Raw genomic sequence first — 57,261 nt, 5'->3', positions numbered from 1 at the left:
TTCTGGATCCTGCTCTGCGTGGTCGTACCGGCCGCCGTCTTCCGGATCGGCATGGCGGTGGTGGACCGGGTACGACCGCCCCGCGCCGGCGGCATCCGCCACCGGGGCGTGCACCGCCCGAACCTGCGCCTGCCGCGCCTGAGCGCGCCGGAGCCCGCGCCCGACACGACCTCGACCCTGCCGTGGTTCACCCCGGACTCCGGTCCGGGCACGGCGGCCGGTCGGCTCTCCGCACCGCACGACGGCAGTTCCACGAGTCCCACGACTCCCACCAGGAAGGGAACCACGTGACCATGCGAAGGAGAGTGACACCGGTCAGAGCGGGTGCGGCGGCGGCCGCGCTGGTCCTCGGCGGGGCGGGCGTGCTGCTCGGCGCGGCCGCAGGGACCGCACAGGCGGCCGAGGTGTCGTTCGCCACCCACTGTGTACCGCCCGCCGGGGTCGCCGACCCCGTCGACGGGACCACGAAGGTCGAGATCACCGCGCCCGCCACCGCGAAGGTCGGCGACACGGTCGACATCACCTGGAAGTTCGTGCAGGCCGCGTCCAAGAACCCGGACATCATCGACCTGCCCGCCAACTCGGTCCAGCCGTCCGGCACGCTCAAGGCGGCCGGCGCCCAGACCGCCGACATCGCCCTGCAGGGGCCGCGGGAGAACCCGGCGATCCCCAAAGGCGGCGACATGGTGCTGTCCGACATGACGGGCACGCTGAAACTGACGTCACCCGGCGAGGTGACGCTCACCCCGGACGCGTACAAGGTCAACGCGTACGGGACGGACACCGTGTGCACCCCGTCGGGGACGGTGCAGAAGGCGGCGACGATCGAGGTGACCGGCAGCGGTTCGAGCGACTCGGCGACACCGTCGGACAGCACGTCCGCGTCGGCGTCCCCGTCCCCCTCCGGCTCGGCGTCGGAGTCCGCTTCCGCCTCCCCGTCCGACTCGGTCTCCGCCTCCGCCTCCGACGGCACGGGCACCGGCCAGACCGACTTCACGGGCAAGGAGGTCGAGATCCCCTACGCCTGCAAGACGCCCATCGGCGACAAGAACGCGACCTCGCCGGTGCAGATCAACGCCAGGAAGAACGGCGGGAGCTTCGATCTCACCGTGCAGTTCAAGAAGTCGGTGATGGACAGCCCCGCGGACATCCCGGCCGACTCGGTGAAACCGTCGATGGAGGTGGTCCTGGGCGGCGCCGACAAGGGCACGGTCCATGTGGAGGGCCCCACGAACTCCTCCGCGATCAAGTCCGGCGACCCGATCGAGATCCCCGACCTGACGGGTACCTACAAGCCGGGCGCGAGCGGCAAGTCCACGCTCTCGCCGGGTGTGCTGACGGTCAACGCGCTCGGTACGACCACCACGTGCACGCCGACGAAGACGCAGGTGTCGTTGACGCTGGACACCAGCGGGCAGGCGGGCGGCGCGTCGGGGGGGTCGTCGACGTCCGGTGGCTCCTCCGGCGGCTCCAGCAGCAGCGGCGGCCTGGCGGAGACGGGCGACAGCAGCAACGGCGCGGTGAAGGCGCTCGGCCTGGTGGCGGGAACGGCGATCCTGCTGGGCGGCGCCGTGTTCACGTTCATGCCGCGCAAGAGGACCAGGTGATCCACCGCTTGTAGGGGCCGTTGACCGAACGGCAAGAGGGCCACCCCATTCCGGAGAATGCGGTGGCCCTCTGTCAGAAGACGATCAGTGAACGTCTCCCATGAGCTCCCGAACCTTCTTGCGGTACATCCACACAGCCGCACCGGCGAGAACCGCCAGCACCGCCTGGAACGCCACGATCCCCGTCTTGTTGAGGTCGACCCCGGCGATGGACAGCAGACCGGTCGTCGCGTCGCCCGCGGTGACCGCCAGGAACCACACACCCATCATCTGGGACGCGTACTTCGCCGGGGCCATCTTGGTCGTCACGGACAGACCCACCGGAGAGAGCAGCAGCTCACCCACGGTCTGCACGAAGTAGATGCCGACCAGCCACATCGCCGCGGCCTTGTGACCGCCATCGGCGATCGACAGCGGCGCGAGGAACAGGAAGAACGACGCACCGATCAGCACCAGACCACCGGCGAACTTCACGGCCGTGCTGGGCTCCTTGCCCCGCCGGGCCATCGCCAGCCACGCCCAGGCGAAGACCGGCGCGAACGCCATGATCATGACCGGGTTGACGGACTGGTACCAGGAGACCGGGAACTCCCAGCCGAAGATGGTGTTCTTCGCGGAGGCCTCGGCGAACAGGGAGACGGTCGAGCCACCCTGGTCGTAGATCATCCAGAAGACGGCCGCGGCCACGAAGAACCAGATGTACGCGCTCATCTTGGACTGGTCGGCGCGGTCCAGGCCCTTGTCGCGCTTGATGCGGGCGATGACGACGACCGGGATCAGCAGACCGGCGATCGTGATCGGGACCAGCAGCCAGTTCAGCGTGTAGACGCCGGAGCCACCCACGACGGCGTAGAAGACGACGGCTACGGCGGCCCACAGACCCGCCTTCGTCAGCGTCGACTTCTTCTCCGCGGCGGACAGCGGCGTCGGGACGATGTCCGAACGCGAGCTCAGGTGCCGGGTGCCGAGCAGGAACTGGGCGAGGCCCAGCGCCATGCCGAGCGCGGCCAGCGCGAAGCCGAGGTGCCAGTTGTAGTTCTCGCCGACCGTGCCGATGACCAGCGGCGCGGCGAAGGCGCCCAGGTTGATGCCGATGTAGAAGAGCGTGAAGCCACCGTCACGGCGCGGGTCGTCCGGACCGCCGTACAGGTGACCGACCATCGTGGAGATGTTGGCCTTCAGCAGACCGGAGCCGATCGCGACCAGGCCGAGGCCCGCGAAGAACGTACCGGCGCTGGGCAGCGCCAGCGTCAGGTGGCCGAGCATGATGATCACGCCCGCGACGGCGACCGTCTTACGGGGGCCGAGGACACGGTCGGCGAACCAGCCGCCCGGCAGGGCGAGCAGGTACACGAGCGACAGGTACACGGAGTAGATCGCCGTCGCCGTGGCCGCGCTCATGTGCAGGCCGCCGGGGGCGACCAGGTACAGCGGGAGCAGGGCCTTCATGCCGTAGTAGGAGAACCGCTCCCACATCTCGGTCATGAAGAGAGTGGCCAGTCCGCGGGGGTGGCCGAAGAAGGTCTTCTCGGAACCGGGGGTGCCCGGTCGGACCGAGTCCTTCGTCAGGCTGGACGCCATGGGTCGTTCCTTGCTGGTCGGGACGCGCGGTGGGGCTCTGCGCGCCCGTGGGGGGAGCGGCCGGCACCGGCGGGTCGGACCGTCCACCCCACGCCCAGGGGAGCCCACCCCGGATCACGGAGCGGCGGACGGCGACCACCGGGATCCACGCCCCGTGACGCTGTGTCGCGTCCGGAGCCCGGCCAGAGGTCATTCCTTTCAAGGCCGGCCGGGGCCGACCCGCACACAAAAGAGACCTTCAGGGTCAAGAAGCCCACCAAAGGTCCCCGGGTGTACTACAGGCGTTCACGTCACTGTACGTCAGGACACTGGTGGATATGGAAGGACTTGAGACACGGATCACAGGTGTCGGGGGAACCGTGCACCCGCTTTCGAAGGCACCTTCCACGGTCTCACCTCTCGCTCACAGGTTCGTACCACTGTGCCCCAAGGTAAGAATCCCTGGTGCCGATCACACCCCGGCACAGCGCGTAGTCGGACTACCATCACCTCATGACCCGTGTACTGCTCGCCGAGGACGACGCGTCCATCTCGGAGCCGCTGGCCCGCGCACTGCGCCGGGAAGGTTACGAGGTCGAGGTGCGCGAGGACGGACCCACCGCGCTCGACGCCGGAATCCAGGGCGGCATCGACCTGGTCGTGCTGGACCTCGGACTGCCCGGCATGGACGGCCTGGAGGTCGCGCGCCGACTGCGTGCCGAGGGCCACGCCGTACCGATCCTCATCCTGACCGCGCGGGCCGACGAGGTGGACACCGTCGTCGGCCTGGACGCGGGCGCCGACGACTACGTCACCAAGCCGTTCCGCCTCGCCGAACTGCTCGCCCGGGTGCGGGCGCTGCTCCGCCGCGGTGCCGCCGAGCCCGCGCAGCCGCCGGCCACGCACGGTGTGCGGATCGACGTCGAGTCGCACCGGGCGTGGATGGGGGACGAGGAACTCCAGCTCACCGCGAAGGAGTTCGACCTGCTGCGGGTGCTGGTGCGGGACGCGGGGCGGGTCGTCACGCGCGACCAGCTGATGCGGGAGGTCTGGGACACGACGTGGTGGTCGTCGACCAAGACGCTCGACATGCATATCTCGTGGCTGCGGAAGAAGCTCGGCGACGATGCGGCGAACCCTCGGTACATCGCTACCGTGCGTGGTGTGGGCTTCCGGTTCGAGAAGAGCTAAGGGCGATTCGTCGTGGGTGGCACGGGTGGGTGCGCGACCGGCCGTCGTCGTGGGCTGATCGCGGCCCTGAAGGGGCGCTGAAGTGCGGCGGCGTCTGATCCAGTCCACCCTCGCCGTCGTGCTCGTCGTCATCGCCGTGTTCGGTGTGTCCCTGGTCATCGTCGAGTCGCGGACCATCAGCAACAGTGCCCAGGAGCGGGTGGACTCCGAAGCGCTCCGGCTCGCCAGCATCGTCGACAGCCGCATCCTCGGGGACGAGGACGTCACCGCCGCGATACTGCACAGCCAGGTCGGCAAGGACCAGTACGCCGTCATCCGGATCCCGGGCAAGGCGCCGATCGAGCTCGGGGTCAAGCCCGAGGGCGATGTCATCCACTACACCGTCGACGGCGAGGAAGGCGAGACGGTCACCGTCCAGGAGCCGCGGTCCACGGTGACCCGGGAGGTCGGCCGTACGCTGCTGATCATCGGGGCGGTCGCGCTGCTCGCCGTGATCGCCGCCGTCCTGCTGGCCATCCGGCAGGCCAACCGGCTCGCCTCCCCGCTCACCGACCTCGCCGAGACCGCCGAGCGGCTGGGCTCCGGCGATCCGCGGCCCCGGCACAAGCGGTACGGCGTCCCGGAGCTGGACCGGGTCGCCGATGTCCTCGACTCCTCCGCCGAGCGGATCGGGCGGATGCTCACCGCCGAGCGGCGGCTGGCCGCCGACGCCTCCCACCAGCTGCGCACTCCGCTCACCGCGCTGTCCATGCGGCTCGAGGAGATCACCCTCACCGACGACCCGGACACCGTGAAGGAGGAGGCGAACGTGGCGTTGACGCAGGTGGAGCGGCTGACGGACGTCGTCGAGCGGCTGCTGACGAACTCCCGCGACCCGCGCACCGGCTCCGCCGTCACCTTCGACCTCGACGAGGTCATCCAGCAGCAGCTCGCCGAGTGGCGGCCCGCCTACCGCAGCGCGGGCCGGGCCATCGTCAGCTCCGGCAAGCGGCATCTGCGGGCGGTGGGCACACCCGGCGCGGTCGCGCAGGTGCTGGCGGCGCTGATCGAGAACTCGCTGATGCACGGCGGCGGCACGGTCGCCCTGCGCACCCGGGTCACCGGCAACCAGGCGGTGGTGGAGGTGACCGACGAGGGGGCCGGAGTGCCCGCCGACCTCGGCAACCGCATCTTCGAGCGCACGATCAGCGGCCGTAACTCCACCGGGATCGGGCTGGCCGTCGCCCGTGACCTCGCGGAGGCCGACGGCGGCCGCCTGGAACTGCTCCAGGCCCAGCCGCCGGTGTTCGGCCTGTTCCTGTCCCGCACCCCACCGGCACACAAGAAGCCTGACGACAACCGGCCGATGGTCCGCTAGGAGACCCGCTGCTGGGGCTGAGGCTTGTCGGAGTCGGCGGCCTCCTCCAGGATCGACTCCGCCTTCGCGACCGTCTCGCGGACAGGGAGCGCCTTGAACACCCAGGAGCGGTACGACCAGAAGCGGAACAGCGTCGCCACGCCGATACCGACGAACTTGAAGACGTTGCTCTGCAGCGGGCTGTCCCAGCCGAAACCGTAGGTCGCCAGATACAGCACACCGTTCTCGATCACCAGGCCGACCGCGCTGAACAGCAGGAACAGCGTGAGTTCCTTGGTGCGGCCGCCCTTGTCACGGTCCCGGTACGTCCAGTAGCGGAAGCCGATGTAGTTGAAGACGATGGCGACGACGGTCGCTATGACGCTCGCCCGCACCACCGGCAGGTCGGTGACATGCCGGACCAGGTTGAAGACGCCGAGATTGACGAGAATGCCGGCAGCGCCGACGGCGCCGAATTTGGCGACCTCGCGTGCGAGCCGTTGCAGGCCCGAGGAACCACGTTCCATGGTTGTTCGGGCTCCCGTCCGTAGGTATTGGCGACCAACCCATGCTAACGACCCGGAATGTCCCACGCCTGTGGATGGCGACACAGATCGGGAACAGCTCGGAAAGAGCACGGGAAAAGCGGGGCAAGAGACGGCGAAGCGACGGGTAAGAGCCCTGGTCGGGGGCGCGGAAACCGGCCACCGTGGCGCGGCCGATACCCTGGGGGCGTGACGTTCCCGGTAGTCGGCATGGTCGGCGGGGGCCAGCTCGCGCGTATGACGCACGAAGCGGGCATCCCGTTGGGCATCAGGTTCAAGCTCCTCAGTGACACCCCTCAGGATTCCGCGGCCCAGGTGGTGAGCGATGTCGTCATCGGCGACTACCGCGACCTGGAGACACTGCGTTCCTTCGCGCGCGGCTGCGACGTGATCACCTTCGATCACGAGCATGTGCCCACCGAGCATCTGAGGGCCCTGGAGGCGGACGGCATCCCCGTGCGCCCAGGTCCCGACGCGCTCGTGCACGCCCAGGACAAGGGCGTGATGCGGGCGAAGCTCGACGCGATCGGCATCCCCTGCCCGCGCCACCGGATCGTGGCCGACCCGGAGGACGTCGTCCGGTTCGCGGCCGAGGGCGACGGCTTCCCCGTCGTACTGAAGACCGTCCGCGGCGGCTACGACGGCAAGGGCGTGTGGGTCGTGGAGACCGCCGAGGAGGCCACCGACCCGTTCCGCGCCGGTGTGCCCGTCCTCGCCGAGGAGAAGGTCGACTACGTCCGCGAGCTCGCCGCCAACGTCGTACGCTCCCCGCACGGCCAGGCCGTCGCCTACCCGGTGGTCGAGTCCCAGCAGGTGAACGGCGTCTGTGACACGGTCATCGCGCCCGCCCCCGACCTGGACGAGTCCCTCGCCCTGCGGGCCGAGGAGATGGCGCTGCGGATCGCCAAGGAACTGGGCGTGGTCGGCCACCTGGCCGTCGAGCTGTTCCAGACCCGCGACGGCCGCATCCTCGTCAACGAGCTGGCGATGCGCCCGCACAACTCCGGCCACTGGACCCAGGACGGCGCGATCACCTCGCAGTTCGCCAACCACGTCCGCGCCGTCCTCGACCTGCCCCTCGGCGACCCGCGCCCGCGCGCCAGGTGGACGGTCATGGTCAACGTCCTCGGCGGCGACTACTCCGACATGTACTCCGCGTACCTGCACTGCATGGCCCGCGACCCCAAACTGAAGATCCACATGTACGGCAAGGACGTGAAGCCCGGCCGCAAGGTGGGCCACGTCAACACCTACGGCGACGACCTGGACGACGTTCTCGAACGCGCACGTCACGCTGCCGGCTACCTGAGAGGGACGATCACCGAATGAGCCCCGTTGTTGGCATCGTCATGGGGTCGGACTCCGACTGGCCCGTCATGGAGGCCGCCGCGAAGGCGCTGGACGAGTTCGAAATCGGGTACGAGGTCGACGTCGTCTCCGCGCACCGCATGCCGCGCGAGATGGTGACCTACGGCGAGCAGGCGGCGGAGCGCGGCCTGAAGGTGATCATCGCGGGTGCGGGCGGTGCAGCCCATCTGCCCGGCATGCTCGCCTCCGTCACCCCCCTCCCGGTCATCGGCGTCCCGGTCCCGCTGAAGTACCTCGACGGCATGGACAGCCTCCTGTCGATCGTGCAGATGCCGGCCGGTGTCCCGGTCGCCACGGTCTCGGTCGCCGGCGCCCGTAACGCGGGCCTGCTGGCCGCCCGCATCCTGGCCACGCACGACGAGGACCTCCTGGCCCGGATGCGCGACTTCCAGCAGGACCTCAACGACCAGGCGACCGAGAAGGGCAAGCGGCTGCGGGCAAAGGTCGAGGGCGGCTCCGCCGGCTTCGGCTTCGGCAAGTAGGACACAGGGAAGCAGTACGCAATGACCTCTCTCGACGAAGCCCGGTCCCTGCTGCGCGAGTTTCCGGTCGTCGACGGCCACAACGACCTGCCCTACGCACTGCGCGAGCAGGTCCGCTACGACCTCGACGCCCGTGACATCGCCACCCACCAGAACGCGCATCTGCACACCGACATCCCGCGCCTGCGCGAGGGCGGGGTGGGCGCGCAGTTCTGGTCGGTGTACGTCCGCTCGGACCAGCCGGGCGCGGTCCCGGCGACCCTCGAACAGATCGACTGCGTACGACAGTTGATCGCCCGTTACCCCGCCGACCTGCGGGCCGCGCTGACCGCCGCCGACATGGAGGCGGCCCGCGCAGAGGGCCGGATCGCCTCCCTCATGGGCGCGGAGGGGGGCCACTCCATCGACAACTCGCTGGGCACGCTGCGTGGCCTGTACGCCCTCGGCGTGCGCTACATGACGCTCACCCACAACGACAACAACGACTGGGCGGACTCGGCGACGGACGAGCCGAACGTCGGCGGTCTGTCGTCCTTCGGCCGCGAGGTGGTGAGGGAGATGAACCGCCTGGGCATGCTGGTCGACCTCTCCCATGTGGCCGCGACGACCATGCGGGCCGCGCTCGACACCACCACCGCCCCGGTGGTCTTCTCCCACTCCTCCTCCCGGGCCGTCTGCGACCACCCCCGCAACATCCCTGACGACGTCCTCGAACGCCTCCCCGCCAACGGCGGTCTGGCCATGGTGACGTTCGTGCCGAAGTTCGTGCTCCAGGCAGCGGTCGACTGGACGGCGGCGGCCGACGACAACATGCGCGCGCACGGCTTCCACCACCTCGACACCACCGAGGACGCGATGAAGGTCCACCGGGCCTTCGAGGAGAGCCACCCCCGCCCGATCGCTACGGCCGCCACGGTCGCCGACCACCTCGACCACATGCGCGAGGCCGCCGGCATCGACCACATCGGCATCGGCGGCGACTACGACGGCACGGCCTTCACCCCAGAGGGCCTGAACGACGTCTCGGGCTACCCCAACCTGATCGCGGAGCTCCTCGACCGCGGCTGGTCCCGCCCCGACCTGGCCAAGCTCACCTGGCAGAACGCGGTCCGCGTACTGGGCGCGGCGGAGGACGTGGCCCGGGACCTTCAGGCCACGCGCGGCCCGTCCCACGCGACCATCTCCGAACTGGACGGCTGACCGGCGAGGGCGGGGTGGTCGGTGTCACCGTCGGCCCCGCCCCGATCCCGGCGGTCACCGGCTCCGTCACCTCCGCCATGAGGGCGGCCGTACCCCCGAACGCCCCATCCACCAGGAACCCTCCCGGGCGGCCATGCGACGGTGGGCTACAGCCCCATCACGACGTAGCTCACGACGACGTACGGAGCCCGCCATGGCCGACCTCCAGGACGACCGCCCCACCACGACCGAGGTCGGCGGGGACGACAGCCTCCCGGACGACCCGTTCCCGGTGGTGCCCGACGCCGAGTTCCTGGAACGGGCCCATGCCCTGCTGGCCGCGTATCCGGTCGCGGACGGCTACAGCGGGCTGCCGCGCGCGCTCGAGCCGTTGCCCTGGTACGACCTGGAGCTGGGCGAGGCGGCCGTGGACACGGACGTGCCCCGGCTGCGCGAAGGGCACGTGGGCGCGCTGTTCTGGTCGCTGGACCTGTCGGAGGAGGAGCGCGGCGACCGGGCCGTGGGAGCCACGCTGGAACAGCTGGACCTGGCACGCCGGGTGGTCGGAAGGCACCCGGAGGGGCTCCGGCTGGTGCGCACCGCCGGGCAGGTCATCGACGCCCGTAACTGCGGTCGCGTCGCCGTGGTGCTCGGCCCCGCCTCCGCCGCCGCCGTCGACGACTCCCTCGGCATCCTGCGCGTCCTGAACTCCCTCGGCCTGCGCGTGCTCTCCCTGGCCGGCGCCGACTGGGCGGACAGGGAGGGGCTGACCCGGTTCGGCGAGGAAGTGATCCGCGAGATGAACCGGGTCGGTGTGCTCGCCGACCTGTCCGGCGCCCCGGAGACCGTCCTCGCCCGTGTGCTCGCCCTCTCCAAGACGCCGGTCCTGTGCACCCGCTCCGCCGCCGCGGCCGTACGCCCGCACCCCGCCAACCTCTCCGACGCACTGCTCGCGCAGCTCGGCGAGCAGCGGGGCCTGTGCATGGTGCCGCTGACCGCCGAGCAGAGCGGGCAGGGCGTCCGGGACGTCGCCGACCACCTCGACCACGTCCGAATCGTCGCCGGCCCCGAGTGCGTCGCCCTGTCCGGCAGCTACGACTCCGGCGCCGCCCACCCCCGCGACCTCTCCGACACCTCCCGCTACCCGTACCTCATCGCCGAACTGCTCCGGCGAGGCTGGTCCGAGACCGAGCTGTCGCTGCTGACCTGGGAGAACGTCCAGCGGGTCCTACGCAGCGCCGACTTCACCGCCCGCGCGGCCCAACGTCGCCACGAACCGGCCCCGGCGCGACCGGCCGACCCGGAGGCGTGAGCCCGGCCGGGCGGCCGGCGAAGCGGATCGCCTGATCAGGGGATCCGGCACAGGCAGAAGGGATGACCGGCCGGATCGGCGTACACCTGGAAGTCCTTCTTCTCCCGGTCCTCCAGGTCCAGCGGCCGCGCCCCCAGCGCCAGCACCTTCTCGTGCGCCGCGTCGACCTCCTCCCAGGTCGCCCCCGCGTCGAAGTCGAGGTGGAACTGCTGGGAGTTCTGGCCGGCCCGCGGCCACTCGGGCGGCGTGTACCCCTCTGCCCGCTGGAAGCCCAGCCGCGGTCCGTCCGGTACCTGCAGTACGACCCACGTGTCGTCCTCGGCCACCGGGGTGCCACCCGCCACGGCGGCGTAGAAGTCGGCCAGTGCGTGCGGGTCGGGGCAGTCGATCACTACGTTGCGCAGACGGGCGACGATCGCCATGAGTCCTCCCTGGGTTCAGCAGGCGCAGAGACAGAACGGGTGCCCCGCCGGGTCGGCGTACACCCGGAAGCTGCGCGCCCTGTCCGTCGCGTCCAGCGGCTTGGCGCCCAACTCCAGCACCCCCTTCTCGGCCGTGTCCAGGTCGTCCACCACCAGGTCGAGGTGGAACTGCTGCGAGTCGTCGGGCGCGGGCCACTGCGGCGCCACGAAACCGGGCGCCTTCTGGAAGGCCAGCGCCTGCCCGCCGGGCACCTTCAGGTCCACCCACTCCTCGTCCCCCTCGACGCTGCCGCCCAGCACCCCGGCGTAGAAACCGGCGAGCGCGGGCGGGTCGGGACAGTCCAGGACGACGACACCGAGCTTGGCGAGAGCCATGACTTCCTCCTCGAAGTCCGAGTCGACCGGTTACCTGTAGAGACGGGTAACCGGTCACCGTTACCGCATGCTCCCCCAGTGGAGGTAACCTCGCAAGTGAATTCGGGAGGTAGCTTGCAGGGATGAGTGAGAGATCGCCCGCGCCGGGCGGCCTGGCCCTGGTCGAGGCCCTGGTGAACACGCTGGACATCGAGTCGGGCGCCGACGCGCTCGACACGCCGGACGGCAGGGCGCGCCTCGGCATCACGGAGGCCGAGCTCTCACCCGCCCGCGCGCTGCGCGAGTCGCTGCGCGCCACGCTCCTCGCCCACGCCGACCACCCCCCGCACCGCGAGGTGACCCCGCTGGGAGAGCTGCTGGCCGACGCCCCCCTCCATGTCACCGTGGACCCGGCCGACGGCTCGGCCGGCCTCGCCCCCGCCGACGGCGGCCCGCTCCTCTCCCGCATCGCGGCGGCGGTCGCCGGTGCCCTGGTCGAGGGCACGTGGACTCGCCTCAAAGCCTGCGAGGCCGCCACCTGCCACTGGGCGTACTACGACCGCAGCCCGGCAGGACGCGGCCGCTGGTGCTCCATGCAGGTGTGCGGGGCGCGCGCGAAGATGCGCCGGTACCGTGCCAAGGAGGGGTAAGGCACAGGCAGTTCACCGGCCACGCGTGGGTCGCGTGGTGCAGAATGCACACAAGACACCGGTTCGGCCGACTGAGCCTCGGCCGAACCGGTGTCGTCCGAACACCCTGAGACCTATGCGGTGGGGCGCCCCATGGCGCGGTACGTCCACCCCGCCCGCCGCCAGGCCTCCGGCTCCAGAGCGTTACGCCCGTCGAGGATCACCTTCGACGAGGCCACCTCACCCAGTGCCGCCGCGTCCAGCTCCCGGAACTCCCGCCACTCGGTGAGGTGCAGCACCACATCGGCCCCCCGCACACACTCCACGGCGCTACCGGCGTAGCCGAGTGTCGGGAACAACCGCCGGGCGTTCTCCATCCCCTTCGGGTCGTACACCGTCACCTGCCCGCCCTGCAGATGGATCTGCCCGGCGACGTTCAGCGCCGGCGAGTCCCGTACGTCGTCCGAGTCCGGCTTGAACGTCGCGCCGAGCACCGCGACCCGCTTCCCGAGGAACGACGCGCCGCCCAGCGCCTCCCGGGCCATCTCGACCATCTGCCCCCGGCGCCGCATGTTGATGGAGTCGATCTCGCGCAGGAAGGTCAGCGCCTGGTCTGCGCCCAGTTCACCCGCGCGGGCCATGAAGGCGCGGATGTCCTTGGGCAGGCAGCCGCCGCCGAACCCGATCCCGGCGCGCAGGAACTTCTTCCCGATCCGGTCGTCGTGCCCGATCGCCTCGGCCAGCTTGGCCACGTCACCGCCCGCCGCCTCGCACACCTCGGCCATCGCGTTGATGAAGGAGATCTTCGTGGCGAGGAAGGAGTTCGCGGACGTCTTCACCAGCTCGGCCGTCGGGAAGTCGGTCACCACGAACGGCGTGCCCTCGCCCACCGGCGTCGCGTACACCTCGCGCAGCAGCTTCTCGGCGCGCTCGCTGTGCACGCCGACCACGATCCGGTCGGGGTGCAGGGTGTCCTGGACGGCGAAGCCCTCCCGCAGGAACTCCGGGTTCCAGGCCAGCTCGGCCTCGGCGCCGACGGGCGCGTTCTCGGCGAGGTAGGCGGCCAGCCGCTCCGCCGAACCGACCGGCACGGTCGACTTGCCGACGACGAGCGCGGGCCCGGTGAGATGCGGGGCCAGCGACGCGATCGCGGAGTCGACGTAGGACATGTCGCAGGCGTACTCGCCGTGCTTCTGCGGGGTGTTCACACAGACGAAGTGGACGTCTCCGAAGGCGCCCACCTCGGCCCAGTCGGTGGTGAAGCGCAGCCGCCCGGAGGAGCCCTCGAAGCCCGCCACATGCCTGCGCAGCAGCTCGTCGAGGCCCGGCTCGTACATCGGGGTCTCGCCGCGCTCCAGCATGGCGATCTTCTCGGGTACGACGTCGAGGCCCAGCACTTCAAAGCCCAGCTCCGCCATGGCCGCGGCATGCGTGGCGCCGAGGTAACCGGTGCCGATCACAGTGATCTTGAGGCTCATGGATGCTCCAGCTCGGGGACGTTTGTGCTGCTGCGGGGCCGAGCATAACCGGGCCCTCCTGCGGGCAACTTTCCCGCTGTCGTCAAGCTCACGTCACCGTTCTGTGGGCGCCGTTCTAAACTTTGAGTTACTTAACAGTAATTAGCGTCAGCACCACTGCGTCTGGAGTGAGAGACCTTGGCCGGATCGGCTGACTTCGACCTGTACCGCCCGTCCGAGGAGCACGACATGCTCCGTGACGTCGTCCGTGCGCTGGTCGAGGCGAAGATCGCCCCGTATGCGGCCGCGGTGGACGAGGAGGCCCGCTTCCCGCAGGAGGCACTCGACGCCCTGGTCGCCAACGACTTGCAGGCCGTGCACGTCCCTGAGGAGTACGGCGGTGCCGGCGCCGACGCGCTTGCCACGGTCATCGTGATCGAGGAGGTGGCCCGCGCCTGTGTCTCCTCCTCTCTCATCCCGGCGGTGAACAAGCTTGGCTCGCTCCCGGTGATCCTCTCCGGCGGCGAGGAACTGAAGAAGAAGTACCTGACCCCGCTCGCCAAGGGCGAGGCGATGTTCTCGTACTGCCTCTCCGAGCCGGAGGCGGGCTCCGACGCGGCCGGCATGAAGACGAAGGCGGTCCGCGACGGCGACCACTACGTGCTCAACGGCGTCAAGCGCTGGATCACCAACGCGGGCGTCAGCGAGTACTACACGGTGATGGCGGTGACGGATCCCTCGAAGCGCTCGAAGGGCATCTCGGCGTTCGTCGTGGAGAAGTCGGACGAGGGCGTCTCCTTCGGCGCCCCGGAGAAGAAGCTCGGCATCAAGGGCTCGCCGACCCGTGAGGTCTACTTCGACAACGTCCGCATCCCCGCCGACCGCATGATCGGCGCGGAGGGCACCGGCTTCGCCACGGCGATGAAGACCCTGGACCACACCCGCATCACCATCGCGGCCCAGGCCCTCGGTGTCGCCCAGGGCGCCCTGGACTACGCCAAGGGCTACGTCCAGGAACGCAAGCAGTTCGGCAAGCCGATCGGCGACTTCCAGGGCATCCAGTTCATGCTCGCCGACATGGCGATGAAGATCGCCGCCGCCCGCGCCCTCACCTACCAGGCCGCGGCCGCCTCCGAGCGCGGCGACGCCGACCTGACCTTCCAGGGCGCGGCGGCGAAGTGCTTCGCCTCCGACGTCGCCATGGAGGTCACCACGGACGCCGTCCAACTCCTCGGCGGCTACGGCTACACGCGTGACTACCCGGTGGAACGCATGATGCGCGACGCCAAGATCACCCAGATTTACGAAGGCACGAACCAAGTCCAGCGGATCGTGATGGCAAGGAACCTGCCGTAACCACCCACTGAGGAAGCCCCGGCCCGGGCGGGCCGGGGCTTTTTCGGTTTCGTGCACCATCGGCGCGCCGTCAGAGGCCGAACGACACGCCTGTGAGCTTTTCCGAGGCGTCCCAGAGTCGGCGGGCAAGCCTCGTGTCCTGCGCGGCCTTGGACCGGCCGATCAGTTCGGCGCCGTCGCGCATGTGCATCCAGTGTTCTGGTCCGGTGAAGCTGTCGCCGGGGACGTCGCCGGTGGCGGCGTACAGCACCGGCAAGGCGCCCTGTTCGGGGTCCTGCGCGAACAGGCGGACCATCAACCTTGTGACCAGCCCCGTCGACCGGTCGTAGATGTTCGTCGCGACGAGGCCTGGGTGCGCCGCCACCGCCAGCACGCTGGACCCGACGGCGGTCAGCCGACGTTGCAGCTCGGACGAGAACAGCACGTTCGCCAGCTTCGACGTCGCGTAGGCGCTGGACTGTTTGTAGGGGGTGTGCTCCCAGTGGAGGTCGTCGAAGTTGATCTGCCCCATTCGCTCGGCCTGTGAGGCCAGCGACACCACCCGTCCGGTGATGTGGGGCAGGAGCAGGTTCGTCAGCGCGAAGGGGCCGAGATGATTGGTTCCGAACACGAGCTCGAACCCATCGGTGGTCCTCTCGAGCTCGGGGACCGAGACGCCCGCGTTGTTGATCAGTAGATGGATCGGGCCCTGCCAGTCGGCGGCGAAACGGCGTATCGATGCCAGGTCGGCCAGATCCAGTTGCCGCACCTCTGTGTCGCCGGGCACCGCTTCGGCGGCGCGCCCGCCCTTCGCCGTGTCGCGCACCGCCAACACGACATGCGCGCCGTACCCGGCGAGTGCCTTGGCGGTGGCGAGACCGATTCCGCTGTTCGCGCCCGTCACGATGACCGTCTTGCCGGTCAGGTTGGGAGTCATGGCGGCCAGACTAGGCACTGCCTATTATCTAGTCAACGTCTAGTTTCCGGTAGGATGAAGGGGTGAACCATAGGCCCTTCCATCACGGGAACCTGCGAGCCGCCCTGCTGGACCAGGCGGAGCGAACCTTGCGGGAGGACGGTATCGACGCGCTGTCGCTGCGTGAGCTGGCACGGCAGGTCGGCGTCAGCCACGGCGCACCTCGGAGCCACTTCATCGACCGGCAGGCACTGCTGGACGCGCTCGCGGAGCGAGGCTTCAACCGCCTCGCCGATGAAGTAGGAGTGGCGGTCGGCTCCGATGCAGTCGACTACAAGCAACGACTCCGCGCCGCCGCGGCCGCGTACGTGCGCTTCGCCGTCACCGACACCGCGCTCCTGGACCTCATGTTCACCGCGAAGAACGGCAACGCCCCCGAGGGGCTGCGCGTCGCCTCGGAACGACTCTTCGCGACCATCCGCGATCTGATCGACCGCGGCACCAAGGCCGGAGAACTCGAACCACAGGACCCGTACCGGCTGCAACTCCTCCTCGCCGCCGTCATGCAGGGAATCGCGGTCCTCGTCAGCACCCGCCGGATCTCCACGGAGGACGGTGCCTCCCTCGTCGACGACGCGATCTCTCTCCTGGTCCGCGCAAAGGACGGGTGAGGTGCGCTCGGCATCCGTCCCCTGAACCGGAAGCGCACCGCGCCGCACGACTCCTCGGTGCACTCGCAGGATTTCGAATGGCGGTACCGGTCGGTCGGGCTTAGGAACGGAAGCATGCGGGGCCTACCTCGGGCCCCTCTCCCTTCCCTGGAGGAGCCATGACCCAGACCGGACCCATGACCGCCATGAGCAAGCAGATGCAGGAGTGCGTCAACGCGTGCATGGCCACCCACTCGATGTGCGAGGAGACCATGAGCTCCTGCATGTCCATGGACGGTGGCCAGGCCCACATGCGGATCATGCGCGCGCTGATGGACTGCTCGGAGATGACCCGGATGTGCGCCGACATGATGATGCGGCGCTCGCCCCTGTCGGCCGAGATGTGCGCGATGTGCGCCAAGGCCTGTGACATGTGCGCCGAGGCGTGTATGTCCATGCCGGAAGACCCGCAGATGAAGCGCTGCGCCGACGCGTGTCGCCGCTGCGCCGAGATGTGCCGCTCGATGGCGGGCGCGTCCATGTGACACCCCGCTGACCTGTTTCAAGGGCACCCCGCCGGGGTGTCCTTGATCCATTCTCCGGCACGCTGGCCTCATGACGGACAGCTTCGACAGCGCCGAACGGGCCGTGGGACCACCGGGCCGGGCTCGACGAGTGGTGGGGCGGGGCCGTCGGCGGGGTGGCCGTCATCGGGCTGGTGGTGACCTCGCAGGACGCGGAGACGGTCGTACGGATCAGACGGGAGTACGAGCGGTTCGCCGCCGAGTACGCCGGCGGGGAAGGGCGCCTGGCCCTTCCCCATGTGGCCCTGCTCGCCGCCGGGACGGCCTAGTCGCCCCTAGTTGCCGCTGACGGTGACCTTCTGGTCGTTCTTCAGTTCGTCGACCAGGGTCTTGACCTTCGCCTTGTCCCAGACGAGGTTGCCGCCCGTGGAGCCGGAGACCGGCATGTTCATCGAGGTGCCGTTGCCGCCGTTGACGTCCTTCATCGCGAAGAACATCGAGGCCAGGTTCCACAGGCTCATGTCCTTGTCGACGGTGAGGGAGTCCAGGCCCGCGCCGAGGGTGGGGTAGAGCTTGAAGGGGTTCAGGATCGTCGAGGGGGTGGCCACCTGGTGGGCCAGCGCCGCCAGGAACTTCTGCTGGTTCTTGGTGCGCTGCAGGTCGGACGCGGCGAAGGCGTGCCGGGTGCGGACGAAGGCGAGGGCCTGCTCGCCGTTCATGGTCTGCTTGCCCGCCTTGAAGTCGGCGCCCGAGTACTTGTCCTTGAAGCCCTTGTCGATGTCGATCGTGACCCCGCCGACCGCGTCCACGATGTTCGCGAAGCCGGCGAAGCCGATCTCCACGTAGTGGTCTATGTGCAGCCCGGTGTTGAACTCGACCGTGCGCACGAGAAGGGTCGGGCCGTCCTCGGCGTAGGCCGCGTTGAGCTTCGTGTGCCGGCCGGTGCCCTGGTAGACCTTGCCGGACGCCGACCCCTTGTACGAGGGGATCTCCACGTCCGAGTCCCGGGGGAGGGAGACCAGCGTGTCGCCGTTGCTGCCGACGTGCAGGATCATCATCGAGTCCGTGCGCTGGCCCTCGGCCGACCCCGTGTGCAGTGCCTTCTTCTCAGCGTCCGACATGCCCTTGCGGCTGTCGGAACCGACGATCAGGTAGTTGGTGCCGGCGCCGGCCGCGGGACGGTCGATGACCTTCGACAGGTCGACGTCCCGGTGCAGCTTGGAGTCGGCCCAGAAGTAGGTCGCGACGGATGTGACGATCAGCACGCTCACGACCGTGATCGCCGTCCACTTGATCCGTTTGCGCCAGTTCGGAGCCGGGCGCGGGCCGCGCTCACGGGTGCCGCCGGGTCCCCCGCCCCCGGGGCCGCCGCCGTAGACGTGGCCGGTGTTGTAGCCGCTGTCGTACCCGTTGCCGTATCCGGCGCCGTCGTCGTAGCCGTTGCCGTACGCCGGCTGCTGCGGGACACCGGCGTAGCCGCCGCCCCCCTGTTGTGGGCCGCCGTACGGCGGCGCCGACGGCTCCCCGCGTCGTACCTGGCGCATCACGCGGGCGCCCTCAGGCTGCGCGCTCGCGCTACCGCGTCCGTACCGGTTGCCGCGGTTGCCGTCCGACCGTCCCTCGGGCCATTCGTTCATGCGCCCCAGTGTGCAGGCAGCGCCCGTACCTCTTACAAGGGCCGTCGGGAAATCAGGGCACCGCTGTTGCGAACCCGACACAAATTCCGTGATTGTCACTTCGGCATAAGGTAGGGGCCATGACAGACCAGGCCCCCGAGGCGGAGTCCGATATTCCCGGCAAGCCGACGTCCGCGTCCCGGACCACCCTGAGCCACATCATGACCCACAACGACACCAACCTCCTCGGCACGGTGCACGGCGGTGTGATCATGAAGCTCGTCGACGACGCGGCGGGCGCGGTCGCCGGGCGCCACTCGGGCGGCCCCGCCGTCACCGCGTCCATGGACGAGATGGCGTTCCTGGAGCCCGTCCGCGTAGGTGACCTGGTTCATGTCAAGGCGCAGGTCAACTGGACCGGCCGAACGTCCATGGAGGTGGGGGTCCGGGTCCTGGCCGAGCGCTGGAACGAGTCGGCTCCGGCCACCCAGGTTGGCTCGGCCTACCTGGTCTTCGCGGCGGTGGACGCCGACGGCAAGCCGCGCCGGGTGCCGCCGGTGATACCGGAGACCGACAAGGACCGCCGGCGTCATCAGGAGGCCCAGATCCGCCGGACGCACCGGCTGGCGCGGCGCCGGGAGATTCGTGAGCTGCGCGAGCGCAGGGTGGCGGAGGGCTTCGAGGACTAGGGCGGTGCCGCCCCGGGTCGTGTTTCGGCTGCGGCCCGGTGGGGGCTTGTCGCGCCCACGCGGCGGTGGCCGCACATTGGACACAGCCCCGCGTCCCTGAAGGGGCGCTCGTGCAGCGCCGCTGTTTTTCAGGGGCGCGGGGAACTGCGCGAACAACCCCCACGCACCCGCAGCCGAAACACGACCCTCAGCAAACCGTCTCGTCTCCCCTGATGACAGAGGCTCCGCCCTGCGGCGCCGGATCTTCGGGCCGTACCTTCCGGACGCTCGCGGGCCCCTTGAAGTCCGCCCCGGCCGTCACCCGCAGCACCGGGCCCATCCCCTTCACCGCCCGCACTTCGCTGCCCGGCAGGGCCGCCGCCAGTGAGCGGGCCGAGCGGTCCCAGCGGGGGTCGAAGGAGATCACCGTCCGCTTCACGTCGTGCCGGGCGGCGGTCACCGGCCGGCGGTTCGTCGCGAACCCCGCCGCCGCCAGCGCCGCGTCCATCCGCCGCGCGAGCCCCGTCGTACCCGTGCCGTTCTCCACCTGGACATGGATCTGTGCCGGTGCCACCTCCACGGTCACCGGCGCCGGCCCGGCGGGCCGCTCGGGTGCCGGCGGCGCCAGCGGCTTGTCCTCGCGCAGGGACCGGAACAGCTGGTCCGACCTGGCCTGGTCCCACTTCAGCGTCGAGCCGATGCCCTTCACCGGGTACGCCAGCTGCCCGATGGGGACGGTGGTGAACTCGGACGAGGACGGGGAGAAGCTCCGCATCGCCCGGCCGAGGTCCAGCAACTCGTCCGTGCCGAAGCCCGTGTCGGCCCGCACCGAGCCCAGCACCGCCCGCGTCACGTCCCGGAACCTGATCGGGTTGAGCAGCACTCCCGATGACGACACCCGACCGATCAGCGCCGCCAGGAACCGCTGCTGCCGTTTCATCCGGCCGAGGTCGCTCGCCGCGTCGACGTGCCGGGCGCGGACGTACTGCAGGGCCTGGCCGCCGTTCAGTCTGTGGGTGCCGGGGGAGAGGTCGAGGCCGGTGTAGGAGTCCTTCAGGGGCTGGGGCGTGCAGATCCGGATCCCGCCGAGCACGTCGACGGTGCGCATGAAGGTGAGGAAGTCGACCTCCAGGTAGTGGTCGATCTTCAGATGGGTCATGGCCTCGACCGTGCGGACGGTCAGCTGCGGGCCGCCCTCCGCGTAGGCCGCGTTCAGCTTGATGGGGTGGGCGGTGCGCGCCCGGCCCGTCGTCTCGTCGGTGTGCGCCGGTACCTCGGCGTACGAGTCGCGCGGCAGGCTGACGACCGTCGCCCGCTCCCGGTCCGCCGAGATGTGCACGATCATGATCGTGTCCGTGCAGTGGCAGGGCGCCCCGCCCAGCCGGTACCGGCGTCGCTCCGGCTCCGTGATCTTGTCGCGGCCGTCGGTGCCGACCAGCAGGACGTTCATGCCGTGGCCCTGGGCCGGACGGTTCTTCATGTCCTTGAACGGGTCGACCCGGGCGATGTCCGCGTCCAGACTGGCCATCACCGAGTGCCCGATCCCGGCCGACGCCATCACCACCACGGAGAGTGTGGTCACCGCCCGCATGGCCCAGCGCGGCCGCCGGGGCCTCGTGGGTCGTACCGGCGGCCGCGGGGCCTGACGGGTGGGCTGCGGTCGGCGCTGTGGCGGGGCGGGCCGGGCGGGGGACCGGGGCGGGCTGGCGGGCAAAGGACACCTCCGGACGGGGCCGTACGTGGGATCCGTGAGCACCGTAGGCCGATACGACCTTCAGCCCACGGCTTGGCCCCGGCGGCGCGCACCGGTGTCCCCCGTTCGCGGTAACGTGAGGCCCCTATGAACGCCAAGCCCGACGTGCGGCACCCCGCAGTTTCTGTGATCATGCCCGTCCTCAACGAGGAGCGGCATCTGCGCGGGGCCGTCCAAGCGATCCTCGCGCAGGAGTACGCCGGCGAGCTGGAGGTCGTCATCGCCCTCGGTCCGTCCACGGACCGCACGGACGAGATCGCGGCTCAGCTCGTGACAGAAGACGCGCGTGTGCACACCGTCCCGAACCCCACCGGCCGCACCCCGGCCGCGCTGAACGCCGCGATCAAGGCCTCCCGGCATCCGATCGTGGTGCGCGTCGACGGCCACGGCATGCTCTCGCCGAACTACATCGCCACCGCCGTACGGCTGCTCGATGAGACCGGCGCGCAGAACGTCGGCGGCATCATGCATGCCGAGGGCGAGAACGCCTGGGAGCACGCGGTCGCGGCGGCCATGACCTCGAAGATCGGCGTCGGCAACGCCGCCTTCCACACCGGCGGCGAGGCCGGCCCCGCCGAGACCGTCTATCTCGGTGTCTTCCGCCGCGAGGCGCTGGAGCAGCAGGGCGGCTACAACGAGGAGTTCATCCGCGCCCAGGACTGGGAGCTGAACTTCCGGATCCGCGAGGCCGGTGGCCTGATCTGGTTCTCGCCGGAGCTGAAGGTGTCGTACCGGCCGCGGCCGTCGGTGAAGGCCCTCGCCAAGCAGTACAAGGACTACGGCCGTTGGCGGCACGTCGTCGCCCGCTACCACGAGGGCTCCATCAACCTGCGCTATCTCGCCCCGCCGACGGCGGTGTGCGCGATAGCGGCCGGGATCGCCGTAGGCGCCCTGGTCACCCCGTTCGGGTTCGCGATCCCCGGCGGCTATCTCGCCGCGATCGCCGCCGGGTCCCTCCCGGCCGGCAAGGGGCTGCCGCTCAGGGCCCGGCTCCAGATCCCGCTCGCCCTCGCCACCATGCACATGTCGTGGGGGTACGGCTTCCTGACCAGCCCCAAGTCCCTGGCGAAGCGGGTCATCGCGTCCCGCCGCCCCGCGGTGCTCAGCCCTTCCTCTAGCTGAGCACCGCCTGAGAGCGGCCCGGACTACCAGGTGTAGTCCGGGTCGACGTGCATGCACGCCTTGGTGTCCGCGGCGTTGAGGGCGCTCGCCGAGGCGGGGGTGGTGTCGTCGGCGGCGGTGTACTTCGTGCCCGAGCGCCAGTCGGCGCCCACGACCAGCGTGACCCCGTCGACGTCCGTGGACTTCTTCACCTGGCCGGTCGGGATGCCCAGCGCCTTCGCGACCCGCTGGGCGTCGCCCGCCAGGTCGGCGCTCGGATAACGCACCAGCGTCCGGTCCTCGCTCAGCGGCGCCGAGGAGCCGGCCGCCGCCTTGGTGAAGCCCTTGCCGACCAGCAGCCCGGTGACCGCGGCGGCCCTGCCGGTGACGGCGGACTGCGTGCCGCCGCTGGTGCCGTTCTGCACCTGTACGGCGATCTCGTCGTCGGCCGCCGCCTTGTCGGTGACCGGCGTCGTGGCCGTCGCCTTCTTTTTCTTGTCCTTGCCGTCGAGGGCGATGTCCTCGCGGACCAGCCGCCACAGCTTGGCCGCGTCGGTGGGCTTGGGCAGGACGCGGTTGCCGTCCGAGGAGTACACCCACGGCATGGTCGTCATGGTGATGCGTTTGGTGGGGACCTTCTTCAGCTCCTTGCTCAGGTCGTAGAGCTTGGTGACCGTGCCGAGGCCGTCGTCCACCGTCAGTGCCTTGGTGGCCGTCTCGGCGAGCTTGAGGAGCTTGTCGGGGTTGCTGAGGGTCGCGTTGGAGCGCAGCTGGCGGACCATCGAGTTCATGTACATGTGCTGGGCCTTGGTGCGGGCGATGTCGCTGCCGTCCTCGAAGCCGTACCGCGTGCGCAGCCACTGCAGGGCCTGCTTGCCCTTGACGGAGGTGGTGCCCTTCTCCAGCTTCAGGCCCGAGCCGTGCCCCGAGGAGGTGTGCGAGTAGATGTTGGCGGCCACGCACACCGGAACCCCGCCGATCGCGTCCGCCATGGACACCACACCCGAGAAGTCGACCATCATGAAGTGGTCGACATGGATGTCGGTGAGCTTCTCCCAGGTGGCCACCGTGCAGCCGGGGCCGCCGCGCTCCAGGGAGGCGTTGGTCATGGTGTCGGCGGTCGCCGCGTAGACCTTGCCGGTGTCGGCGTCCGTGCACTTCGGTATGTCCACCAGGGTGTCGCGGGGCATGGACACCACCGACATGTTGGTGCGGTCGGCCGAGACGTGCAGCAGCATCTGGACGTCGGCGCGGGCGGCGGTGCCGATGTCCTTGGCGCCGCCCAGCTTCTGGTTCTCGGCGGTGTCCCGGGCGTCGGAGCCGATCAGCAGGATGTTCAGGGGCTTCTGCCCGGCCGCGTTCGCCTTGGACGCGGCCGCGCGGTCCTTGGAGTCCCCGATGTTCAGGGACTCCTTCCTGATGTTGCCGTTGAGGTGCTCGTAGTAGAGGTATCCGGCGGTGGCGGTGCCGGCTATCGCCAGGGCCACGACCGAGGCCGACCAGCGCAGCACCCGGCGTCTGTGCCGCCTGCGGTCACCGTCGGCCTCGCCTCTGCGCCGTCCGCCGCCGTGCCGACCGCCATCGCCCTGGGGCGTCAGGGTCATCGTGTCATCGACCACGGCCACGTCGGACACCTCCCCTCGCACATTGCCGCGCACCAACTGCCCGCCCTCCCACTCGCCACTGCCGCCACACCCGACTCCCGGGCATCCGGGCACGGCGGCAGTGTCATGCAGTCGTTTAGGAGTTGCCTGTGCTTACCTGTGCGGTCCTGTGTGTGAAGGGATCGTGCCGCCTGTAATGACCTTGTATGGGACCGGAGGTGCGGGCTACCACCGATAGGGCGCGTACACGTCCATGCACTGCTTGGTGTCCGAGCCGTTGATGGCGTCGGAGTTGTCGGGCAGCTCACCGGCCTTCGGCGCGGACTGCTTGGGATACGTAGTCCCGTCGCGCCAGTCGGCGCCGACGACGAGGGTGACTCCCGACACATCGGTGGTCTGCTTCACCTGGCCGACCGGGATCCCCAGCGCCTTGGCGACCGCCTGGGCATCACCCTGCATGTCCGCGCTCGGATACTCCACGATCGTCTTCTCCACGGAGTCGGTGGCCGTCGAGGTGTCGGCCGCCGCCCTGGTGTAGCCCTTGCGGGCGAGTTCCGTGGCCATCGCCCGGGCCCGGCCGGAGACCGCGGTCTCGGTGGAGGTGCCGGTGGCGTTCTGCACCAGTACCCCGAGCCGGTCGGCCGGGACGGAAGGCGACTTGGTCGCCGTGCTCTTCTTCTTCGCGCCCGAGCCGTTCGAGTCCTTGCCGTTCTTGCCGTTCTTGCCGTTCTTGTCGAACGCCACGTCGTCGCGGAGCATCTGCCACATCTTGTCGGCGTTGGCGGCGTCCGGCACGACGTGGTCGGCGTTCTGCGGGTCCGGCACGTTCGGCATGGTCACGCTGGTGATGCGGTTGGTCGGCACCGACTTCAGCTGCATGGCCAGGTCGTACAGCTCCTTGCCCGTGCCGATCTCCTCGGACACCGTCAGCGAGTTGGTGGCCGCCTCCGCCAGGTTCATCAGACGCGGGGTGTCGGTGAAGAGGTTCTGCCCCTTGAGCGTCCGGATCATCGAGTTGAGGTACATGTGCTGGGCGCGGGCCCGCATCAGGTCGCTGCCCCAGGCGTGCCGGGTGCGCAGCCACTGCAGGGCCTGCTTGCCCTGCACCTTGTGGGTACCGGCGGTCAGCTTCAGTCCGGAGCCGCCGCGCACCGCCGCCGTCGGGTGGTCCCACACGTTCTGCCTGACGCAGACCTCGACCCCGCCGATGGCGTCGGCCATCTTCACCACACCGGCGAAGTCGATCGTCATCCAGTGGTCGATGTAGACCCCGGTGAGGTTCTCCCAGGTGGCCAGCGTGCAGCCGGCGCCGCCGCGGGCCAGCGACTCGTTGATGATGGTGTTGGTCGCCGGGAACACCTTGCCGGTGTGCGGGTCCGTGCACTTGGGGATGTCGACGCGGGTGTCCCGGGGGATGCTCACCATCGACGCGCTCTTGCGGTCCGCGGACAGGTGGATGAGCATCTGGACGTCGCCGAGCGGCGGGTTGCCGACGTTGTCCTTGCTGCCGCCGAGCTTCACGTTCTCGGCGGAGTTACGGCTGTCGGAGCCGATCAGCAGGATGTTCATCGGCGTCTGCCCGGCCGTGTTCGGCGCGGTCTTCCGTGCCTTGGAGTCGCCGCTGCTGCGCTCGCCCTTGTGGATGTTGCCGTTCAGGTGCTCGTAGTAGAGGTACCCGGCACCGGCCGTACCGAGGATCACCACCGACAGCACGGTCGCCGACCAGCGCAGCACGCGCCGACCGCGTCTTCGCCGGCCGCCGTTCGAGCCGCCGTTCGAGGCAGTCAAGCCCTTCGAGCCGTTCGAGCCGTTCGAGCCGTTCGAGTCGCCCTTGCGACGCCCGCCGTCGGCGCCGTCCGGCGCCCCGGGTGCCTTCGGTGCGAGGGACATCGTGTCCTCGACCGCAGGCACCTCCCCCCGTACATCGCTCTGCGTCAACTCCCTGCCCTCCCCACCCTGCGCGATGCCGCGCACCGGCCCGCCGCCGACGCCCCCGTCGGACGCCCCACGGACCACACGGGTCCGCCCCGCGCCCGGTTAGACGCGTGACGGACCCATAGGGTTACCTGCTTATTCGCTGTTACTTGGTGTCGTCAGGGGGCAACTCCCCGCAACTCCCCGCTCCCGCACGCCACTTGTCGCTACTTGGCGCAGGTCACCTTGTCCGCGGTGGTCTTGCTGTCCACGTCCGGCGCCTTGGTCGGAGGGGTGAGGGACACCCCCGCCCCCTGGTAGTCCTTGCCCAGCGTCAGGGTCATCGCGGGCAGCCCCTGGGAGTTGGTCACGCTCTTGCCGGGCTTCAGCGCCGAACCGGACAGCCCCATGAGGGAGGCCAGTTCGCGCGCCTGGGCGGCCTGGTCGGGGGCGTACTCCAGCGTGGTCTTGCCGAGCGCGGCGTCCGCGTTGCCGGCGTTCTCCGACTTGAGGACGCCCTCCTCGTTCTGCAGCCAGCTGAGGGTCTCCTGGGCGCTGCCGGCCGGGGCCCCGCCGTTGAGGATCCGCACCCGCACCTCGGAGGCCGCCGACCTGGTGCCCTCCAGCCGCGCGGCCGCCGCGTCCTTGCTGGCCTGCGCCTGCTTCTTCTTGACGTCGGTGAAGGAGACGTCGTCCTTGATGGCCTGGAAGACCGGGGGGGCCTTGGTCTTGTTGAGTACGACGGTGGCCTTGACCTTCTCGGCCGGGTTGTCGATGACCGGGATGGTGGTGAAGGTCAGGTTCTTCGGGTTGAGCTTGCCGAGCTCCAGACCGAGGTCCTTCAGCTTGCCGATGTTGTCCAGCTGGGAGTCGACGGTCAGCGCCTTGGTGCCGACATCGGCCAGCTTCAGCAGCTTGGTCGGGCTGGTGAGCGTCGAGTTGGAGCTGAGCTTGCGCATCAGGGCGCTGAGGAACTGCTGCTGGAGCTGGATCCGGCTGAGGTCACCCCCGAAGCCGACCGAGTGCCGGGTGCGCACGAAGGCCAGCGCGGTCTCGCCGGAGATGTTGTGGGTGCCCTTGGACAGCTTCAGATGCGACTGCTTGTCGTCGATGTCCTTGGCGAGACAGACCTCGACCCCGCCGACCGCGTCGGTGAGCGTCTTGACCGCGTTGAAGTCCGCCACCATGAAGTTGTCCGGCTTGATCCCGGTCAGCTCCGTCACCGTGCGCACGGTGCAGCTGGCGGTACGGCCGTCCTGCCCGAGGCTGGTGTTGAAGCGGACTCCGGTGGTGCCCGGGATGACCTTGGTGGTGCCGTCGGACTGCTCGGTCGGGCAGTCCGGGATGTCCACGATCAGGTCGCGTGGGATGCTCAGCGCGGTCGCGTTGGAGCGGTCCTTGGAGATGTGCAGCAGGATGTTGGTGTCGGCGTGCCCGACACTGCCCGCGTCGCCGTACCCCTCGTTGCCCGCGCCGGTGCGCTTGTCGGTGCCGATCACCAGCAGGTTGATCGCCTTGTCCTTGCTGAAGCCCCCGGTGCTCGCGCCGTCGTCGGAGACGGACGTGATGTTGTCGTTGAGGTGCTTCAGGTACAGATAGCCGGCGGCCGAGACGGCGACCAGGACGAAGGCCATCGACCCGCCGGTCCACAGCAGCACCTTCTTGGCCTTCGACTTCTTCTTCACCGGCCGCCGTGAGCGCCGCCCCACCGGCTCGGGCTCGCTCCGCCGCCTGCGCTGCCCGGGGATCTCCCGGCCCGCGGTCTCCCGGCCCGGAGTCTCCCGCGTCCCGCCCGCGTCGGTGCGTGACGAAGTCGGTCTGCGCGGTCCGGGAACGGACGACTGCGGTGCGGAAGGTGCCAGTCGCAGTTCGTATTCGCCGGTGTTCGGATTGAGCACCCACTGGTCTGCGGGATCGATGTCGTCCGCCCGCCCACGGCCTTGCGCGTCCACGGTTGTCCGAATCCTCCGTCGGGGCCACGCGGCGCCTTCCCCCCACCAAGGCGCTCGGTCACGGTTAACAGTGCGCGACCCCAGGACAGACCTCGCGGCCGGGTGCACCGGAGGGCTCACACTATCCGTCCAGTTCAGCGTCAAGTGACGCCAGTGACAAATTCGTCTTCCCTACAACCGGGCAATCCATCTCATATAACTGACAATGAACGGCACGGAAGTTCGCCGCCTTGGCTGGTGCTTTACGCGCAACTGTCCTCGGCGGCGGTGTTCCCGCGGAACCCGGGCGCCGGGGAGTTCCCGGAAGAGGGAGCGCCCTTCTCGTCCGAGCCGGCGCTGTCCTTGGTGACGGGCACCGGTTTGTCGGCCCGCAGCAGCGCGAAAAGCGCGTCCGCCCTGTCCTCCACGAGCTGGTCACGATTGGAGTCGTACACATACGGCTCCCTCGGGACGGTGAGGAACTGCACATGTGCGGTGGGGATGTTCCGTAGCCCACGGACGAGTTGGTACAAACCACGCAGACTGGCCAGCTCGGGGTCGGTGGTGAGGGCGGAGGTCGCCGCGTCGAGCAGGGGATAGAGCTTCGCCGGGTTCAGCAGTACGTCACTGCCCTGCACCTTGTTGATGAGTGCCCCCAGGAACCGCTGCTGCCGCTCCATCCGCTCGGTGTCGCTGCCGTTCCCGAGCGACTTGCGCGCCCGTACGTACCCCAGCGCCTGTTCTCCGTCGAGGGTGACCCGTCCGGCGGGCAGCCGCAGCTTGGCGGCCTTGTCGTTGATCGGCTGCTTCAGGCAGACCTGCACCCCGTCGACCGAGTCGACCATGTCCTTGAACCCGCTGAAGTCGACGACGACATGGTGGTCGATCCGGATGTCCGTGAGCTTCTCGACGGTACGGATGGTGCAGGCCGAACCTCCCACCTCGAAGGCCGAGTTGAACAGCGTGAACCTGGGCTCGCTGCGGCGGCCGTCGCCCCGCAGACAGCCGGGCACGTGCACCATCAGATCCCGGGGCAGGGACACGGCGGTGGCGCTGCGCCGGTCGGTGGCGAGATGCAGCAGGATCGTGGTGTCGGACCGCCCGGTTCCCAGGTCCCTGCCGTAACGGCGGTTCCCGTCCCCCGTGCGGGTGTCCGACCCGATGATGAGGATGTTCTGCGCGCCCCGCACCAGCGCCGTGGGACGCTCCCGCTCGTAGCGGGCCAGCTCGGCGGCGGCCGCTTCGTCGGGGGTGATGTTGTCACTGAGCCGGGCGTAGAGCACCCAGCCGCAGGCGAGGGTGCCGGCGGCCAGAAACCCGGCGGCAAGCGCCGTACCCCGCAGCCAACGCCGCCGCCGACGCCGGGCAACGCCGTCGCCGGTGGCGGTGGCCCCTCCGACATCGGTCACTCCTCAAGAGTGCCTCGGGGTGGGGCCGGGAGGCGGCGGTAACTACTCCGGACGGGTGAGCGGTGCCCCACGACCTCAGCGAGCGGAAGCAGTGACCCGCTCACTCTCGATCCGCTTGGCGATCCCTTCCTCGCCCAGCTCCTCCAGATGCCGGCACAGCACCACGGATCCCCCTACCGCGAGCGGTGCGTACAGACCCGCGCTCAGTCCCTCCCACGTGTCGTACCCCAGCCCGGACAGCAGTCGCGACCCCGGTCCGGTCAGATCCAGTCCCGGTGCGTCCCCGAGCGCCCGCTCCACGACCTCGGCCCCACTCATCTCCGCGCCCGCCACGATCAGCGCGGGCTCCTCCGGATCGACGGGCGAGAACGGAGCGAACCGGTCCCCCTGGCTCGGCACCTCCACCGCGTAGTCGGCGAACCCCTCCGGCGGCTGCGGGAAACGCCCGCCCAACGGCCGTAGCGCCAGCGCGACCCGCTCACCCCGGCACGCCCGGGCCGCCTCCAGCGCGTCCGGGCCGCTGACGACGACGTCGGCCGCTGCCGGGTCCCCGGCCACGTCCGCGACCACCCCGACCGACGAGCAGGCCAGCAGCCACACGGCGGTCTGCCAGTGCGCGGGCAGCAGCAGGGCCACCCGGTCGCCCGGTTCCGCGCCGAGGTCGCCCTGCAGCAGATTCGCCGTCTTGGCCACCCAATTGGCGAAGGTGGCCACGGACAGTTCGACGCGTTCGCCCGTGGCGTCGTCGTAGAAGGTCACCAGGGGGCGTCCGGGGTCCGCGGCGAGCGCGGAACGCAGCAGGTCGGCAGGGGTGCGATCGGTGGCGTTCACCCGGGCAAGCGTACGCCGCGCCCGCCGCCCCGACCGACCGGCGGGGCCACCGGTTCGGCGCAATCGTTCCCGACGAGCCGTCAGTTCCGCAATGGACATATATGTCTGACTATGTTCAAGATCAGGGGCATGCGTGGATTCCTGACTTCCTCGATCGGCGTCACCTGCGCGGCGGCCCTCGCCCTCGCCGCGGCCGCGCTGAACATGCCGTCCGCGGCCGCCGCACCGGCGGAGCGGACCACGACGGCCAGCGGCCGTTCCAACGAGGCCGGGGCCCTCGCCGGCAGCACCCGGTCACTGCCCCTCGTCCCCCGCACCCGCGATCGGGTCCTCGGCCAGGCCCCCGAACAGGGCCTGTACCGCGACGACCTGGAGGACTTCTCGCTCGTCGGCGTCAGCTGGGACAACCCCGGAACCGAACTGCACGGCCTGGTCCAGGTCCGTACCCGGTCCGCCGCCACCGGCCACTGGTCGGGCTGGCAGGACGTCGAGACGCACAACGCCCACGGCGCCGACCCGGACACGGCGGAGGCCGACTCGGGTCATGTGCACGGCGGCACCGCGCCCCTGTGGGTGGGCGACTCGGACGGTGTCGACGTACGCGTGCGTGCCGAACTCGACGACGATCCCGGCCCGCGCGGCAGCACCCCCACCGGCGGGCACGACCTGCTCCCGGCCGGCCTGCGCCTCGAACTCGTCGACCCCGGTGAGGAGACCCCGCCCCAGGGTCCGCCGGCCGACGTGCCCCGCACCGGCACCGAGGCCGACGCGGCGGCGGCCGTCAACACCGACCTCGCGCCCTTCGGCGCCACCGAGATCCCGGCCCTGGACCGGCAGGCCACCGAGGACGAACTGGAGCAGCTGACCGGCGTCCCGCGCGCGAAGCCGTACATCGGACCGCGCCCGAGGATCGTCACGCGCCGTGGCTGGGGCGCCGACGAGTCACTGCGCGAGAAGGGTTTCGTCTACACGGGCAAGGTCAAGGCGGCCTTCGTCCACCACACCGCCTCCGGCAACGGTTACAAGTGCTCCCAGGCCTCGTCCGTCATCCGCAGTATCTACCGCTACCACGTGGTGAGCATGGGCTGGCGGGACATCGGCTACAACTTCCTCGTCGACAAGTGCGGAACCATCTACGAGGGCCGCGCCGGGGGAGTCGCGAAGGCCGTCAGGGGCGCCCACACCCTGGGCTTCAACAACAACAGCATGGGAATCGCGGTGATCGGCACATACGGCTCGTCCAAGCCGTCCGCCGCCGCCGTGACCGCCATCGCCAAGCTCACCGCATGGAAGCTCGGGCTCTTCGGCGCCAATCCGAAGGGAAAGACATATCTGAAGTCCGGAGGTGGCAATCTCTACCCAAAGGGGAAGAACGTACGACTGAACGTGATCTCCGGCCATAGGGACGGGTACGCCACCGAGTGCCCCGGCGCGAAGCTCTACGCCAAACTCGGCTCGGCCCGGACCAGCTCCGCGCGCCTTCAAGGACGCTGAGCACGGGGGCCGCGTTCAACGCCGTCGGGGGCGGCCGGGGGAAACCGCACACCCATGCCGCGTGGCACCGCGCGGCCGTCGAAGGCGCCGTCGCACGGTCTGCATAGACTGGCCGGCCGACAGAGATTTCGGCTGGTCCCGGCAGGAAGCAGAGACGACAGGTGACAGAAGCGATCCTCCTGGTCGGCGGCAAAGGCACCCGGCTGCGCCCGCTCACGGTCCACACGCCCAAGCCGATGGTCCCGGCGGCCGGTGTGCCGTTCCTGACGCACCAGCTGGCCAGAGCCAGAGCGGCGGGCGTGGACCACATCGTCCTCGCGACGAGCTACCTGGCGGAGGTCTTCGAGCCGTACTTCGGCGACGGCGCGGCGCTCGGCCTGCACATCGAGTACGTCACCGAGGAGGAACCGCTCGGCACGGGCGGCGCGATCCGCAACGTGGCCTCCCGGCTGCACTCGGGCCCCGACGACCCCGTCCTGATCTTCAACGGCGACATCCTCACGGGCCTGGACATCAGGGCGCTCGTGGAGATGCACGAGTCGACGGACGCGGACGTGTCCCTGCACCTCACCAAGGTGACCGACCCGCGCGCGTACGGCCTCGTCCCCACCGACGAGACGGGGCGGGTCCTCGCCTTCCTGGAGAAGCCGCAGACCCCCGAGGAGATCGTCACCGACCAGATCAACGCGGGAGCGTACGTCTTCCGCCGCTCGGTCATCGACACGATCCCGCAGGGCCGCCCGGTGTCGGTGGAGCGGGAGACCTTCCCGGAGCTGCTGTCGGCCGGTGCCCATCTCCAGGGCATGGTGGACTCCACGTACTGGCTGGACCTGGGCACGCCCGCGGCCTTCGTCCGAGGCTCGGCGGACCTGGTCCTGGGCCGCGCCCCCTCCCCGGCGGTCCCCGGCCGCTGCGGCGACCGCCTGATCCTGCCCACGGCACGGGTCGCGGCGGACGCGAAGCTGACGGGCGGCACGGTGGTGGGCGAGGGCGCGTTCGTGGCGCAGGGCGCGCGTGTCTTCGGCTCGACGATCCTGCCGGGCGCCGTGATCGAACCCGGCGCGGTCATCACCGACTCCCTGATCGGCAACCGGGCCCGCGTCGGCGAACGCGCGGTCCTCACGGGCACGGTGATCGGCGACGGCGCGACCGTCGGCGCCGACAACGAGCTGAGGGAGGGCGCGCGGGTGTGGTGCGACGCGATGATCCCGGCGGGGGCGGTGCGGTTCTCTTCGGACCAGTAGGGGCGGCTCAGGGGGTCGCTCGGCCGCGGCGCGCGGGGGCTGGTCGCGCCCCCCCGGCGGCAGCCGCCACCAGGTACAGCCCCGCGCCCCTGACGGGGCACGTCGTGGCTGCGCCTTCGCATCCGCGGGCGCAGGTGCCGGCTACGTAACTGCGGGCAGTCGTGCCGCTCGGGCGGCACGGGTGGGCGCAGCGGCACCTGCCGGCGCCGGTAAGCGAACCCCCCGCCCCAGCCTCCACTCACCCGCACCTCACAGCAGGCCGATGTCCCCGCGCGGCATCCGGGGGGCCCGACGCTTCGGCACCTGCCCACTCAACAAGATCAACCGAGCTGCCCGATGCCGCTGCCCCGCATAAGGCTCGAGCAACCGCAGCATCATCTCGTCGTCCGCATGCCGGTCCCCGGCCAGCGCGAACCCCACGATCCCCGGCAGGTGCAGGTCCCCGACCGTCACCGCGTCCGCCGCCCCATGACTCCGCTGCACGGTCTCCGCGGACGTCCAGGGCCCCACCCCCGGCACCACCTCCAACCGCGCCTGCGCGTCCTCCGCCGCCATCCCCACGGCCTGCTCAAGCCGCGCGGCGACCCGCACCGCCCGCAGAATCGTCGAGGCCCGCTTGTCGTCGACGCCGGCCTTGTGCCACTCCCAGGAGGGAATCAACGCCCAGGTCCGAGGCGCCGGCATCACCCACATCGGCCGCTCGCTCACCCCCGCCGGGCCGGGCGCCCGCTCCCCGAACCTGCGCACCAGCAACCGCCAGGCCCGGTACGCCTCGTCGGTCGTGACCTTCTGCTCCAGGACCGACGGAATCAACGACTCCAGCACCAGGCCGGTCCGCGTCAGCCGCAACCCCGGCCGCCGATGCCGAGCAGCGGCGACGACCCGGTGCCGGGGCACGAAGAGGGAGGGATCATCGGCGGAACCGAGCATCTGCGGCAACTGCTCCAGCAGCCACTGGGCCCCGGGCCCCCAGGCCTCCCCGCGCACCTCACCGCCGTACGCACGCACCCGCAGCGTCCCGGGCCCGGTAGGGGTGAGACTCGCCCGCCACACGGACCCGTCGGAGGTGGCCCGAAAGGTCGGATCCCCGGGTCCTCGCCGCAACGGCCCCAGCACGAGCCCCAGATCAAGTGCCCCTTCGGGTTTCCAGACCCGCACCCGCCCGGCCGCGGTGGCCTGCCGAGGCACTCCGACAGCGGGTACGACGACGTGTCCACCCCGCACAGTCGTACGAGTGGGCCGCGGAGCGAACCGTCCAGCCACGAAAGATCCCCGATGTGAGAAATGCCTGCTGTGGACTATGAGCCTAGGTGCAACGCCCCGGCAGGAGCGCAGAGATTCACCGCACCTCGATGAAGTCCCCGACCTCCCTCTCGGGCCTCTCCCGCGGCTCCTCCGCCGCCTTCCCCACAGCCACCGCCCCCATCGGATCCCACCCCTCCGGCAGCCCCAGCACCTCCCGCACCACATCCCGGCAGAACATCGTCGACGAAACCCACGCCGACCCCAGCTGCTCCCCGGCCAGCGCCACCAGGAAGTTCTGCACGCCGGCCCCCGCCGCGACCACGAACATCTCCCGCTCGGCAGCGTCCCGCCGCGGGTCCCCGTACGTGTGCGACCCGTCCATCACCAGACAGGGCACCACCAGGTACGGCGCGTTCCGCAGTACGTTCCCTCGCCGCACCCGCCTGGCGATGGACTCCTCCGACTTGCCGTCCTTTCTCAGGTCGGCGATCCACGCGTCCCGCATCGCGTCCAGCAACCGGACGCGCGAGTCCTCCGACTCCAGCAGCACGAACCGCCACGGCGTCGTGTGGTGCGGTGCCGGCGCCGTCAAGGCCGCGGCGACCGCCCGCCGTACCGCCCCGGGGTCGACGGGATCGCCGGTGAACGCCCGCACCGTCCGGCGGAGCGTCACCGCCCCCCGGATCGCCTCGGACGTGCCGAGCCGGAACATGTCACTGGCCGCGTCCCGGACCAGCGCCCGCGCGCCTTCGCCCTCGTCCCCCTCCCCGTCCTCGGTGACGATGTGTGCGAGCCCGCGCACCACGGCCACCGGCAGGCCGGTCGCCTTGCCCTTCACCAGATCACCGGCGGCGGCCAGCTCGTCGGCCGTGGCGACGACCGTGGCGACCAGCGGATTGCCGTACGCGTCCACGCCCCCGCGCAGATCGTCCAGCACCTGCACCCCGGCGGCGCCGATGGTCACGTCCGTGAGCCCCGCGCGCCAGGGGCGCCCGAAGGTGTCGGTGACGACGACCCCGACACTGACGCCGAGGGCGTCGCGCAGCCCCGCGCGAATCGCGCGGGCGGACGCGTCGGGGTCCTCGGGCAGCAACAGCACGGTCCCGGACGGGGTGTTGGAGGCGTCCACCCCCGCCGCCGCCATGACCAGCCCCTGCCGGTTCTCCACGATCCGCAGGGTCCCGCGCCGGGCCACCACCCGCACGGTCTCGGCCTCGATCGCGGCCTCCCGGTCGGTCGCCTCGACGAGCCGCCCCTCGGCCTTGGAGACGATCTTCGACGTGATGATCACCACGTCCCCGTCGGCCAGCCCCGGCCCGGCCGCGGCGATCAGCTTGGCCAGGTCGTCGCCCTGCTGGACCTCGGGGATCCCGGCCAGCGCCCACACCCGGTACCCGGGCACCGCGTCCCCGGTCGTGTCGTCCGTGTCGGCCAGGCCGCTCGTGTCCCCGATCGCGTCGGTCATGCCCCGCGCACCTCCTCGGCGAGTGTCAGCGCTTCCCGCGCCATCTGCGCGGCCGCGTCCAGGTCGGTCATCATCAGCGGTACGGCCCGGCAGCGGATGCCGGCCGCCTCCACGCGCGCCACGCTGCCCGCGTCCACGGTGTCGACGAGCCAGCCGTCAAGGAGCCCCGAGCCGTAGTGCTCGGCGACCGCCGCCGCCGTCGACTCCACGCCCACCGCCGCGAGCACCTTGTCGGCCATCCCGCGCACCGGCGCGTCCCCGACGATGGGGGAGAGGCCCACCACCGGCACCCCGGCGTTGGCGATCGCCTCCCTCGTGCCGGGCACGGCGAGGATGGTGCCGACGGAGACCACCGGGTTGGACGGCGGGAAAAGGATCACGTCCGCCGCGGCGATGGCTTCCAGGACGCCGGGCGCCGGCCTGGACTGCTCGGCGCCGACCGGTACCACCGCCTCGGCGGGCACCGACGCCCGCAGCCGTACCCAGTACTCCTGGAAGTGCACCGCCTTGCGCTCGCCGTCGACCTCGACGGCCACATGGGTCTCGACCCGGTCGTCGGTCATCGGGATGAGCCGCACGCCCGGCTTCCAGCGGTCGCACAGTGCCTCGGTCACCGCGCTCAGCGGGTAGCCGGCGCCCAGCATCTGCGTGCGCACGATGTGCGTCGCGAAGTCCCGGTCGCCCAGTCCGAACCAGTCGGGCCCGACGCCGTAGGCCGCGAGTTCCTCCTTGAGGTGGAAGGTCTCGTCGGCCCGCCCCCAGCCCTGCTCCTCGTTGATGCCGCCGCCGAGGGTGTACATCACCGTGTCGAGGTCCGGGCAGACCTTCAGCCCGAAGAGGTGGATGTCGTCCCCGGTGTTGCCGATGACGGTCACGTCGGCGTCCGGCACGGCCTGCTTCAGACCGCGCAGGAACCGGGCACCGCCGATACCGCCTGCCAGAACCACAATGCGCATGCGCCAAGTCTTGCAGGCGGGTCCGACAACGCGTCACGCAGTCACGGGTCGCGCCTCGCAGCTCTGCGCCGTGTGCATCGGCATCTCGGTGAGGCCCGGGTAGTAGACGTGCAGGCTCACCGCCGGCTCCAGCGCGTCGTTCACCACCTCGTGCACGTACCCCGGCGCAAAGACCCGTTGTGCGCCGGCGGACAGCGCGCGCGTGCCGCGCCCCGTGTGTTCGGTGAGCGTGCCCTCCAGGACGGTCAGCACACCGGAGGAGCGGCCGTGGTCGTGCGGTCCACTCCCCTGACCGGGCACCCAGGACAGCAGCCACACCTCGTAGCCGGGGCCGGTGCGCAGCCGGTGGTACCAGCGCGTGGTGGCGTCGTACCGCACGAGGTGCTCCCACTGCGCGCGGTCGGCGGCGATCGCGCGGGCCAGGCCGGCGAACTCGGCCACGGTGACCGGGTGCTCGCGCGGGGGCTGCAGCAGGTGGGGGACTTCGAGGATGTCGCCGGCGATCTGGAGGTCGTTGTCGCTGTTCATGGGGTGCGGTGGTTCCTCAGTGAAAGAGGTCAGAGGGGAACGAAAAGCGAAAACCGAGTCCTGGGGACCCGGTCTGCAGCTGGAGCGGTCGGACACCGCGACGGCTCAACAGCTGGAACAGCAACAGCTACAGCGAGCGCGGGCAGCACCGTGGGACCCGGCGGTGCGGGTCGAGGTGAGTGCCAAGTGGGCGAGCATGCCCACTAGGACATCGGTTCACACCCGCAGTGTCAACTCGGCGCCCGGTATGTGGGACATGTTTCACCTCATCCGGTTCATCTCTCTGCCGAAAGGTTTGTTCAGCAGGTACCCGGGACACATGGCGCACAACCGGGCGCGCGAGCCACTGCGGAACGCGATCGAACATCTGGGCGTCCTTCTCCGTACAAGCTCTGTATGGGGTCGGGGGCCTCGTGGGCCTCGTCTGCATGTCAAGGTTTATGGCGATTTGAACACTTTCCGCATGGCCTTGGTTCCGCAGAGTGAATAAGGGGCTCAATAGCAGATCTCGGCTTGACTCGCCCGGAGCAGCACACTTGTAATTTCACTCGTGTCGTTCAGCCGAAATCGGTAACGGCCGGGCACGGGGACGTGAAAGACAGACGAGGGGCGCACATGACCGAGCTGGTGCAGCAACTGCTGGTCGACGACGCGGACGAGGAACTCGGCTGGCAGGAGCGCGCGCTGTGCGCCCAGACCGACCCCGAGTCCTTCTTCCCCGAGAAGGGCGGCTCCACCAGAGAGGCCAAGAAGGTCTGCCTAGCCTGTGAGGTGCGCTCCGAATGCCTTGAGTACGCCCTCGCCAACGACGAGCGGTTCGGGATCTGGGGCGGCCTCTCCGAGCGGGAGCGCCGCCGCCTCAAGAAGGCGGCCGTCTGAACCGGGTGCCCACCCGGGGCACACAACTGAGCTGCGCGAACGGCCCGTCGCCCGTGGGTTGTCCACAGGGGGCGGGCCGTCGACACGCCCAGCCGATAGTGTGGGCGCTCGTCCGAGACGCCTCGCCGCCACCAGCGGGCGCAGGAGTCCACCGCAGTCCATCGAACCGGGGCCCGTACCTCGATGTCCGTCCACAGCCACCAGGCAGCCCAGGCAACAACTGGCACCCCAGAGTTCCCGCGTCATGTGGTGACCGCGGTCCTCGTCTCCCACGACGGCGCCCGCTGGCTGCCCGACGCGCTCGCCGGGCTGCTCGGCCAGGAGCGCCCCGCCCAGTACGCGGTGGCGGCCGACACCGGCAGCGCGGACGACTCCGCCCGGCTGCTCACCGAGTTCCTCGGCGACGCCAACGTCCTGCACCTCGCCCGCCGCACCGGCTTCGGCCAGGCCGTCGAGGAGGCGACCCGCACCGCGCCCGTCCTCACCCCGGACGACCTGCCGTACCTGAAGCGGCCCAGCGGCTGGGACCCGGTCACCCGCCAGTGGCGCGACGACGCCTACGACATGCCCGAACTGCCCCACGGCGAACCCGTCCAGTGGCTGTGGCTGCTGCACGACGACTGCGCACCGGAACCCGACGCCCTGGCCCAGCTGCTCCGGGTCGTCGACAACGAGATGGAGCTGGGCCGCGACGACGTGGCGGTCGTCGGCCCCAAGCTGCGCGGCTGGTACGACCGCCGGCAGCTCCTCGAGGTCGGCGTCACCATCGCCAACTCCGGCCGCCGCTGGACCGGCCTGGACCGCCGCGAGCAGGACCAGGGACAGCACGACCACGTCCGGCCCGTGCTCTCCGTCTCCACCGCCGGCATGCTGATCCGCCGCGACGTCTTCCAGGAACTCGGCGGCTTCGACCGCCGGCTCCCCCTGATGCGCGACGACGTCGACCTGTGCTGGCGCGCGCACAACGCCGGCCATCGCGTCCTGATCGCCCCCGAGGCCGTCGTACGGCACGCCGAGGCCGCCTCCCGCGAGCGCCGCACCGTCGACTGCGCCGGCCGCACCACCGCCTCCCCGCACAAGGTCGACAAGGCCGGTGCCGTCTACACCCTGCTCGTCAACGCCCGTACGGCCGTGCTCCCCTGGATCCTGCTGAGGCTGGTCGTCGGCACCCTGCTGCGCACGGTCACCAACCTCGTCGGCAAGGTCCCCGGACAGGCCCTCGACGAGATCCGCGGCCTGCTGGGCATCCTGCTGCGGCCCGAGCGGATCATCGCCGGGCGGCGCAGGCGCGGCCCCTCCCAGCTCGACAAGGGCGAACTGCGCCCCCTGTTCCCGCCGCCCGGCGCGACCGTTCGGGCCACCGTCGAGCAGGCCGCGGGCAACCTCTTCGGCGCCGACGAAGAGCTCTTCGCGGCCGGCCGGCACGGCGGCGCGGTCGAGTCCGGGCCCGGCGGCGACGACGCCGACTTCCTGGAGATCGAGCAGTTCGCCCGCCTCAAGCGCATCGCCCGCAAACCGGGCCCGGTGCTCTTCCTGGTGCTGCTGCTGTTCTCGCTGGTCGCCTGCCGCGCGCTGCTCGGCAGCGGCGCGCTCGCGGGCGGCGCCCTGCTGCCCGCCCCGGGCACCTCGGGTGAGCTGTGGTCCCGCTACCTGGACGCCTGGCACACGGTCGGCGCCGGCGGCACCCCGGCCGCCCCGCCGTATCTCGCGATCGTCGCCTCGCTGGCCTCGCTGCTGTTCGGCTCGACCGGGCTAGCGGTGACCGTGCTGCTGGTCGCCTCGGTGCCGCTGGCCGGGTTCACCGCCTACTTCGCCTCCCGGCCGCTGGTCACCTCGCGCCTGCTGCGCGCCTGGGCGGCCATCGCCTACGCCTTCCTGCCCGCCGTCACCGGCGCCCTCGCGGGCGGCCGCATCGGCACCGCCGTCCTCGCCATCCTGCTGCCGCTGATCGCCCGCGCGGGCATCGCGGCCAGCGGCCTCGCCCATGCCTCCGGCGCGCGCGGCAGTTGGCGTGCCACCTGGGCGTACGCGCTGCTGCTGACCATCACCACCGCGTTCACGCCGATCGTCTGGCCGATCGCGCTGGTCCTCGGCGTCGCCGTGCTCGTCGTGCGCCGCTCCGACCTGGTCGCCTCCGGCCTGCGGCTGCTGACCCAGCTGGGCACCCCGCTGCTGGTCCTCGCGCCCTGGTCGCTGACCCTGCTGCCGTTCGGCTTCTTCAAGGAGGCCGGGCTGGAGTACGGCGCCGCGTCCGCCTCCGCCCTCGACCTGCTCGGCGCCAGCCCGGGAGGCCCCGGCACGGTCGCGGGGCTGATGCTCATCGGCATCGTCCTGGCCGCGCTGGCCGCCCTGCTGCGCTCCGATCGCCAGTCGGCCGTCCGCACCGCCTGGGCGGTCGCCCTGGTCGGCCTGGTCTTCGCGGTCCTGTCCAACAAGTCCGCCTGGGCCGGTCCGGCGACCCTCGTCTACGGCCTCGCGATCGTCTCCGCCGCCGCGCTCGGCGCCGACGGGGCACGCTCGCGGGTCGCCGAGCAGAGCTTCGGCTGGCGCCAGCCGGTGGCCGCCCTGATCGCCTTCGCCTCCGCCGCGGGCCCGCTGCTCCTCGCCGCCGGCTGGATGATCGCCGGCGCCGACGGCCCGGTCGAGCGGCGCGACGCCACCCAGGTGCCCGCGTTCGTCGCCGAGGACAGCACCACCACCGACCAGGTCCGCACCCTCGTCCTCGACAGCGACAGCACCGCGCGCGTGAACTACATGCTGGTGCGCGGCTCCGGCGCCCGCATGGGGGACGCCGAGGTGACCGCCGCCGACGGCGAGAACGCCACGCTCGACAAGGTCGTCGCCAACCTGGTCGCCGGCTCCGGCGCCGACCAGGCCGACCAGCTCGGCGGGTTCGCGGTGCGCTACGTCCTCGTCCACAAGGGCGCCCCGCGTGACGTCACGCGCGTGCTGGACGCCACACCCGGCCTGTCCCGGCTCAGCCAGCAGAACGGCAGCGCTCTGTGGCGCGTCGACCAGCAGGTCTCCCGCGCGACCATCGTCTCCGCGAACGGCTCGGGCACCCCCGACTCCGTCGCCGCCGGGCCCGTCGACATCCACACCACCATCCCGACCGGCGCCGACGGCCGCATCCTGCGCCTGGCCGACTCGGCCGCGCCCGGCTGGACGGCCACCCTGGACGGCAAGCCGCTGACCCGCACCACGGTCGACGGCTGGGCCCAGGGCTTCGAACTGCCCTCCTCCGGCGGGAAGCTGGACGTCACCTACGACACCCCCTTCACCCACACCGTCTGGCTGTGGGTCCAGGGCGCGCTCGCCGTCGTCCTTGTCGTCCTCGCCCTGCCCGGCCGCCGCCGTGACGTCGACGACGACCTCCCCGAGGAGCAGCCGATCCCCGCCCAGCCCGTCGAAGGCGAGGGCCGGCGCGCCCGCCGCCTGCGCGCCCAGGCGGAGTCCGAGGAGGAGACCGCTCCGCAGGACGGCGGCGACGTCCCGGCCGCCGAGGAGGAACAACCCCAGGTCGCGGTCCCGCAACAGCCGTCCTACGACGAATGGGACCCGGCGTCCTACCCGGCGGGCGACGGCTACAACACCGGCTACACCGACCAGTACCAGGGCACCGGCCAGTACCAGACGGGCGGCTACGACCAGCAGACCTACGACCCGTACCAGACCGGCCAGTACGACCCCTACGCCTACGGCGGACAGCAGGGGCAACCGGCGTACGACCCGACGTACCAGCAGGGCTACGACCCCGCCTATGACCCGGCCGCCCAGCAGCACCACCACGGCACCGGCGGCGAGCACCACGACGGGAGCCAGCAGTGAACCGCACCACCCTGTCCCTGTTCGCCGGTACGGCCGCCCTCGCGGTGGTCACCGGGTTCGCCGCGCTCAACCCGCCGGCCACGTCACCCGCGCACACCGCCGGGGCGGCCGCCCAGCTGCCCGTGGAGCGCACCACCCTGCTGTGCCCGGCACCCAGCCTGTCCGACATCGCCGCCACCTCGTACACCTCGTACACGCCCGTCACCCAGGGCGCCGCGAGCGACGGCAAGGCCGGACTCCAGGCGGCCACCGAGCAGTCGGCGAACGGGACGAGCGGCAAGAAGAAGGCGTCCAAGCCCGTCCTCACCCCGAAGGCGCCCGGCACCCCGGCCACCGGGGACACCTCCGGCGCCGACGGGCCCGCCTACGTCGGCACCGCCGAGGGGAAGTACGCCCCCGGCTGGACCGTCCAGGAGACCACCGAGGTCGCCGCGGGCACCGGGCGCGGCCTCCAGGGGGTCAACTGCACGGCACCCGACACCGACTTCTGGTTCCCCGGCGCCAGCACCGCCTCCGGCCGCACCGACTACGTGCACCTCACCAACCCCGACGACAGCGCGGCCGTGGTCGACATCGAGCTGTACGGCAAGGACGGCCAGCTCAAGTCCGCGGTGGGGGAGGGCATCACGGTCGCACCGCACGCCAGCGAACCGGTCCTGCTGTCCACGCTCAGCGACGGGAAGCAGACCGACCTGACCGTGCACGTGAACGTGCGCAGCGGACGGGTCGGCGCGAGTGTGCAGGCCCTGGACGACAAGACCGGCGGCGACTGGCTGGCCGCCTCCACCGACCCGTCGGGCAGCCTGGTGCTGCCGGGCATCCCCAAGGACGCCACGGACGTCCGGCTGATCGCCTTCACCACCGGTGACTCCGACGCCGACCTGAAGGTGCGCCTTGCCTCCCCGAACGGCCTGATCACCCCGGCCGGCAACGAGACGCTGCATGTGAAGGCGGGCATGACCACCGCGGCCGACCTCGGTGACGTCACGCGCGGCGAGGCGGGATCGCTGGTCCTCACGCCCACCGACCAGTCCGTCCCGGTGGTGGCCGCGCTGCGCGTCACCCGCGGCAAGAGCGGCAAGCAGGAAACCGCGTACATCCCGGCGACCGCACCAATCGGCACGCGCGCGACATCCGCCGACAACAGCGGCAAGGGCACCACCCTCTCCCTGACCGCCCCCACCGGCACCGCCCAGGTCAAGGTCACGGCGTCGGCGGGCAGTGGCGGCGGTACGGCGGTGGCCAAGACGTTCACGATCAAATCCGGCACCACCCAGGACATCGACGCCCCGGCCCCGTCCGGGCTGAAGGGCACCTACGCGCTGACCGTGGAGCCGATCTCCGGCGGCCCGGTCTACGGCGCCCGCACCCTGACGGCCACCGCGGACGGTGTACCGGGCTTCACGATCCAGACCCTGCCCGACGACCGCGGCACGGTGGCCGTACCGGAGACGGACCAGGACGTCGCGGTACTGCAGAAGTAGCCCGCCGGTGGCCCGCGCCGAATGGACCCCTGCTCACTCCTCGCCGTAGCGGGGGTCCACCGTCTCCGGGGTGAGCCCGAGCAGCTCGGCGACCTGCTCCACGACGACCTCGTGCACCAGCGCGGCCCGCTCGTCGCGCCCCTTGGTGCGGATCTCGACCGGCCGCCGGTACACCACCACGCGCGCCCGGCGTCCCTCGCGCGCGGGAATGATCCCGCCCAGCGGCACCGCCTCGTCGCTCCAGCTCTCGCCGTGCCGGTCCTGGAGCCGGGGCACTTCAAGGACCAGGAAGTCGATGTCGGCGAGCTGCGGCCAGCGCCGCTCCAGGCGCTCCACGGAGTCCTGCACCAGGTCCGCGAACACGTCGGCGCGACTCGCGGCCAGCGGCACCTGAGGTGGCGCGATCGGCCCGCGCATGCCCCGACCGTGGCGATCGCGTCGACGAGGCCCGGGGCCGGCGGCACGGGGCGGTACACGGTTGTCCATCACTGGTGAAGCGTAGTCCTCGCGGGCTCCGGGCGCGCCGCCCCACGACTCGACACCGCCCGGGGCGACATGTCGGAGGATGACCATTCCAGCCAAGGTTGGGCTCGATTCCATATCTCCACCAGACCGGCGAGCTCAAGGCGATTGACGGTGTTTGTACCGACTCGTGACCGGATGCGGTACTGCCCGGGATCCCGGACGGTGTCGTCCACGCAGGTCAGCGGGGCGTGTCCGGGGGGGCGTGTGGGGTGTTTCACAACACGACACGGTGGGGTGACCTGGGGGAGAGTCGTCGCGGCCCGCTCAAGAGTGCGGTACCGTCCAACGTCGTGAGCCCTGTACGTCGCTGTTCGCGAACCGCCTGCGGCCGACCCGCCGTCGCGACGCTGACGTACGTCTACGCCGACTCGACCGCGGTCCTCGGCCCGCTCGCCACCTACGCCGAACCCCACTGCTACGACCTGTGCGCCGAGCACTCCGAGCGCCTCACCGCCCCGCGCGGCTGGGAGGTCGTCCGGCTCCTCGACGCCTCGGCCCCCGCGCGCCCCAGCGGGGACGACCTGGAAGCGCTTGCCAACGCGGTGCGCGAGGCGGCCCGCCCCCAGGAGCGGGCGGCCGAGGCGGGCGGCGGCGGACGCGGCGCGGACCCGATGGAGGTCGCGCGACGCGGCCATCTGCGGGTGCTGCGGTCACCGGACAACTGAGCCGCTCCCTGCCGGTCGTTCCGGTTTCAATGCCGTTCGGTTCTCTCTGACGCACACCCATTGACGTGTCGTTTTCGCGGACACGACCATTCCGGATGACCGGCGTGAAATCGCTTTCCGCATGCCGGAATCCGGGGAGGCGCCCGTGTACGTCCAGGAACTGGAACCCGGCGCCGGCTCCCTGGGCCTGTCCGCCCTGGTGGCCGCCCTGCCCCTGGTCATCGTCCTGATCCTGCTCGGCGGTGTCCGTGAGAGCCCACCTCGCGGGCCTGACAAGCCTTCTGGCGGCCGTACTTGTCGCCCGCCTCGCTACGGCATGCCGCTCGGCCAGACTCTCTCCAGCGCCGCCCAGGGTGCCGCGTTCGGTCTGTTCCCCGTCCTGTGGATCGTCGTCAACGCCCTGTGGGTGTACCGGACGACGGTCCGCACCCGGCACTTCGACATCCTGCGCCGCTCGTTCGGGCGGCTCTCCGACGACCCGCGTATTCAGTCCCTGGTGATCGCCTTCTGCTTCGGCGCCCTCCTGTAGGCGCTGGCCGGATTCGGTGCCCCGGTCGCGATCTGCTCGGTCATGCTCGTCGCCCTCGGCTTCGACCCGGTGCGCGCGGCCGTGGTCTCCCTGGTCGCCAACACGGCCCCGGTCGCCTTCGGCGCGATGGGCACACCCGTGGTCACGCTCGCCCGAGTCACCGGACTGCCCTGGACTCGGTGGCCTCCGTGGTGGGCCGTCAGACCCCGTTGCCGGCCTTGGTGGTGCCCCTGGTGCTGGTCGGCCTCGTCGACGGCACGCGCGGGCTGCGGCAGACCTGGTGCCCGCTTTGGCGTGCGGAATCGCCTTCGCCGCAGCCCAGTTCGACGCCTCCAACTACCTCTCCGCCCAACTCGCCGACATCTGCGCCGCCCTGGCCGGCGCGGCCGCCCTGGTCGCCGTACCGCACGCGCGTGTGCCCGCCACCGAGGAGGTCGGCGCGGCCGTGCTCACGGGTGCCCGCCGCGCGGACCTCGACGAACCCGACCCGCGCCCCGAAGTCCTGCGCGCCTACGCCCCGTACGCCCTCATCGTCGTCGTCTGCTCCGTCGCCCGGATCCCGCCCGTCAAGGACTGGCTCGCACGGGCGAACCAGGTCTACGACTGGCCCTTCCTGGACGTCGTCAACCCGAAGGGCCAACCGGTCGGCGGAAATCCCTTCACCTGGCCGGTGGTGTCGACCGGCGGCACCGTCGTCCTGCTCGCCGGCATCGCCACGGCGGCCGTCCTGCGCGTGCACGCGCGCGTGGCGGTCACGGAGTGGGCGGCGACGGCAAGGGAGTTGAGGTTCGCGATCCTCACCGTGACATCCGTCCTCGCCCTCGCCTACGTATGAACCTCTCCGGACAGGCGGCCACCATCGGCCAGTTCGTGGCGGCGGCCGGCGCGGGCCTCGCCTTCCTGTCGCCGGTCCTCGGCTGGTTCGGCGTCGCGGTCTCCGGCTCCGACACCTCGGCCAACGCGCTCTTCGGCGCCCTTCAGGTGAGTGCCGCGCACGAGTCGGGACACTCACCGGAACTCCTGGCGGACGCCAACACCTCCGGCGGTGTGCTCGGCAAGATGATCTCCCCGCAGAACCTCACGATCGCCTGCGCGGCCGTCGGCCTGGCTGGCCGGGAGGGGGACCTGCTGCGCAGGGTGCTGCCGTGGAGCCTCGGACTGCTGCTGGTGATGTGCCTGATCGTGGTGGGGCAGAGTTCACCGGTGCTGGGGTGGATGCTGCCGTGACCGACTGCGCGGGGCTGACCGTGTCTGATCACGGTGGATCGCAAGGGACCGCCGCAGATCAGGGCAGGGAACCTGCTGGAAGCCCGCCGGGAGTCCGTCGGGGGATCGCTTGGGGGTCCCCTGGGGGATCCCGCCTCCGCCCCTTACCCGGGCCAGGTAGTTTGGGGCGACCGATAGGACTTCAGGAGGGTTGGCCCGTGGCTGCTGATCTGTCTCAGATCGTCAAGGCGTACGACGTGCGCGGGGTGGTTCCGGACCAGTGGGACGAGGCTCTCGCCGAACTGTTCGGCACCGCGTTCGTACAGGTGACCGACGCCGCCGCGATCGTCGTCGGCCATGACATGCGGCCCTCCTCGCCCGGTCTGTCCCGCGCCTTCGCGCGCGGTGCGGCGGCCCGTGGCGTCGACGTCACCGAGATCGGCCTGTGCTCGACCGACCAGCTGTACTACGCCTCGGGCGCACTCGGCCTGCCCGGCGCGATGTTCACGGCCTCGCACAACCCGGCGCAGTACAACGGCATCAAGATGTGCCGCGCGGGAGCCGCGCCGGTGGGTCAGGACACAGGCCTCGCGGAGATCCGGGCACTGGCGGAGCGCTGGCTGGAGACGGGCGCGCCCGAACCGGCCGAGACTCCGGGAACGATCACCTCCCGCGACACGTTGGCGGACTACGCGGCCCATCTGCTCTCGCTCGTGGACCTGACCTCCATCCGCCCCCTGAAGGTCGTGGTCGACGCGGGCAACGGCATGGGCGGCCACACGGTTCCGACCGTCTTCGACGGCCTGCCCCTGACCCTCGTCCCGATGTACTTCGAGTTGGACGGCACCTTCCCGAACCACGAGGCCAACCCGCTCGACCCCGCCAACATCGTGGACCTCCAGCAGCGCGTCCGCGACGAGTCGGCCGACCTCGGGCTGGCCTTCGACGGCGACGCCGACCGCTGCTTCGTCGTGGACGAGCGCGGCGAGCCGGTCTCCCCGTCGGCGATCACCGCCCTCGTGGCCGCGCGCGAACTGGCCCGCAACGGCGGCAAGGGCACGATCATCCACAATCTGATCACTTCCTGGACCGTCCCCGAGGTGGTGCGGGAGAACGGCGGCACCCCGGTCCGCACCCGCGTCGGCCACTCGTTCATCAAGGGCGAGATGGCGAAGTCCGGCGCGATCTTCGGCGGCGAGCACTCGGCCCACTACTACTTCAAGGACTTCTGGAACGCGGACACGGGCATGCTGGCCGCCCTGCACGTCCTCGCGGCCCTCGGCGGCCAGCGCGGCCCGCTGTCCTCTCTGGTTGCCCAGTACGACCGCTACACCGCCTCCGGCGAGATCAACTCCACGGTCGCCGACCAGAAGGCGAGCCTCGGGAAGATCCGCGCGACCTACGGGGACCGCGACGACATCACCGTGGACGACCTTGACGGGCTCACCGTCTCCGCCGCCGACTGGTGGTTCAACGTCCGCCCGTCCAACACGGAACCGCTGCTGCGCCTGAACGCGGAGGCGAGGGACCAGGCGACGATGACGAAGGTACGGGACGAGGTACTGGCGATCATCAGGGGCTGAGGTCGGCCCCGCCCGCCCCGGCGGCGGTAATCTGACCGAACGCGACCATCCCACTCCCCGAATCCCCGAAGGGAAACCCCATGCCGCTCGAAGCCGGCCTCCTGGAGATCCTCGCCTGCCCGGCCTGCCACGCCCCTCTCAAGGAGCAGGACGCCGAGCTGATCTGCACCGGTCAGGACTGCGGCCTGGCGTACCCCGTCCGCGACGGCATCCCCGTCCTCCTCGTCGACGAGGCCCGCCGCCCCGCGTAAACAGCACAGCCGCAACCGCAACCACAACCGCAAGGCACCAGGACCCCGGCAACCGGAGGCCGCTCCCATGCTCGACGAATCGCTGCTCGACACCCCGGAGGGCCTTGCCGAGGCCGACCGCCGAGGTCTGCTGCGCGGAGCGGCCGAGGCCGGCGCCCGCGTCCGTACCGCGGCCCGGCTCGCCATCGAGGCAGGCGTCAAGGAGCTGAAGCCGGACGGCCGCCCGCGTGCCGTCCTGATCGCGGGCCCCGGCGTCGCCGCCACCCACGCCGCGGACCTCCTCGGCTCGCTGGCCGGCCCCGGCAGTCCCGTCATCCGGCTGGCGCCCTCCGGCGTCGCCCCGGCCGCGGGCGCCCTGCGCTGGGAGCTGCCCGGCTGGGCCGGCTCCGTCGACCTGCTGCTGATCGCCACCCCGGACGGCACCGAACCCAGCCTCTCCCTCCTCGCCGACCAGGCCTACCGGCGCGGCTGCTCGGTCGCCGCCGTGGCCCCCGCCCAGACCCCGCTCGCCGAGGCGGTGGCCGGCGCCCACGGCCTGTTCGTACCGATGGCGACGGCACCCTACGACCACGGCGAGCCACTCGCCGGCTCCTCCCCGGGCGTCCTGTGGGCGCTGCTCACCCCGCTGCTGGTGCTTCTCGACCGCATCGGCCTGGTCACCGCCCCGCCGGACGACCTGGACAAGGTCGCCGACCGCCTGGACCGCGTCGCCGAGCGCTGCGGCCCGGCCATCGTGACCTACAGCAACCCCGCCAAGAACCTCGCCTCGGAACTCGCCGACGCGCTCCCGGTGGTCTGGACGGAGGGCGTCTCGGCCGGTCCCGCGGGCCGCCGCTTCGTCGCCGCCCTCGCCGAACTGGCCGGCCGTCCCGCCCTGGTCGCGGAACTCCCCGAGGCCCTGGCGGCCCACCACGCCCTGCTCGCCGGCCCGCTCGCTGCCAGCGCCGACCCCGACGACTTCTTCCGCGATCGCGTGGAGGAGGCTCCCGCGCTGCACGCGCACGTGGTGCTGCTGCGCGACCGCCCCCTCAGTGGCCTCACTGCCGCGGCCGCCGCCCGCGAGCTCGCCCTGGGCCACGGCACTCCGATCAGCGAGCTGGAACCCGAGGCGGGCGACGAGCTGGAGACCCTCGCGGAACTGATCGCCGTCACGGATTTCGCCGCCGTTTACCTGGCGCTCGCTTTGAGGGCCTGAGGTGGACACCGACACCGGGGCCGTCGTACGAAGGACGACCTGAAGGTCGTACAACAGGTGGACCGGTGGTCGAACACAAGGTGAACACGGCCGCCGTACACCGCTGTACGAGGCCGTGACCCGCGTCGTACGCAGACAGAACCGGCAGAGCGCAGAGAGAAGTACATGGACCGCCTCGACAACACCATCCGCCCCTACGCCTGGGGTTCCCCGACCGCCATCCCGCAGCTGCTCGGAGTCGAGCCGAGCGGCAAGCCGCAGGCGGAGATGTGGATGGGCGCGCACCCGGGCGCCCCGTCGCGTACCGCGCGCGGCACGCTCGTCGAGGTCATCGACGCGAACCCGAAGGCCGAGCTGGGCGAGGCGGCCGTGGCCAGGTTCGGCCCGCGTCTGCCCTTCCTGCTCAAGATCCTCGCCGCCGGCGCCCCGCTCTCCCTCCAGGTGCACCCCAACCTGGAGCAGGCCAGGGAGGGTTACGAGGACGAGGAGCGACGCGGCATCCCCGTTGATGCCCCGCACCGCAACTACAAGGACGCCAACCACAAGCCCGAACTGATCTGCGCCCTCACCGAGTTCGACGGCCTGTGCGGCTTCCGCGCCCCGGAGCAGGCCGCCGAACTCCTCGAAGCCCTCGGTGTCGACTCCCTCAAGCCGTATGTCGATCTGCTGCGCGCCCGCCCCGAGGAGGCGGCGCTGCGCGAGGTCCTCACCGCGATCCTCACCGCCGACCGCGAGGAGATGGCCCAGACGGTCGCCGAGACCGCCGCCTGCACCCGCCTCGGCGGTGACCACGCGCCCTATGCAGACCTCGCCCACCACTACCCGGGCGACCCCGGCGTGATCGCCGCGATGCTCCTCAACCACGTCCGTCTGCAGCCCGGCGAGGCACTCTTCCTCGGCGCCGGCATCCCGCACGCCTACCTCAACGGCCTCGGCGTCGAGATCATGGCCAACTCCGACAACGTCCTGCGCTGCGGCCTGACCCCCAAGCACGTCGACGTCCCCGAACTCCTGCGCGTCGTCCGCTTCGAGGCGGGCGACGCGGGCGTACTGCGTCCCGAGGCCGCCCCGGACGGCGAGGAGGTCTACGAGACGCCGATCGACGAGTTCCGGCTCTCCCGGTACGTCCTGCCCGAGGGCATCACCGCTCACGACCTGACCGTCCCGACCCCGCAGATCCTGCTCTGCACGGCCGGCGCGGTACGGGCGGGGGAGTACGACCTCACCCCCGGCCAGTCGGTGTTCGTCCCAGCAGGCGAAAAGGCGGAGGTCTCGGGCGCGGGCACGGTCTTCCGTGCGACGGTGATCGTCTGAAAGATCCGCGTTTCCGGATGAGTCCGATTGTCGTACCGGGGTTGTGGATACCTGAGGAGTCGCTCCCGGGCGGGCTGCAAGAATGACCCATCCGGCAAAGCACGGGCAAAGACGACTGCACGCCTGGACGGCGTAGACGGACGACGGCGAGAAGGGACAACGCGGACACATGAGCGCGTCAGGCGGCAACAGGGCGATCGTGGCGGCACTCGGCGCCAACCTCGCGATCGCGGCATCGAAGTTCGTGGCCTTCGCGTTCAGCGGCTCCTCGTCGATGCTCGCCGAGGGCGTCCACTCGGTCGCCGACTCCGGCAACCAGTTCCTGCTGCTCATCGGCGGCAAGAAGGCCCAACGCGAGGCGACCCCGCAACACCCCTTCGGCTACGGCCGCGAACGGTACATCTACGCCTTCCTCGTCTCGATCGTCCTCTTCTCGGTCGGCGGCATGTTCGCCATCTACGAGGGCTACGAGAAGATCAGCCACCCGCACAAGGTCGAACACTGGTACTGGCCGGTGGGCGTCCTGTTCTTCGCGATCATCGCCGAGGGCTTCTCCTTCCGCACGGCCATCAAGGAGTCCAACGAGCTGCGGGGCAAGCTGTCCTGGTCGCAGTTCATCCGCCGCGCCAAGGCCCCCGAGCTGCCGGTCGTCCTCCTGGAGGACTTCGGCGCCCTCATCGGCCTGGTCCTCGCCCTCGGCGGCGTCGGCCTCGCCCTGCTCACCGGCGACGGAGTCTGGGACGGCATCGGCACGGTCTGTATCGGTGTCCTGCTCGTCCTGATCGCCCTCGTCCTCGCCGCCGAGACCAAGTCGCTGCTCCTCGGCGAGGCCGCGGGCGTCGAAGAGGTCAAGAAGATCGAGGCCGCGATCGTCGACGGCGACACCGTCACCGGCATCATCCACATGCGCACCCTCCACCTCGGCCCCGAGGAACTGCTCGTCGCCGCCAAGATCGCCGTCCAGCACGACGACACCGCCGCCGAGGTCGCCAAGGCCATCAACGCCGCCGAGGCCCGCATCCGCGCCGCGGTCCCCATCGCCCGCGTGATCTACCTCGAACCCGACATCTACAGCGAGGCCGAGGCCGCCAAGGGCCCCGACCCGGAGGCCACCCCGGGCGGCCCGACCCCACACCCCGCCGGCCACTGAGCCCTCCCCGACCGACAGCCACGGGCCCGCTCTCCTACGAACACGAAGGAGAGCAGGGCCCGTCGCCGTCAGGCGCCCGTGGCCGTCAGACGCGCCCGTCGCCGTCGGACGCCCGCGGTGGCCGAGTCCGCTCGGGCCAGCCCGTTGTCAGCCCCGGCCCCGGTCCGGTCCCCGCTCTGGCTCAGCGCGCGCCGCTCCGCTCCTTGCCACCGCCCGCTGCCGAGTCCGCTACCACGCCTCCGGGCTGATGCACGGGCGCCACCGAACCCGCTCAATCAACTGCTCCGGTGCTCCGGATGCCGGATCCCCTCGGCCACCCCGACTTTGAGCACCCGCTTGCCCACGAAGCGACTCAGGTCCACGTCCTTGTCGGCGGCGACGATCACACCGTCCGCGATTCTGACATCGTTATCAGACAATGATTCTCGGCCCCGATGGAACTCTGTGTCTCCACCTTCATCTCGAAACCGTGCCTCTGGGCGGCCTGCGCGAGCTTTTCGGCGGCCACGTAGGTGTGCGCGATACCCGTCGGGCATGCGGTCACCGCCAGCAGCTTCAACTTCTTCGGCTCTCACCGTGACTGCCCGTGGGGGAGGGCCGGCCGGACCGGTCACGTCGATCTCCTAACGCCTTCGTCACACGGAGCGCCGTCCCGGACGCTCCGCGCGCTCGATCGGAACTCCCGATCGCCCTGCATCCTGCAACATCCGCACCCTGGCTCAAAGGTGCGAAAGTCCTGGTTGATCCCCTTCTGCTGGCTCCTGTTCACCCCCTCACGAAGATCCTCGCCACCCCTTCACATCCCACTCCGCCGACCGCACCGTTCCCCTCGAACGGCGTGAACTCTTCGGAGGTGGACTGGGGACGGCCCGGCTACCGGTGTAGCTTGGGACGGAGCCAGACGTCGCTGCTGATGGCGGTCGGGCGGTCCACACGGACCGGCCGAGGGAGAGAGGGCCTCCGACGGACTGCGCTGCGCGTACGTGGGCATGCCTGTGTCCTCTTCTCGGGCACCCCTGTGTCCGCCGCCGCGCAGACCAGCCGTAACCACCCTCGACCCGATACCGAGGAGCAGCTCGCAATGACGACTGTCGACAACCGACAGGACTTCAAGGTCGCCGACCTCTCCCTGGCCGACTTCGGCCGCAAGGAGATCACCCTCGCCGAGCACGAGATGCCCGGCCTGATGGCGATCCGCAAGGAGTACGCCGACGCGCAGCCGCTGGCCGGCGCCCGCGTCACCGGCTCCCTGCACATGACCGTGCAGACCGCCGTCCTGATCGAGACCCTGGTCGCCCTGGGCGCCCAGGTCCGTTGGGCGTCCTGCAACATCTTCTCCACCCAGGACCACGCGGCCGCCGCCATCGCCGTCGGCCCGAACGGCACGCCCGACAACCCGCAGGGCGTCCCGGTCTTCGCCTGGAAGGGCGAGACCCTCCAGGAGTACTGGTGGTGCACGGAGCAGGCGCTGACCTGGCCGGACAGCCCCACCGGCGGCCCCAACATGATCCTCGACGACGGCGGTGACGCCACCCTCCTCGTCCACAAGGGCGTCGAGTACGAGAAGGACGGCAAGGTCCCCGGCCTGGAGACCGCCGAGTCCGACGAGCACCGCGTCATCCTCGAACTCCTGCACCGCACCATCACGGACGGCTCGCAGAAGTGGACCCAGCTGGCGTCCGAGATCCGCGGCGTGACCGAGGAGACCACGACCGGCGTCCACCGCCTGTACGAGATGCAGCGGGACGGTGTCCTCCTGTTCCCGGCGATCAACGTCAACGACGCCGTCACCAAGTCGAAGTTCGACAACAAGTACGGCTGCCGCCACTCCCTGATCGACGGCATCAACCGCGCCACCGACGTCCTCATCGGCGGCAAGACCGCGGTCGTCTGCGGCTACGGCGACGTGGGCAAGGGCTGCGCGGAGTCCCTGCGCGGACAGGGCGCCCGCGTCATCGTCACCGAGATCGACCCGATCTGCGCCCTCCAGGCCGCGATGGACGGCTACCAGGTCACGACCCTCGACGAGGTCGTCGACAAGGCCGACATCTTCATCACCACGACCGGCAACAAGGACATCATCATGGCCTCGGACATGGCCAAGATGAAGCACCAGGCCATCGTCGGCAACATCGGCCACTTCGACAACGAGATCGACATGGCCGGCCTCGCCAGGATCCCCGGCATCGTCAAGGACGAGGTCAAGCCGCAGGTCCACACCTGGAAGTTCCCCGACGGCAAGGTGATCATCGTCCTCTCCGAGGGCCGCCTGCTGAACCTGGGCAACGCCACCGGTCACCCGTCGTTCGTGATGTCCAACTCCTTCGCGGACCAGACCCTGGCCCAGATCGAGCTGTTCACCAAGCCCGACGAGTACCCGGTCGGCGTATACACGCTGCCCAAGCACCTCGACGAGAAGGTCGCCCGCCTGCACCTGGACGCGCTCGGCGTGAAGCTCACGACGCTGCGCCCCGAGCAGGCCGCGTACATCGGCGTGGAGGTCGAGGGCCCGTACAAGTCGGACCACTACCGCTACTGAGGTACCGCTGCTGCGGTGCTTCAGCTGAGTTCGAGGCCCGCTCTCCGGGAGAGCACGCCAGCGCGCTGGCCCGCTCTCCCGGAGGCAGCCGCTCCGGTCCACCGAGGCAGGCCCCCGCACCCCCGTGTCGGGGGCCTGCCCCTTTGGCCCACCGGCCCCCCGCGCGGCCGTACCGCAGGACCGGGCACCGGACCGGCAACCGCTAAGACCCAGGACCCCTATGCCCCGCGGCCGTTATTCGCTCCACGATCCGCACGATCACACCCCCGTCGGCGAAGAACACTTCCAGTGCGCCCCCGGCCCCTCCGGCTGGCGTTATGTCTCCCAAGTGACCGCTCCCTCCGGTGGCCACAGCGGCTCGGTCGATCTCGCCCTCGATGACCTGGGCCGCCCCATCCGCCTCGAACTCCACACCGGGGGCTGGCGGGTGCGCGGCGCCGCCCTCGACGGCGTCACCTGGGTCCGCACGGACCCCACCGGCGCTCATGCCACCGAAGGCCATGTGCGCGCCCACGCCTTCACCGGCACGTCCCCCGCGTTTCTGGTCGCCACCGCCCGTCTCCTGCGCCTCACCCCTTCCGCCGCCGCGACCCGCGTACGCCTGGTGGCCTTCACGGACCCGGTCCTCGCCCCGCGCACCGTGGACCAGTCCTGGGCCTTGGTGAAAAGCGAAGCACACGCCACTGACAACGGCCCTCTGACCGTGGACGAATACCAGGTCACAGCCCTGGACACAGGGGAGCAGCACACCGTGCACCTCGCCGGCGACGTGGTCCTGGCGGCACCAGGAATCGAGCTGGAGGACCTGCGGTCGCCGCCGTCCGTCTTCGACGACTGACCCGGGCGCCGGGTTCGGGCCTAGGCCGGCGGTACGAACCCGGTGGAGGGCCGCTCGGCAGCTGGCGGAGTAGCGGTGGCGGGTGCGCCAGCCGGGGACTGCTCCACCGGCGGGGGATACGTCACACCCGGTGCCGGTGCCGGTGCCGGTGCCGGTGACCCGGGCCGGTACGGAGATGACGGAGGCGCGGGCGCCTGAGGAACTGGAGGGGCGTAACCCTGGGGCGCACTCGGCACCGGCACCGAGGGGCCGTACCCGTAGGGAACACCCGGCGTCGGCGGGGCGTAGGCGAACGGCGCACCGGGCTCCGAAGGGGCATGACCGGGGAAGGCCCGCCGAGCCTCGCGCGCCTGCCTCTCCTGCACCACCGCTGCCAGATACGCCGCCGCCGGAATGCCCTGCGGCGCCGGAGTCCCCGTCCGGGCCGCGAGGTCGGCCGCGAGCTGCTCGGCCATCGCCCAGGAGACCTGCGGATCGAGCTGCTGCATCCGCGTCAGGTACTGCCGAACGGCAAGCCACAACGCGTCCGGAACGGCCGACAGATCCAGCTCGGCGAAGCGTCCCGCCAGCCAGGGCGGAGGCGGCGGAACGAAACTGGTCTGCCCGACGGGCACCCGCTCACGTACGACCAGAGTCCCCGCGAACACATCCCCCAGCCGCCGTCCACGCGCGGAGACCAGCGAGGCGATACAGGCGACGACCCCGAACGTCACCAGAATCTCGACCACGCCGAGCGCACCCCGCACCAGCGCGTGCCGGAACCGGATGGGCCCGCCGTCATCGCGCACCACGCGCAGTCCGCACGCCATCTTCCCGAGCGAGCGCCCATGACTCAGCGTCTCCACCGCGATCGGCGCGCCCACCAGCAACAACAGGAAGGCGGCGACCGACAGTGCGAGCTGTGCGGCCTCGTCCAGCGAGGCCGTGGCCGCCACCAGGCCTATGGACACACCGATGTACACCGTCATGGCCACGACCAGGTCGAGCAGCACGGCCAACGCCCTGCTGGGCAGCCTCGCGGGACGCAGTTCGAGCGCCACCGCCTCACCCGTCACCAGCTCACTCACGCCCGCCGCCTTCCCTGGTCTGCCCTGTACAGCGCAAGTCTGCCAAGCTGAGAGCGCATCGCGCCGCAGTACGACAAGCTGACAGCTACGACAGACCGTCGACGACCAGCCGAGGAGCAGGCAGACCCGATGGACCTGGACGTCTTCGTCTCCGCACATCGAGCCGAGTGGGACCGTCTTGACGTGCTCCTGCGCCGCCAGCGGCGCCTCAACGGAGCCGAAGCCGACGAACTCGTCGCCCTCTACCAGCGCACCGCCACGCACCTCTCCCTGATCCAGTCCAGCGCACCCGACCCACAGCTCGTCGGTCGTCTCAGCCAACTCGTGGCGCGTGCGCGTAGTGCCGTGACAGGAACGCGCCGCGCCTCCTGGCGCGATGTCGCCCGCTTCCTGGGGCAGGGATTTCCGGCCGCCGTCTACCGATCCCGTCACTGGTGGGTCCCCACCGCGCTCATATCCACCGCCCTCGCGGTCCTCCTGGGCTGGTGGATCGGCACCCACCCGGACGTGCAGTCGACCATCGCCGCCCCCAGCCAGCTCCGTGAGCTGACCCGCCCCGGCGGTGAGTACGAGACCTACTACTCCAGCCATCCCGCGGCTTCGTTCGCTGCCCAGGTGTGGACGAACAACGCCAGGGCCGCCGCGATGTGCCTGGTCCTGGGCGTCTTTCTGGGCCTTCCGGTCCTCTACATCCTGTTCGAGAACATGCTCAACCTGGGCGTCGGCTTCGGCCTGATGTCCTCGGTCGGCCGTCTGGACGCCTTCCTGGGCCTGGTCCTTCCCCACGGGCTGCTCGAACTCACTGCGGTCTTCGTCGCGGCAGGTACCGGGCTCCGCCTCGGCTGGACCCTTGTCGACCCGGGCCCGCGCAGCCGCCGAACCGCTCTGGCCGAAGAGGGCCGGGCCGCCGTCGGCATGGCGATCGGGCTGGCCCTGGTTCTGTTCGTCTCCGGCGCCATTGAAGGCTTCGTCACCCCGTCCGGCCTGCCGACCTGGTCCCGCATCGGCATCGGAGTCGTCGCTGAGCTGGCCTTCCTCGCCTACGTTTTCGTCCTCGGCGGTCGTGCCGCACGTGCCGGCGAGACGGGAGACCTCGAGGAGAGCGAGCGCAGCGCGTTCGTCCCAACGGCCGCCTGATGTGCGGAGACCTCCCGCGAGCTGCTAGTCTCCTCTTCGCCCCGGAAGACCTGTTGACATGGGTCCGGCGGGGAGGTAGATTTAAACAGTTGCCTAGAACTGGACAGGTTCAGGGCTGATCGTTAAAATCGATCTGCTTCGTAACGGAGGGTTCTCTCCGAACATCGAAGCCATCCCCGATTTACTCAGAAATCGAGTGGCCGTCAGACCGGCCAAGAACTTCTGATAAAGTCGGAACACGCCGAAAGGGAGCCGGAAGGCAACCAAATAGGCAAAGGCCTTCCAACGGCTACTGGAAATGAATTCCGACCGGGAACGGAACGGAAAACGGATCTGGTAAGGTTGGAAACACCGAAGGGAAGCCCGGAGGAAAGCCCGAGAGGGTGAGTACAAAGGAAGCGACCGTTCCTTGAGAACTCAACAGCGTGCCAAAAGTCAACGCCAG

The 57,261-nt window shown here is 70.6% G+C and carries 48 protein-coding genes and 3 pseudogenes (1 of these 51 only partly in view); 31 read left to right on the top strand and 20 right to left on the bottom strand.

Annotated features, from left to right (window positions below):
- Both ACZ7OO_RS17640 and ACZ7OO_RS17635 read left to right on the top strand, forming a co-directional pair.
- Positions 1-291: the 3' end of a hypothetical protein gene (locus tag ACZ7OO_RS17640; RefSeq protein ID WP_471505613.1), read on the top strand. It extends 780 nt beyond the left edge of the window; the window shows 291 of its 1,071 coding nt (coding positions 781-1,071); its start codon lies off the left edge, out of view; it ends in the stop codon at positions 289-291.
- Between the two features lie 2 nt (positions 292-293).
- Positions 294-1,607, top strand: coding sequence for a hypothetical protein (locus ACZ7OO_RS17635; RefSeq protein ID WP_471505611.1), 1,314 nt, complete (start codon positions 294-296; stop codon positions 1,605-1,607).
- Between the two features lie 84 nt (positions 1,608-1,691).
- Here the strand turns inward: ACZ7OO_RS17635 and ACZ7OO_RS17630 are convergent, their stop codons facing one another.
- Positions 1,692-3,188 (bottom strand): oligopeptide:H+ symporter, encoded by a 1,497-nt coding sequence (locus ACZ7OO_RS17630; RefSeq protein WP_471505609.1) that lies wholly within the window; start codon positions 3,186-3,188, stop codon positions 1,692-1,694.
- A 492-nt stretch (positions 3,189-3,680) separates the two neighbouring features.
- On the opposite strand from ACZ7OO_RS17630, the gene ACZ7OO_RS17625 reads away from it, so the two are divergent.
- Positions 3,681-4,358, top strand: a complete 678-nt coding sequence (locus ACZ7OO_RS17625) for a response regulator transcription factor (protein WP_124003719.1) — start codon at positions 3,681-3,683, stop codon at positions 4,356-4,358.
- An 82-nt stretch (positions 4,359-4,440) separates the two neighbouring features.
- A complete protein-coding gene (locus ACZ7OO_RS17620; RefSeq protein ID WP_471505607.1) occupies positions 4,441-5,715 on the top strand; it encodes an ATP-binding protein in 1,275 nt (424 codons plus the stop codon).
- On the opposite strand, the gene ACZ7OO_RS17615 is transcribed toward ACZ7OO_RS17620, so the two are convergent.
- Positions 5,712-6,221 carry a GtrA family protein gene (locus tag ACZ7OO_RS17615; protein ID WP_471505606.1) on the bottom strand — a complete coding sequence of 170 codons (510 nt, stop codon included), beginning with the start codon at positions 6,219-6,221 and terminating at the stop codon, positions 5,712-5,714. The two genes, ACZ7OO_RS17620 and ACZ7OO_RS17615, sit on opposite strands and share 4 nt — an antisense overlap.
- Positions 6,222-6,428: 207 nt before the next feature.
- On the opposite strand from ACZ7OO_RS17615, the gene ACZ7OO_RS17610 reads away from it, so the two are divergent.
- The 4 genes from ACZ7OO_RS17610 to ACZ7OO_RS17595 all read left to right on the top strand — a co-directional run bounded on the left by ACZ7OO_RS17610 (position 6,429) and on the right by ACZ7OO_RS17595 (position 10,580).
- A complete protein-coding gene (locus ACZ7OO_RS17610) occupies positions 6,429-7,568 on the top strand; it encodes a 5-(carboxyamino)imidazole ribonucleotide synthase (RefSeq protein WP_471505605.1) in 1,140 nt (379 codons plus the stop codon).
- Positions 7,565-8,089, top strand: a complete 525-nt coding sequence (gene purE / locus ACZ7OO_RS17605) for a 5-(carboxyamino)imidazole ribonucleotide mutase (RefSeq protein WP_471505604.1) — start codon at positions 7,565-7,567, stop codon at positions 8,087-8,089. The genes ACZ7OO_RS17610 and purE overlap by 4 nt, the downstream gene beginning before the upstream one ends.
- Before the next feature lie 21 nt (positions 8,090-8,110).
- The gene (locus ACZ7OO_RS17600; protein WP_471505603.1) at positions 8,111-9,289 is read left to right on the top strand and encodes a dipeptidase; all 1,179 of its coding nucleotides are present in this window, start codon (positions 8,111-8,113) and stop codon (positions 9,287-9,289) included.
- A gap of 193 nt (positions 9,290-9,482) precedes the next feature.
- Positions 9,483-10,580, top strand: a complete 1,098-nt coding sequence (locus ACZ7OO_RS17595) for a dipeptidase (RefSeq protein WP_471505602.1) — start codon at positions 9,483-9,485, stop codon at positions 10,578-10,580.
- A 35-nt stretch (positions 10,581-10,615) separates the two neighbouring features.
- Here ACZ7OO_RS17595 and ACZ7OO_RS17590 read toward each other — a convergent pair whose 3' ends face one another.
- Entirely contained in the window at positions 10,616-11,002 is a 387-nt protein-coding gene (locus tag ACZ7OO_RS17590) for a VOC family protein (protein WP_471505601.1), read from the bottom strand.
- A gap of 15 nt (positions 11,003-11,017) precedes the next feature.
- Positions 11,018-11,377, bottom strand: coding sequence for a VOC family protein (locus tag ACZ7OO_RS17585; protein WP_471505600.1), 360 nt, complete (start codon positions 11,375-11,377; stop codon positions 11,018-11,020).
- Between the two features lie 122 nt (positions 11,378-11,499).
- Between ACZ7OO_RS17585 and ACZ7OO_RS17580 the strand changes: the two genes are divergently transcribed.
- Complete coding sequence (locus tag ACZ7OO_RS17580) at positions 11,500-12,006, top strand: CGNR zinc finger domain-containing protein (RefSeq protein ID WP_471505599.1); 507 nt, start codon at positions 11,500-11,502, stop codon at positions 12,004-12,006.
- Between the two features lie 113 nt (positions 12,007-12,119).
- Here ACZ7OO_RS17580 and ACZ7OO_RS17575 read toward each other — a convergent pair whose 3' ends face one another.
- Positions 12,120-13,463: a UDP-glucose dehydrogenase family protein gene (locus ACZ7OO_RS17575; protein ID WP_471505598.1), complete on the bottom strand. Its 1,344-nt coding sequence runs from the start codon at positions 13,461-13,463 to the stop codon at positions 12,120-12,122.
- A 177-nt stretch (positions 13,464-13,640) separates the two neighbouring features.
- Here ACZ7OO_RS17575 and ACZ7OO_RS17570 point away from each other — a divergent pair, with 177 nt between their 5' ends.
- Entirely contained in the window at positions 13,641-14,798 is a 1,158-nt protein-coding gene (locus tag ACZ7OO_RS17570; RefSeq protein ID WP_471505597.1) for an acyl-CoA dehydrogenase, read from the top strand.
- Positions 14,799-14,868: 70 nt separating this feature from the next.
- On the opposite strand, the gene ACZ7OO_RS17565 is transcribed toward ACZ7OO_RS17570, so the two are convergent.
- The gene (locus ACZ7OO_RS17565; protein ID WP_471505596.1) at positions 14,869-15,714 is read right to left on the bottom strand and encodes an oxidoreductase; all 846 of its coding nucleotides are present in this window, start codon (positions 15,712-15,714) and stop codon (positions 14,869-14,871) included.
- Between the two features lie 62 nt (positions 15,715-15,776).
- On the opposite strand from ACZ7OO_RS17565, the gene ACZ7OO_RS17560 reads away from it, so the two are divergent.
- The 3 genes from ACZ7OO_RS17560 to ACZ7OO_RS17550 all read left to right on the top strand — a co-directional run bounded on the left by ACZ7OO_RS17560 (position 15,777) and on the right by ACZ7OO_RS17550 (position 17,196).
- A complete protein-coding gene (locus ACZ7OO_RS17560; protein WP_471505595.1) occupies positions 15,777-16,364 on the top strand; it encodes a TetR/AcrR family transcriptional regulator in 588 nt (195 codons plus the stop codon).
- Between the two features lie 158 nt (positions 16,365-16,522).
- A complete protein-coding gene (locus ACZ7OO_RS17555) occupies positions 16,523-16,888 on the top strand; it encodes a four-helix bundle copper-binding protein (RefSeq protein WP_471505594.1) in 366 nt (121 codons plus the stop codon).
- Between the two features lie 155 nt (positions 16,889-17,043).
- Positions 17,044-17,196, top strand: a complete 153-nt coding sequence (locus ACZ7OO_RS17550; RefSeq protein ID WP_471505593.1) for a hypothetical protein — start codon at positions 17,044-17,046, stop codon at positions 17,194-17,196.
- Positions 17,197-17,202: 6 nt separating this feature from the next.
- Here the strand turns inward: ACZ7OO_RS17550 and ACZ7OO_RS17545 are convergent, their stop codons facing one another.
- Entirely contained in the window at positions 17,203-18,504 is a 1,302-nt protein-coding gene (locus ACZ7OO_RS17545; protein WP_471505592.1) for an LCP family protein, read from the bottom strand.
- 119 nt (positions 18,505-18,623) lie between these two features.
- On the opposite strand from ACZ7OO_RS17545, the gene ACZ7OO_RS17540 reads away from it, so the two are divergent.
- On the top strand, positions 18,624-19,172 hold the full coding sequence (locus ACZ7OO_RS17540; protein ID WP_471505591.1) for an acyl-CoA thioesterase: 549 nt from the start codon (positions 18,624-18,626) through the stop codon (positions 19,170-19,172).
- Between the two features lie 187 nt (positions 19,173-19,359).
- Here ACZ7OO_RS17540 and ACZ7OO_RS17535 read toward each other — a convergent pair whose 3' ends face one another.
- Positions 19,360-20,865, bottom strand: a complete 1,506-nt coding sequence (locus ACZ7OO_RS17535) for an LCP family protein (protein WP_471505590.1) — start codon at positions 20,863-20,865, stop codon at positions 19,360-19,362.
- A 126-nt stretch (positions 20,866-20,991) separates the two neighbouring features.
- Between ACZ7OO_RS17535 and ACZ7OO_RS17530 the strand changes: the two genes are divergently transcribed.
- Positions 20,992-22,026 (top strand): glycosyltransferase family 2 protein, encoded by a 1,035-nt coding sequence (locus ACZ7OO_RS17530; RefSeq protein WP_471505589.1) that lies wholly within the window; start codon positions 20,992-20,994, stop codon positions 22,024-22,026.
- Positions 22,027-22,049: 23 nt separating this feature from the next.
- On the opposite strand, the gene ACZ7OO_RS17525 is transcribed toward ACZ7OO_RS17530, so the two are convergent.
- The 5 genes from ACZ7OO_RS17525 to ACZ7OO_RS17505 form a co-directional block, all read right to left on the bottom strand.
- Positions 22,050-23,609, bottom strand: coding sequence for an LCP family protein (locus ACZ7OO_RS17525; RefSeq protein WP_471505961.1), 1,560 nt, complete (start codon positions 23,607-23,609; stop codon positions 22,050-22,052).
- A 225-nt stretch (positions 23,610-23,834) separates the two neighbouring features.
- On the bottom strand, positions 23,835-25,547 hold the full coding sequence (locus ACZ7OO_RS17520; protein WP_471505588.1) for an LCP family protein: 1,713 nt from the start codon (positions 25,545-25,547) through the stop codon (positions 23,835-23,837).
- A gap of 203 nt (positions 25,548-25,750) precedes the next feature.
- Positions 25,751-27,475 carry an LCP family protein gene (locus ACZ7OO_RS17515; RefSeq protein ID WP_471505587.1) on the bottom strand — a complete coding sequence of 575 codons (1,725 nt, stop codon included), beginning with the start codon at positions 27,473-27,475 and terminating at the stop codon, positions 25,751-25,753.
- Positions 27,476-27,717: 242 nt separating this feature from the next.
- Entirely contained in the window at positions 27,718-28,863 is a 1,146-nt protein-coding gene (locus ACZ7OO_RS17510; RefSeq protein WP_471505586.1) for an LCP family protein, read from the bottom strand.
- Between the two features lie 75 nt (positions 28,864-28,938).
- Positions 28,939-29,694, bottom strand: a complete 756-nt coding sequence (locus tag ACZ7OO_RS17505) for a TIGR03089 family protein (RefSeq protein WP_471505585.1) — start codon at positions 29,692-29,694, stop codon at positions 28,939-28,941.
- A 111-nt stretch (positions 29,695-29,805) separates the two neighbouring features.
- Here ACZ7OO_RS17505 and ACZ7OO_RS17500 point away from each other — a divergent pair, with 111 nt between their 5' ends.
- Both ACZ7OO_RS17500 and manB read left to right on the top strand, forming a co-directional pair.
- Entirely contained in the window at positions 29,806-31,188 is a 1,383-nt protein-coding gene (locus ACZ7OO_RS17500; protein ID WP_471505584.1) for a peptidoglycan recognition protein family protein, read from the top strand.
- 161 nt (positions 31,189-31,349) lie between these two features.
- The gene (manB, locus tag ACZ7OO_RS17495) at positions 31,350-32,432 is read left to right on the top strand and encodes a mannose-1-phosphate guanylyltransferase (RefSeq protein WP_471505583.1); all 1,083 of its coding nucleotides are present in this window, start codon (positions 31,350-31,352) and stop codon (positions 32,430-32,432) included.
- A gap of 249 nt (positions 32,433-32,681) precedes the next feature.
- On the opposite strand, the gene ACZ7OO_RS17490 is transcribed toward manB, so the two are convergent.
- From ACZ7OO_RS17490 to ACZ7OO_RS17475, 4 genes are all read right to left on the bottom strand, one after another.
- Positions 32,682-33,695 carry a DNA-3-methyladenine glycosylase family protein gene (locus ACZ7OO_RS17490; RefSeq protein ID WP_471505582.1) on the bottom strand — a complete coding sequence of 338 codons (1,014 nt, stop codon included), beginning with the start codon at positions 33,693-33,695 and terminating at the stop codon, positions 32,682-32,684.
- A gap of 76 nt (positions 33,696-33,771) precedes the next feature.
- Complete coding sequence (locus ACZ7OO_RS17485; protein WP_471505581.1) at positions 33,772-35,142, bottom strand: coenzyme F420-0:L-glutamate ligase; 1,371 nt, start codon at positions 35,140-35,142, stop codon at positions 33,772-33,774.
- On the bottom strand, positions 35,139-36,098 hold the full coding sequence (cofD, locus tag ACZ7OO_RS17480; protein ID WP_471505580.1) for a 2-phospho-L-lactate transferase: 960 nt from the start codon (positions 36,096-36,098) through the stop codon (positions 35,139-35,141). The genes ACZ7OO_RS17485 and cofD overlap by 4 nt, the downstream gene beginning before the upstream one ends.
- A 33-nt stretch (positions 36,099-36,131) precedes the next feature.
- Positions 36,132-36,626 carry a cysteine dioxygenase gene (locus ACZ7OO_RS17475; RefSeq protein ID WP_471505579.1) on the bottom strand — a complete coding sequence of 165 codons (495 nt, stop codon included), beginning with the start codon at positions 36,624-36,626 and terminating at the stop codon, positions 36,132-36,134.
- Positions 36,627-37,241: 615 nt separating this feature from the next.
- Here ACZ7OO_RS17475 and ACZ7OO_RS17470 point away from each other — a divergent pair.
- From ACZ7OO_RS17470 to ACZ7OO_RS17460, 3 genes are all read left to right on the top strand, one after another.
- A complete protein-coding gene (locus ACZ7OO_RS17470; protein WP_003975777.1) occupies positions 37,242-37,505 on the top strand; it encodes a WhiB family transcriptional regulator in 264 nt (87 codons plus the stop codon).
- A gap of 183 nt (positions 37,506-37,688) precedes the next feature.
- On the top strand, positions 37,689-41,333 hold the full coding sequence (locus ACZ7OO_RS17465; RefSeq protein WP_471505578.1) for a glycosyltransferase: 3,645 nt from the start codon (positions 37,689-37,691) through the stop codon (positions 41,331-41,333).
- Positions 41,330-42,817 (top strand): DUF5719 family protein, encoded by a 1,488-nt coding sequence (locus ACZ7OO_RS17460; protein WP_471505577.1) that lies wholly within the window; start codon positions 41,330-41,332, stop codon positions 42,815-42,817. Before ACZ7OO_RS17465 ends, ACZ7OO_RS17460 begins: the two co-directional genes overlap by 4 nt.
- Positions 42,818-42,850: 33 nt before the next feature.
- Here ACZ7OO_RS17460 and ACZ7OO_RS17455 read toward each other — a convergent pair whose 3' ends face one another.
- Entirely contained in the window at positions 42,851-43,303 is a 453-nt protein-coding gene (locus ACZ7OO_RS17455) for a metallopeptidase family protein (protein WP_471505960.1), read from the bottom strand.
- Positions 43,304-43,632: 329 nt separating this feature from the next.
- On the opposite strand from ACZ7OO_RS17455, the gene ACZ7OO_RS17450 reads away from it, so the two are divergent.
- From ACZ7OO_RS17450 to ACZ7OO_RS17415, 8 genes and pseudogenes are all read left to right on the top strand, one after another.
- Positions 43,633-44,007, top strand: a complete 375-nt coding sequence (locus ACZ7OO_RS17450; RefSeq protein ID WP_352225916.1) for a DUF3499 domain-containing protein — start codon at positions 43,633-43,635, stop codon at positions 44,005-44,007.
- A gap of 121 nt (positions 44,008-44,128) precedes the next feature.
- A pseudogene (locus tag ACZ7OO_RS17445) lies at positions 44,129-44,647 on the top strand (L-lactate permease); the annotation flags it as partial.
- Positions 44,553-45,763, top strand: a pseudogene (locus tag ACZ7OO_RS17440) (L-lactate permease). The pseudogenes ACZ7OO_RS17445 and ACZ7OO_RS17440, both read left to right, overlap by 95 nt.
- A gap of 197 nt (positions 45,764-45,960) precedes the next feature.
- Positions 45,961-47,325 (top strand): phosphomannomutase/phosphoglucomutase, encoded by a 1,365-nt coding sequence (locus ACZ7OO_RS17435; RefSeq protein WP_471505959.1) that lies wholly within the window; start codon positions 45,961-45,963, stop codon positions 47,323-47,325.
- A gap of 80 nt (positions 47,326-47,405) precedes the next feature.
- Positions 47,406-47,576: a Trm112 family protein gene (locus tag ACZ7OO_RS17430; RefSeq protein ID WP_020940431.1), complete on the top strand. Its 171-nt coding sequence runs from the start codon at positions 47,406-47,408 to the stop codon at positions 47,574-47,576.
- A 67-nt stretch (positions 47,577-47,643) separates the two neighbouring features.
- A complete protein-coding gene (locus tag ACZ7OO_RS17425; RefSeq protein ID WP_471505576.1) occupies positions 47,644-48,771 on the top strand; it encodes an SIS domain-containing protein in 1,128 nt (375 codons plus the stop codon).
- A gap of 165 nt (positions 48,772-48,936) precedes the next feature.
- Positions 48,937-50,085, top strand: a complete 1,149-nt coding sequence (manA, locus tag ACZ7OO_RS17420; RefSeq protein ID WP_471505575.1) for a mannose-6-phosphate isomerase, class I — start codon at positions 48,937-48,939, stop codon at positions 50,083-50,085.
- Between the two features lie 169 nt (positions 50,086-50,254).
- The gene (locus tag ACZ7OO_RS17415) at positions 50,255-51,235 is read left to right on the top strand and encodes a cation diffusion facilitator family transporter (RefSeq protein WP_471505574.1); all 981 of its coding nucleotides are present in this window, start codon (positions 50,255-50,257) and stop codon (positions 51,233-51,235) included.
- Between the two features lie 193 nt (positions 51,236-51,428).
- Here the strand turns inward: ACZ7OO_RS17415 and ACZ7OO_RS17410 are convergent.
- Positions 51,429-51,849 (bottom strand): annotated as a pseudogene (locus ACZ7OO_RS17410) (PTS fructose transporter subunit IIB); the annotation flags it as partial.
- 467 nt (positions 51,850-52,316) lie between these two features.
- Here ACZ7OO_RS17410 and ahcY point away from each other — a divergent pair.
- Together ahcY and ACZ7OO_RS17400 are read left to right on the top strand one after the other, a co-directional pair.
- Positions 52,317-53,774, top strand: coding sequence for an adenosylhomocysteinase (gene ahcY, locus ACZ7OO_RS17405; protein ID WP_471505573.1), 1,458 nt, complete (start codon positions 52,317-52,319; stop codon positions 53,772-53,774).
- Between the two features lie 220 nt (positions 53,775-53,994).
- Positions 53,995-54,612 carry a hypothetical protein gene (locus ACZ7OO_RS17400; protein WP_471505572.1) on the top strand — a complete coding sequence of 206 codons (618 nt, stop codon included), beginning with the start codon at positions 53,995-53,997 and terminating at the stop codon, positions 54,610-54,612.
- A 20-nt stretch (positions 54,613-54,632) separates the two neighbouring features.
- On the opposite strand, the gene ACZ7OO_RS17395 is transcribed toward ACZ7OO_RS17400, so the two are convergent.
- A complete protein-coding gene (locus ACZ7OO_RS17395) occupies positions 54,633-55,679 on the bottom strand; it encodes an RDD family protein (protein ID WP_471505571.1) in 1,047 nt (348 codons plus the stop codon).
- 129 nt (positions 55,680-55,808) lie between these two features.
- Here ACZ7OO_RS17395 and ACZ7OO_RS17390 point away from each other — a divergent pair, with 129 nt between their 5' ends.
- Entirely contained in the window at positions 55,809-56,816 is a 1,008-nt protein-coding gene (locus ACZ7OO_RS17390; protein WP_471505570.1) for a stage II sporulation protein M, read from the top strand.
- The last annotated feature ends 445 nt before the right edge of the window (positions 56,817-57,261 follow it).

This window comes from Streptomyces sp. NPDC111744 (genome assembly GCF_055634995.1).
This window is presented reverse-complemented; position numbering and strand designations above follow the sequence as displayed.

Excerpts from the sequence above, each read along its gene's own strand:
- ACZ7OO_RS17635 (WP_471505611.1), top strand. The coding sequence starts at position 294 with ATGCGAAGGAGAGTGACACCGGTCAGAGCGGGTGCGGCGGCGGCCGCG.
- ACZ7OO_RS17630 (WP_471505609.1), bottom strand. The coding sequence starts at position 3,188 with ATGGCGTCCAGCCTGACGAAGGACTCGGTCCGACCGGGCACCCCCGGT.
- ACZ7OO_RS17625 (WP_124003719.1), top strand. The coding sequence starts at position 3,681 with ATGACCCGTGTACTGCTCGCCGAGGACGACGCGTCCATCTCGGAGCCG.
- ACZ7OO_RS17615 (WP_471505606.1), bottom strand. The coding sequence starts at position 6,221 with ATGGAACGTGGTTCCTCGGGCCTGCAACGGCTCGCACGCGAGGTCGCC.
- purE (WP_471505604.1), top strand. The coding sequence starts at position 7,565 with ATGAGCCCCGTTGTTGGCATCGTCATGGGGTCGGACTCCGACTGGCCC.
- ACZ7OO_RS17600 (WP_471505603.1), top strand. The coding sequence starts at position 8,111 with ATGACCTCTCTCGACGAAGCCCGGTCCCTGCTGCGCGAGTTTCCGGTC.
- ACZ7OO_RS17595 (WP_471505602.1), top strand. The coding sequence starts at position 9,483 with ATGGCCGACCTCCAGGACGACCGCCCCACCACGACCGAGGTCGGCGGG.
- ACZ7OO_RS17590 (WP_471505601.1), bottom strand. The coding sequence starts at position 11,002 with ATGGCGATCGTCGCCCGTCTGCGCAACGTAGTGATCGACTGCCCCGAC.
- ACZ7OO_RS17585 (WP_471505600.1), bottom strand. The coding sequence starts at position 11,377 with ATGGCTCTCGCCAAGCTCGGTGTCGTCGTCCTGGACTGTCCCGACCCG.
- ACZ7OO_RS17580 (WP_471505599.1), top strand. The coding sequence starts at position 11,500 with ATGAGTGAGAGATCGCCCGCGCCGGGCGGCCTGGCCCTGGTCGAGGCC.
- ACZ7OO_RS17575 (WP_471505598.1), bottom strand. The coding sequence starts at position 13,463 with ATGAGCCTCAAGATCACTGTGATCGGCACCGGTTACCTCGGCGCCACG.
- ACZ7OO_RS17565 (WP_471505596.1), bottom strand. The coding sequence starts at position 15,714 with ATGACTCCCAACCTGACCGGCAAGACGGTCATCGTGACGGGCGCGAAC.
- ACZ7OO_RS17555 (WP_471505594.1), top strand. The coding sequence starts at position 16,523 with ATGACCCAGACCGGACCCATGACCGCCATGAGCAAGCAGATGCAGGAG.
- ACZ7OO_RS17545 (WP_471505592.1), bottom strand. The coding sequence starts at position 18,504 with ATGAACGAATGGCCCGAGGGACGGTCGGACGGCAACCGCGGCAACCGG.
- ACZ7OO_RS17540 (WP_471505591.1), top strand. The coding sequence starts at position 18,624 with ATGACAGACCAGGCCCCCGAGGCGGAGTCCGATATTCCCGGCAAGCCG.
- ACZ7OO_RS17530 (WP_471505589.1), top strand. The coding sequence starts at position 20,992 with ATGAACGCCAAGCCCGACGTGCGGCACCCCGCAGTTTCTGTGATCATG.
- ACZ7OO_RS17525 (WP_471505961.1), bottom strand. The coding sequence starts at position 23,609 with ATGACCCTGACGCCCCAGGGCGATGGCGGTCGGCACGGCGGCGGACGG.
- ACZ7OO_RS17500 (WP_471505584.1), top strand. The coding sequence starts at position 29,806 with ATGTTCAAGATCAGGGGCATGCGTGGATTCCTGACTTCCTCGATCGGC.
- ACZ7OO_RS17485 (WP_471505581.1), bottom strand. The coding sequence starts at position 35,142 with ATGACCGACGCGATCGGGGACACGAGCGGCCTGGCCGACACGGACGAC.
- cofD (WP_471505580.1), bottom strand. The coding sequence starts at position 36,098 with ATGCGCATTGTGGTTCTGGCAGGCGGTATCGGCGGTGCCCGGTTCCTG.
- ACZ7OO_RS17475 (WP_471505579.1), bottom strand. The coding sequence starts at position 36,626 with ATGAACAGCGACAACGACCTCCAGATCGCCGGCGACATCCTCGAAGTC.
- ACZ7OO_RS17470 (WP_003975777.1), top strand. The coding sequence starts at position 37,242 with ATGACCGAGCTGGTGCAGCAACTGCTGGTCGACGACGCGGACGAGGAA.
- ACZ7OO_RS17465 (WP_471505578.1), top strand. The coding sequence starts at position 37,689 with ATGTCCGTCCACAGCCACCAGGCAGCCCAGGCAACAACTGGCACCCCA.
- ACZ7OO_RS17455 (WP_471505960.1), bottom strand. The coding sequence starts at position 43,303 with ATGGACAACCGTGTACCGCCCCGTGCCGCCGGCCCCGGGCCTCGTCGA.
- ACZ7OO_RS17430 (WP_020940431.1), top strand. The coding sequence starts at position 47,406 with ATGCCGCTCGAAGCCGGCCTCCTGGAGATCCTCGCCTGCCCGGCCTGC.
- ACZ7OO_RS17425 (WP_471505576.1), top strand. The coding sequence starts at position 47,644 with ATGCTCGACGAATCGCTGCTCGACACCCCGGAGGGCCTTGCCGAGGCC.
- manA (WP_471505575.1), top strand. The coding sequence starts at position 48,937 with ATGGACCGCCTCGACAACACCATCCGCCCCTACGCCTGGGGTTCCCCG.
- ACZ7OO_RS17415 (WP_471505574.1), top strand. The coding sequence starts at position 50,255 with ATGAGCGCGTCAGGCGGCAACAGGGCGATCGTGGCGGCACTCGGCGCC.
- ahcY (WP_471505573.1), top strand. The coding sequence starts at position 52,317 with ATGACGACTGTCGACAACCGACAGGACTTCAAGGTCGCCGACCTCTCC.
- ACZ7OO_RS17400 (WP_471505572.1), top strand. The coding sequence starts at position 53,995 with ATGCCCCGCGGCCGTTATTCGCTCCACGATCCGCACGATCACACCCCC.
- ACZ7OO_RS17390 (WP_471505570.1), top strand. The coding sequence starts at position 55,809 with ATGGACCTGGACGTCTTCGTCTCCGCACATCGAGCCGAGTGGGACCGT.